This window comes from Streptomyces sp. P5F9 (assembly GCF_057961495.1).
In genome coordinates this window covers 1-49,193 of record NZ_JBXVPZ010000022.1, presented here as the reverse complement: position 1 = coordinate 49,193, position 49,193 = coordinate 1, and the positions used below count along the sequence as shown (strand labels likewise).

Genomic DNA, 49,193 nt, shown 5'->3' with positions numbered 1-49,193 from the left:
CCGGGGGGCCGTGCCGTGTTGAGCACAGCGGCGGTGCTGAGGCGAGCCACGTCGGCGTGCCGGGCTGAGTACTTCGCCGGCGCTGGAGCAAGCCTCGCGACCGTGCCGCGTCAGGCCTGCCGTCGGCGCCCCGGTGACCCGCCCGGCCGTGCCGACCTGGCCACCCGCCCCGGCTGCCATGATGACCCCATGCGCGTGCTGATGCCGCTCCCCGACCGTGACTTCGACGTCACCGAGGTCGCCGTGCCCTGGCGGTTGCTCACCGACGCCGGGCACGAGGTCGTCTTCGCCACCGAGCGGGCCGGGACCCTGCCCGCCGCCGACCCTCGGCTGCTGACCGGCGTTCTCTTCGGACAGCTCGGTGCCGAGGACGAACCCAAACGGTTCTACGAACAGCTCACCGCCGCACCGGAGTTCAGCGCCACCGTCGCGTGGGCGGAACTGGACGTGACCGGCTTCGACGGGCTGCTGCTGCCCGGGGGACACGCGCCCGGTATGCGCCAGTACCTGGGATCGCGTGAACTGAGCGCCAAAGCAGGGGAGTTCTGGAAGCTCGGCTGCCCGGTCGGCGCTATCTGCCACGGGGTTCTCGTGCTGGCCCGCACGCAGGACCCGGACACCGGCCGCAGTGTCATCGCCGGACGCCGCACGACCTGTCTGCCCAAGTACATGGAACGCACTGCCTACTTGACCACCGCCTGGCGCCTCGGCGGCTACTACCGGACCTACCCCGCCTACGTGGAGGACGAGGTGCGGGCCGCTCTCGACGACCCGGGCGCGCAGTTCGAGCGCGGCCCCAAGGAACTCACCCGGCGTGGCACAGCGAGCGACGACACGCACGCGTTCGTCGTGCGGGACGGGGCCTATCTGTCGGCGCGCTGGCCCGGGGACGCCTACCTTTTCGCCCGCCGGTATCTCGATCTCCTGCGGGCACCGGCGGGTGCTTAGACTGCCGACCATGGACGAGACCCCGCTGGACCGGCTCGGCGCAAGCCAGTACCTGCTGATCACCAGCTACCGCAAGAACGGTTCCCCGGTCGCCACCCCGGTGTGGGTGGTCCGCGACGGCGAGACCCTCGGTGTGTGGACGGTCGCCGACTCCTGGAAGGTCAAGCGCATCCGGGCCCGCGCCGACGTCCTCGTCGGCCCCTGCGACCTGCGCGGCAACCCCACCGGCAACCAGGTCCCCGGCGCCGCCGAGATCTGCGACGCCGAGACCACCGCCCGCTACCGCAAGCTGATCACCCGCAAGTACGGCCTCACCGGGCGCATCACACTCCTCGGCAGCCGGCTCCGCCGCGGGCTCGACGGCACCATCGGCATCCGCGTGACGCTCACCCCCTGAGGACGAACCCCTTGCACACCGAACCCCGGGAGCGCCCGTGGACCCCGCGCTGAACCCGTCCGACCTGCCGCTGCGGCAGGAGCGCGTCGTCTTCGCCCGGATGCGCAGCACCCAGGACCGGGTCGCCGACGCGATCACCGCCTTCGCCGGCACCATGCTCTTCGTCTACATCCACGCGCTGTGGTTCGTCGTCTGGATCGCCCTCAACGAAGGGCTCCTCGGCCGGGGCGGGATCTTCGACCCGTATCCGTACGGGCTGCTCACGATGATCGTCAGCCTGGAGGCCATCTTCCTGTCGACCTTCGTCATGGTGAGCCAGAACCGCCAGGCGACCCGCGAGAACGTCCGCGCCGACCTCGACTTCGAGACCAACCTCCGCTCCGAGGTCTGGTCCGCCCACATCGGCGCCGCGCTCGGCCTCGACCCCCGCGAGATCGAACAACGCGTCCAGGAACTCCTCACCGAGAACCGCGCCAAGATGAACAGCGGGACCCAGAAGCCGAGTTGAGCACCCGCACGATGCAATCGGTCGCACGATGAAGGGGCCGCAGCTTTCGCGCTGCGGCCCCTTCACGTCCTACGGCGTTCTCGCCGGACGTTCTGTTACGACGTTCCGCTACGACGCGTCGAGCACCGTGCCGGCCAGTTCCGGTCCGCCGCTCTGCGGGTCGCCGTTCTCGTCCACGGCCAGGAAGCGTACGGACTCGGGCTGTTCGGTCACCTGGTCGGTGATCGTGGGCACGCTGATCTCCCCGCTGAGCCGGCCCGCCGGGACGGACGTCCAGAGGAACAGGCCGAGCACCTTGGACAGCGGGCGCTCCGGCGCGGCTTCCTCACCGGAGTTCTCGCTGAGCCACTGCGGGTCGACGTCCAGGGTGGACAACTCCGGGCCCGAGGCGACCGGTTGGACGAGGAACGCCGGGTTCAGCTCCACGTCGGCGGGCGCGGACAGCGTCACCTTCCACTTGAGGGGCTTGCCTTCGGTGACCCGGTCCGCGATCGGCGTGACGGTGAACGTGGGTATCGGGTCGTCGTTCTCGGTGGTCACCCCGCCCCGGTGGGCGCCGACGACCGCGCCGTGCACCGCCTTCACGAAGATGTCGTGCTGGACGCCGTAGTCGAAGCGGGTGTTGCCCTCCACCTTCACCGGTACGTCGATGGAGTTGCCGCCGGGCCGTACCGTCACCAGATGTGAAGTGGCCTGGCCGGTGGCCGGGTTGTTGACGTAGACCCGGACCTGGCCGCTGCCGTGGCCGGAGACCTGGACGGGCACGCGGTACGTCTTGACGCCCGAGTCCCCTTCCTTGACGGCGAGTCGGCCGATGTCGACGCGGGGCAGCGGGGCCGAGGTGACCGCCGGAGTGCCGGGGCGCCAGGCCCAGGCGTCCATCAGCCAGGCCTGGCCGGAGCGCGAACGCGGGGTCAGATCAAGGGACTTGACGTGGCGCAGGTCGAGCCCGGCGTGCGAGGCGGCGGCCAGCGGTACGCGGACCTCGCGGGCCCAGTAGGAGGCGGTGCGCTGGGTGCCGGGCAGGCCGTCCACGCGGATCCGGCCGAGGGTCGCCCGGTGGCCGGCGGTGTCGGTCACGGACACGTCGAGCTGGGTGCCGGTGGTGTTGGGCGGCACGATCACGCGCAGGGCGAGGCCCTTGGCGCCGCCGAGGGAGACGGGCTTGTTCGGACGCACCGTCACCGGTGAACCGGCGGCGGACCAGCGCAGGGCGACGGCGCGGCGGCCGACCTCCTTCGTGGCCTCCCACTGCGCGAAGTGCGGCGAGATGCCCTTGGAGTCGTCGCTCAGGCAGGCGACGGCCGGGTCGGGGTCCACCGCGGAGCACAACTTGCCGCCGGAGACGGTGACTTGGCCGTCGGGGAGGAAGCCGGCGCCGCGGTTCGCGCCCACCGCGTGGGTGAGGACTCGCGCGGGATCAGCGGAGGGGGCGCGGTGGCCGGAGCCGTCGAGGAGCTGGCGCGCCCGGTCGTCGCCGCCGATGAACAGCCGTGCCGCCGTGGCGATGTAGGTGGAGCCGGCCTTGTGCTGCTGGTCGGCGGTCAGCCGGGTCGCCGTGCCCGGCGAGCACACCGCGTCCCGCTGGTCGGGGTCGTCGTAGAAGTCGTCCTCGGCGGGCGCCTGGGCCTGGCCCGGCGTCCACTCGGTGTTGAAGAAGTTGTGGTCGGCGCCCTCGACGTAGACCGCGCTGTGCAGGGCCGCACCCCGGCTGACCCCGCGGGTGCCGTCGACGTAGACCTCGCCCTGGAGGTCGGAGACGTCACCGTCGCAGCCGGGCAGGATCGTCACCGACGGCACGTCGGCCACCGGGTTCTGGCCGAAGATCGTCGGGCCGATGAGGACCGTGCCGCGGATCTTCCAGCGGACCGGGCCGTGATAGCCGTCCTGGGCGGCCGGCGGCGGGTAGAGGCTGTCCATCGCCGCGCGGTTGACGCCCTCGCCGCCGCGCGAGTGGCCGATCAGCAGGACGCGGGAGAGGTCGGCCCGGGGCGCGTTCCGCACGACCGCCGGGGCGGTCTCCGGGTGGGCGGACCAGTCGGCCCAGTGGGCCAGGTGCTGCCGGATCAGCGACGAACGGGCCTGCGCGCCGGCGTCCTCGGCATCGGCGTCCTGCGCGTTGATGCCGTTCGCGGAGATGGACACCGTCACATAGCCCTGGGAGGCGAGGAGTTGCTGGTCGCGCAGATAACCCCGGTAGCTGGGCACCGACTTCAGGCCGGTGGGGCAGGGCCAGTCCCCGGTGATCTCCTCGGTGCCCGGCTTGTAGCAGGTGTAGTGACGGCCGTGCAGGAACAGCGCGAGCGGCCGCTTGCCGGTGGCGCCCTTCGGCGCGACCACGACGGCCCGCATCTCGATCGGCTGCGGATACCCGGGCAGCCGGACCGGGTCGAGCGTGTACCCGCCGGTCGTCGTACGGTACGTGCCCGGCTTGCCGGGATCGATCGGGCCGGCCGGGAGTGGGGCCGCGGGCTGCGCGGCGACCTCTGAACGGCCCTTGCCGGAGCTGCTGTTGTCACCGGCGGCGTCCAACCGCTGTCCTGCGGCGAGCACTTGAAGGTTCGTCAGCTGCTTGGGGGCGACGGCACCGAGGCCGAGCCGGAAGGTCCGTCCGTCCTTCGCCGGGCTCGGCACGCCGAGGAGCCGGCCCCCGGCGTGGAACTCGACGCGCGCGTCCCCCATGGGCACCCGCGTGCCCGAGCGCCAGACCAGCTGCTGTGCGGAACCCTTCCCCGTGATCCGCCAACCCGGCGGAAGCTTGCCGTCGTTGGCCGCCTCCGTCGCCGTGAACGGTCCGGCGTCCGACGGTGGCGCCGCCTGCGCGGAACCGGACATCCCTCCCGCCACCGCGAGCACCGTCGCGGCCGTGACCCATATTCGCCGGGCACGGAACAATGTGTTCTCCTCCTCGAACCCCAGGCTCAGGCACCCCGTGTGTCACGGGAGCCTCTCGCGCCCCGGAGGACGAGAAGCAGAGCCTGTGGGTTGCCTGTGGAGGAGGATTCGGCCGATCTTCGTCTGCCGGGCCTGAACTCGGCCTCGCGCTACGGCCGTTCGGACGCGGTCCGTGGATCGACGCCGATCGGGGTGAGGGTCAGTGCCAGGCGCGGTACGGCTCGTCGAGGAGCTGGAAGACCGGCTCGCCGCGCACCGGGTCCTTGGCCGTGGACAGCCGGACGCGGTCGCCGCTGTGGATGCCGATCGGCGGGCCGATGACCCGGCCGCGCACCACGAAGCCCTCGGCCATCTCGATCAGCGACACATTACGGGCGGCGGGGGTGTTGCGGTGCACGACCGTGGAATGGCGGACCGTACCGGTGCCCTCGCTGCGTTCCGTGCGCAGGTCGCCGCCCTGACAGACCGGGCACAACAGCCGGTGGTACATGGCGGTCCCGCACCAGGTGCAGCGCTGGAAGAGGATGGTGTCCCCGTCCGCGGTGGGCGGATCGAGGAGGCCCGCCGGGGAGCCGACTGCCGGACGGGTCGCGAATCCTGAGTGGTGGTACACGCTGTCAACTCCCTGCGCTCGGCCGGAATCCCGCGTGCGCGGCCGAGCCGGGCACGCATGTGCGCGGCTTGCCGTGCCACCGTGCACGACCACAGCGTATGGCACTCAGTGCCAGGCGTAAAGACACTGCGTACCCTTGGGTTTCTCCGATTCAGTCGCGGCCGAAGGCGGACTCGATCTCCTGGACCACGCGCCACATCGGGGCCCCGCGCCGCGAGACGACCACCACGACGTCCTCGGGGCGCTGCTCCTGGTGTGCGTCGGCGGCCCGTACCGGTGGGTGTCCGAACGCGGACTGCACATACCCCAGCGCGTGGTCCACCTCGGCGCCAGCGTCGCGCTGCCCGTCCGAACGCAGCCAGGAACGCAGGGCGTTGTTGTGCGCCGCGACCACGGCGGCCGCGACCACGTCCGCGTGCAGGGTGCCGTCGCGCCGCCCGGCGAAGCGCCCACGCAGATAGTCGGCGAGGGCGCGTTCGTAGCGCCACACCACCGACAGCTCGTACGCGCGCAGGCCCGGCACCTTCTTGGTGAGGCGGTAACGCTGCACGGAGAAGGTCGGGTTCTCGTTGTACATCCGCAGCACGAGCCGGGCCGCGTCGCAGACCCGCCGTACGGGTTCGTGCTCGTCGCCGCCGGCGGAGAGGAAGGCCGTCATGTCGGCCAGGCAGCGTTCGTGGTCGGGGAAGACCACGTCCTCCTTGGACGGGAAGTAGCGGAAGAACGACCGCCGACCGACCCCGGCCAGCGCCACGATGTCGTCGATGGTGGTCTGTTCGTAGCCCCGCTCCAGGAACAACTGGAAGGCGGCCGCCACCAGGGCGTCCCGCATGGGCGGCTTGGAGCTCATGGACGGGAACGTAGCACCAGGCCGGCACGGATGGCACTCAGTGCGCTTCGGGTGGGGACTGAGTCCCCTCGAAGATCCGGAGTGACCGATGCGATCAAAACGATCGAAACGATCCGCGGCATAGAGTGACCGCGACCAGTTTCACCTTCAGGGGGACCCATGCGACTGCACGTCGACCAGCGCCATGAGCGGGTGCTCGAACTCGTCCGTGAGCGCGGCAGCCTGCGGGTCGCCGAGCTCGCGGCCGAACTCGGCGTCTCCGCCGTCACCTTGAGGCGGGACGTGGAGGCACTGGCAGGCCAGGGCCGGGTGCACCGGCTGCACGGCGCGGTGGTGTGGCCGGGCGGTGAGAGCACCGTCGGGATGCGGGCGGCGCGACAGGAGCCCACCGCGTCCGCCGGGTCCACCGCGTCCGCGGAGGGCGTCGTGATCGGAATGATCGTGCCCACCACCGCCTCGATCTTCGCCGGCATAGTGCGCGGTGCCCGCGAGGCCGTGGGGGCGCAGGGCGGCCGACTGGTGCTCGGGGTCTCCGGATACGTCGGCGCGGAGGACGCCGTCCAGGCCGGGCACCTCCTCGCGGGCGGCGCGCAGGGGCTGCTCGTCGCGCCCAGTTGGCCGGGCGGTGTCCCCGTCGGCGGCCAGGAACAGTGGCTCCTCGACCGGGGAGTACCCACCGTCCTGGTCGAACGCTCCGCCCCGCCCGGCAACCCCGCCGCCGCCCTCGACCGGGTCCGCACCGACCGCGCCCACGGAGCCGCGGTCGCCGTCGGCCACTTCGCCGCCCTCGGCCACCACCGGATCACCGCGGTACTCCAGGACGGCCCGCACGCCGCGCAGATCAGCGCGGGCTACGAGTCGGCCGTACGCTCCCTCGGCCTCGACGACGCCCGGGGTGCCCCGTCCGTCCGCGAACACGGCGACTACGAGTCGAGCGTGGACTACCTGGCCGACGCGGTCCGCGAGCGCGGAGTCACCGCCGCCCTCGTGCACAGCGACGAGGACGCGATCGTGCTCGTGCCCCGGCTCCAGGCCCGCGGCATCCGCGTCCCGCACGACCTGGCACTCATCGCCTACGACGACGATGTCGCCCCGCTCGCCGACGTACCGCTCACCGCCGTGGCCCCACCGAAGCGAGCGGTGGGGGAGGCGGCCGCGAAGCTCCTCCTGCAACGGCTCGCCGAGCGAGGCGGCGGACGCCGGCCGGCCCCGCGTCAACACGTCGAACTCCTCCCCGAGTTGAGGATCCGCTCGTCCTGCGGAGCCACAACGCTCGCCCGGTGACCACGGGCCGACCGTTTTGATCATTCCGCGCGAACGCTCTCGGTGAACGCTCTCGACCAAGGAGAACCGGCATGCCCTCCGTACCCCTCGCCCGCCCCCGCGTCCTGTACGTCACTGACCTGACGTACCCCGCGCGCGGGCGCCGCTACTGCGACGAGGACATCGACCTGACCTCCCGGCTGCGCGAGGACTTCGACCTGGCGCTGTGTCATCCGCTGGACGCGGCCGCGCTGATGGCCGGCTTCGACGCGGTCGTCGTCCGCAACAGCGGTCCCGTCCTCGGCTACCAGGCGGAGTACGACGCGTTCCGCGAGCGCGCGCTCCGCACCGGGGCCCGTGTCTACAACCAGCTCTCCGGCCGGGCGGACATGGCGGGCAAGCAGTACCTCCTCGACCTGAGCGCCGCCGGGTTCCCGGTCATCCCGACCGTCGACCGCGTCGAGGACCTGGACCGGCTGCCCCGCACGGACCGCTATGTGGTCAAGCCCAAACTCGGCGCCGACTCCATAGGGCTGGAGATCGTCCCGGCCGACCGCCTGCCCGCGCTGACCGACGGAAGCGTCCTCGTCCAGCCCTGCGTCGACTTCTCGTACGAGGTGTCCTTCTACTTCGTCGACCACGACTTCCAGTACGCCCTCTACGCCCCGGACACCGAGAAGCGCTGGCAGCTGGAACCGTACGAACCCGCCCCCGAGGACCTGGAGTTCGCGCAGCGCTTCATCGACTGGAACGGCGTCGACCACGGCATCCAGCGCGTCGACGCCTGCCGCGCCCCGGACGGCGAGCTGCTCCTGGTCGAACTGGAGGACCTCAACCCCTACCTCTCCCTGGAGGCGCTCGACGACACGCGGCGGGACGCCTTCGTCGCCGCGTTGAAGGCCTCCCTGCACCGGTTCGTCCAGGCCTCACCGTCCTGGTGCGAGTGAGCGCGTGCCGCGCTGAACTCCGGCGGCCGTGCGCGCGTATCTCTCCAGGGGGATGGCGGACATCCGCGCGCGCGGAACGGAAGGAGAGCAGTGTGTCTACACCGCCCGAACCGGGATCGTCGTCCGGCGGCCCGGTCCTGGAACCCGCCCGAGTCCTGCGCCGCCGCCGCTCCGACAACCTCGCGGAGCTGCTGCGGGAGACCCGCCGGGACTCCTCCGTCTTCGAATCGGTGCCGGTGCCCCGGCCGTTCTTCGGCTCCGAGGCCGAGACACAGGAACTGCCGCCCGTATCCGGCGAGTTGCACCCGCTGCCGGCCACCGGTCCCTTCGGGCCGGGTCTGCGCCGGGCCGCGATCGTGGTCGGCGTGAGCGCCGCGGCGCTGGTCGGCTTCGCCTGCGCCCTGCTGCTGCCGGGCAGGGGAGAGGCCAGCACGGCCCAGCCGATCAGCACGCCGACTCCGGTGGCGTCCGCCACGGCCAGCAGCGCTACCACCGCTGACCCGGACGGCGCCGGCACCCTCCGTGAGGGCGACAGCGGTCCCCAGGTCAAGGAGCTGGAACAGCGCCTCCTGCGCATCCCGAACGTCTACGAGAACGGCTCGACCAGCGGCCAGTACGACGCGACGCTCACGGCCGCGGTCGCCCGCTTCCAGCTCTGGTACGGCATCCGGGGCGACGAGAACGGCGTGTACGGCGACGACACTCGCAAGGACCTGGAGTCCCGCACGACGCTCGACGACGGCCAGTAGGCGAACGGGGTTCCGAACGCGGGGCAAGACCTGCGGAAAGTTCGGTGCTGATGGGGCCGTAGAGCCTCATCATGGACAGCGCGGCGCGGCAGGTCGGCGGTGTCGTGCCCGTTCCGAACCGAAGGCCACGCCGATGAGCGGCTCCCGCGTTCCTGGTCTGATCCTGCCCGGAGTCCTGCTGCTGGCCCTCGTCATGGGCGTGTTCTGGTACTGGCGGCACCGTGACGACGACTGACCCCGACCGGCGGTGGGGTCAGCGTCCCGTGCTGTGCCCGACCAGGGCCTCGGTCACGGCCCGCACGCTGCGCGCGATGTGCTGGAGCTGGAGGACCTCGGCGGCGTACAGCTTGATGGTGTGCTCGATGACCGACTCGGGCAGGCCGATGCCGGGCAGGTCGGCCCGCGCGGTCTGCAGGGCGGTCCGGGCCACCCGGATCTCGTGCTGGACCTGGATCTGCGCATGGCGGGCGAGCAGCACGGGGTGGCGGATGAACGCGGGGTAGCTGGCGTAGCGGGCCGGCACCAGCTCGCGCAGCCACTTGGCCGCCGAGCGCTCCCAGTCGTAGCTGCCGGGCGTCTTGACCTGACAGGGCCAGTCCTGGCTGATGCGCGTGGTGGTCAGTTGCATGTCATCGCTTCCCGGTGTGCGGCGTCGCGGGGGTGGGTCGACGGTGTGAGGCGGCCCCGGCCCAGGGGATTGACCGAGGCCGCCTTGGGCGCTCGCGGAGGCGATGCCCGACCGAACACGTCCGGCGCCGACGCGGGTAGGAGACGGCGGCTGGGCGTGCTCGTGAGAGGGCTCCGGGAAGCGGGTGTCGCCGGCGCGGCGGGTCGAGCGGAGGTGCGCATGGGCGGACCGGGCTTTCTCGGGGCGGGTGCGATCCGTGAGCAGTATTTATATATGCCGTCCGCTTTGCAAGGCGTATGAAAACATTCATGCGCGAAAAGGGCGTAATCGCCCCAGTTTGGTTGCCTATGACGGGGGAGCGGCGGGTCAGTCCCGCATGAAGAACTGGTGCTGCTCGGCGATCTGCTCGTAGTCCTCCAGGCGGGCCTGGGTCCGCTCCGGATCGGCGTCCGTCATGGCCTGGAGCAGGGCGGAGGCCATCACGCCGGGAGCCGCGTACGAGTCGAAGACCAGGCGGGAGCCGGTGCCGGTGGCGAAGGTGACGTCGGCCTCGTCGGCCAGCGCGCCGAGCGCCAGGTCGGTCACGAGGGCCACCTTGAGCCCGGCGCTGCGCGCCACCCGGAGCGTGGTGAGCGTCTCGTGCGCGTGCCGGGGCATGTCGAACGCGAGCAGCCAGGTGCCGCCCGCCTCGCGGGACTGCAGGATCGCGTCGTAGGCGACGCTGCCGCCGCGGGTCACCAGCCGCACATCGGGGTGGATGCGGCGCGCCGCGTACGCGAAGTACTCGGCGAGCGAGACGGAGATGCGCAGGCCGAGGACGGTGAGCGGGGTGGACGCCGACAGTTCGCGGCCGACCTCGATCAGCCGGTCGGGGTCGGCGAAGTCCCGGCGCAGGTTCTCCAGGTTCGCGATCTCGGCGTCGACCGCGGCCTGTAGTTCGTTGCTCCGGTTCTCCTCGGCCGACGGGCCGCCCGCGAGGGTCCGCAGAGCGATCGCCTGCAGCCGCTCCCGTAGCGCCGGGTAACCGCTGAAGCCGACCGCCGCCGCGAACCGGGTCACCGAGGGCTGGCTGACGCCGACGCGCTCCGCGAGATCGGTGATGGAGAGGAACGCCGCCTCGGTGATGTGCTCGATCAGGTACTGGGCGATGCGCCGTTGGCCCGGTGACAGCCGTGGCCCGTCGAAGAGTTCCCTGAGTTGGGACGTCGGTGCCGCGCCGACTTCCGGGTCGGTTTTTCCCGAGGTGATCACGGATGCCTGGGCGCGTGCCTGCTGCGGCGATGGCACCGGTGCGCCTCCTTTGTCTCCCACAGCCACTCAACATAGCTCACAGAGCGTTGTGACCAGAGAGTGATCAGCGCCGGTAGATCGTGATCGAATGACCGACTTGATCGATCGGGCGACTGCTGTCGATCAACTCGGCCAGTTTCCCTTGTGCTTTGTCGATCGCGGTGTCCGAGACGACCAGCAGCCCGTGCACATCGCGCACCCCTGCCTTGCGCGGATCGGACGACTCGATGCCGTAGTACGACGGCACACCACTGCCCTTGTAGACGAGCCAGACCGGCTCGCCCGCGTACCGCTCGCGCAGCCGGTCGGCGAGGCGGCCGAGGTCCTGGCCCCAGTCCACGTTGGAGTCGTGCAGCCGCAGATAGGTCTTCGACGGACCGCCGAACGCCTCGTTGGAGTACGGCAGATAGAAGGGGAACGTCCGCAGCGAACTGACCGCGACGAACGCCACCAGCAGCCCCGTGGACAGCGGAGCCCACCGCCACCACGACCGCAGCGCCGGCACACAGGCCGCGGCGACCGCCAGGAACATCGGCACGAAGATCGCGTACCGAGTGCCGAAGTCCCGCGAGCCGTCCATCGCCGTGGCCAGCAGCACGGCCGTGGGCACGAGGAGATACGGTGCCGCCGGCCGCAGCCGCCGTACCGCCACGACCGCTACGGCACCCGTCGCCCACAGCGCGATCATGCCGAGCGGGGTCTTCACCAGCAGGGCCACCGGCAGGTAGTACCAGTGCGACCCGGTGTAGAGGTGCCCGAACAGGAAGCCCTGCCACGGGTAGTCCTCCATGCCGAACTGGATGAGCATCCCGTCCCGGAACGCGCGCGGGAACGGCATCAGGGGGACCAACTGCCCGCGCAGGCCGTCGATGACGGGCACCGGTTCCGTGGACGTGAACCGCAGCTGCGGATCGACGACGAGATACGACACCCAGACGACGGCGACCGTCACCACCGCGACCACGGCCGCGCCCGCGACCCCGAGCGCCGGCGTCCGCAACCGGGCGTCCCGGCCGGCCGGGCGGCGGGCGGACCACACCGAGGCGACGGCGAGGAGCATGAGGACCGGGACGGCGGGCAGGGCGCTCATCTTCGTCGCCACGGCGGCCCCGAGCGCCACCCCCGCGAGCGGCAGATACAGCTTCGGGCGTCGCCTGGCCCGCCACAGCAGCCACACCGACGTCAGCAGGAAGCCGGCCTCCGGCACGTCGAGCGTCGCCAGCGAGCCGTGCGCGATGACATCCGGCGAGAACGCGTACAGCGCGAGGGCCACCAACCCCCGTGCCGGGCCCACGAGTTCACGGGCGAACGCGAACACCACCAGCCCGAACAGCAGGGTCAGCACGATCACCGGCAACCGGGCCCAGAACATCAGCCGCCAGGGGTCGTTGCCCGACTCGTACAGCAGATGGCGGCCCAACGCCCCTTGATTGCCTTGGTAGTCGGCGTCGAAGTGAGGGTCGGCGATCGCGATTCCGGCGGCGATCACCAGCTTCCCGAGGGGAGGGTGCTCGGGGTTGTAGTCGAGGCTGTGCTCACGCAGATAGACGGTGGCCGTCGCCACATACACCGGCTCGTCGATGGTCGGTGTCTGCTGCACGGCGGTCGTGACCATCACGGCGGCCATCTGCGCGAGGAGCACCACCACGAGGAGGGGCAACAGCCACCGCCTGCGGCGCCGCAGCCCGGCGTAGAGACGTGCCGACCGCGAGCCCTCGGCGCGCGGCGGGGAGTCCCCGCCACCGCCGTCGCCGAGCGTGTCGGGGTCGAGGACCGAGTGCTGTTCGCGCGCCATCATCCGCCCTGTGGTGAGGCCGGCCGCGCGGTGGCGGGAGCGAGCCGGGGCCGGGTCATGGCCCTACTGTCGCACCGCTCCCGCCACCAGGGGCGTCACCGCTTCAGGAGTCGTACCGACAGACCTTCCGCCGTATACACGGGTACGGCTCGCAGCTTGTCCGAGTTCACCTCGATGGTGTCGAACTGGCCGCGCAGCGAGGACGCGCCCAGGACCCGCACCGTGGAGCCCGCGACCGGCGGGTGCTCGGCGTCGAACCGGAGGGACAGCGTGCTGCCCCTGCCGAGGGTCGCGCGCCGGGTGACCTCGACGGCGGGCTGGTGGCCCGACCGGAGCGTGACCTCCAGCGTGGCGGACTGCTGGGTGTAGGCGCCGTGGATCTGCACGGACTCGGAGACCCGCAGCGCACCGCCGAACACGCTCACGTCACCGTGGCCCAGCGCGTGCGCCGAACCGGCCACCAGCGCACCGGACTTGAGCACGGTCCCGCCGGTGTACGCGTTGTGCCCGGTCAGGGTCAGCGTGCCGGTGCCCTGTTTGGTCAGGCCGCCGCAGCCGTCGATGTCGTTGCGCCAGGCGTCGGCCGCGCCGAAGCCGCCGGCCGTCGCGCCGAGGGTGACGACGACATCGGACTCGAAGGAGCCGTAACCGTCCGCCGCGGCGAAGAGGTTGAGGCGGCCCCACTGCTCGAAGCCGTCGAGCAGGACGTAACCGGACGGCAGCGCGGTGGTGCGCAGCACCTCGCGCCGCTGGGCCGCGTCGAGGTACGGCAGCCGGGTCTCCAGCAGCACCTCCGCGCCCTTGGGCACGGTCAGCGGCTTGTCGCGGCCGCTGCGGGTGAGCACGTAGGTGAACTTGGGCTCCACGACACGGGCGTTGGCGGTCCGGTCCGCGTAGGGGTCGGTCGCGGTGGTCGCCGAGTGGGCGTAGGCGTACAGGGTGTCCGCCGTCGTGCCGGTCTTCGCCTCGAAGTAGGCGAGGGCCTGCGCGCGCGCCGCCGCCTTGAGCGCCGCGTTGGCCGGGTCGGCGAGCGTGGCGGCGGCCAGCGCCGTGGCCATGATGCGGCCGCCCATCACGTCGACCGTCGAGTGCATACCGGCCATGATCCGGGTGTGGCTCAACTCGAAGGTGCGGGTGACCAGTTCCTGGAAGCGCTCCGGTACGGCGTACGCGTAGGCGAGGCCCGCCAGGTGGAAGGCGTTGGTGTGGCCGCTGGGGAAACCGCCGTCGTCCACCGGTGACGTGCTGCGCTGGCGCAGGAGTTGGGGCGCGACGACCACCTTCGAGTCGTAGACCGGGTAGCCGAGCGCGTCGACCGTGCCGGTGTCGACGACCTCGCTCTTCTCGTTCATGCGCCACGGACGCGGGTACTGGTAGGCGTACTTGCCCGGGTTGCCCGACGCGTAGTTGCCGCGCAGGGTGTCGACGAGTTCGGCGACCTTGCCGAGCGCGGAGTCGTGCGAGCCCGCGCCGAGCGCGGAACCGGCGGGCGCGTCGGCCGGGACGGCGTCGCTGATCGTGGTGGCGGGCGTCCCGTCAGGGGCGCTGGTGATCGAAGTGACCGCCAGTGCACCGGACTTGTACAGGTCGGCCAGCGGACCCAGGCCCGCGATCATCGCGTAGCTCTGGTGCTGGCGGTCGTAGAGGAACGCCTCCTTCGCCTGGGCCTCGGTGCGGTGCGTGGTGAGGTCGACGCAGTACCGCACGTTGGCGCGCAGGATCTCGGGGCGCAGCGGGGTGCCGGTGTTCCAGGCGGCTCCGGTCTTCCATATCTGCGCCATGCCGCCGAGGATCCGGACCACGGCGTTGGTCTCGGGCGTCAGGTTCGCGATGACGTTCGTCTTGTAGTCGTCGACGAACGCGAGCGGAGCCGTGGCCGCCTTGGCGTCCGCGGCGGCCAGCCAGCTGACCAGGGTGGGCGCGGCGACCACACCGGCCGAGGCGCCGAGCGAGGTCTTGAGGAAACCACGTCTGTTCACGGCGGGTCGAACGGCGTTCGTGCGCTGCCCGGCGGGTGACGGCATGGGTGAGCCTCTCTTGAGTTCTCCGGCCGATGAGGCCGGCGCGGTCGTGCGACCAGGGAGGGTGGTGCGATCGGCTGTGGTTCGGGGTGCACCGTACGACGCGAGAAAGCGCATACGTCAACTGGTGCGTACGTGCGAAGATTTGCGGCGAGCCGTGTCCCGGCGGAGGGGGTTGGGTGTCCGTCGCATGACCCTCGGGTGAACGGGGGCCGGGCGGTTCACAGGATCGATCGGGCCAGTGCCACCGCGCCCTCGACGGGCGGCACTTGGATGGGCCACGGCCGCGCTCCGGGTACCTGTTCGGCGAGTGCGCTGGTGAGCGCGTCGTACAGGAGGGGCTGGGCGAGGACGGTGCCGCCCGAGACCACCACGTCGTCGACGGGGACGCCGCGTTCGGCGAGCCGTACGACGAGTGCGGCGAGGGACCGGCCGGCCTCGGCTATCACCTCGCGCGCGAGGAGCGAGCCCGCGTCGGCCGCGGTGAAGACGACACGGGCGTGGCGGCCCCAGTCGGCGGAGACGTCGGAAGCGCTTTCCAACGCGGCGCCGAGCGCGGGCACTTCGGCCACCCCGAACGCCTCGACGAGTCCCAGGGCCAGCTGGTCCGGAGCCTCGCCGCGGTCGTGCGCGGCCCAGGCGGCGCGGGCCGCCTCGCGGACAAGACCGGCGGCGCCGCCCTCGTCGCCCAACACCGCGCCCCAGCCGCCCACTTGGAGCCGGCCGCCGTCGGCGAGCAGGCCCACCGCGACGGAACCGGTGCCGGCGACCAGGCCGACCCCCTTGTCCAACCCGGCGGCGGGGACGAGCAGTTCGGCGTCCCCCACGACCAGCACGGGCACCTTGAGACGTTCCTCCAGCGCGGCACGGATCCCGGCGCACTGGCGGGGTGTCTCACAGGCGTGCCCGCCCACGGCGACCGCGGCCGGGCGCGCGTCGGCGGGCAGGGCGTCCTGGACCAGCGCGGTCAGCCAGTCGGCGGCGGCCGCGGGGTCGTGCGGCCGCCAGCCGCTGCTCGCACGGATGTGGTCGGCCACGACGTCCGTGCCCGCGCATGCGCGCACATGTGTCTTGGTGCCACCCACGTCGATGCCGACCACGAGGGGCGTGAAGTCCTGCACGGAACCTCTTTCGTCGTTGCGCGGTGCTGCGACGGCTGGGCGAACCGTGTCCGGGGGAACGGCAGTTCAAGCACTAGGGAAGCCCCGGGACGGGCTTCTGACGGACCACGGCAGGCGAGTACCGTGACGTTCGTTAGGAAGTTAACTAACGAAGTACAGTGCGTCAAGAGTCATCGCGAACTCGGTCACAGGGACCGTTGCCCGGGCCCGCGTGACATCAGGACATCCCGTCGCCGCATCCCACGGACACCCACCGGGAACGCGGCCTGTGAACTGGGGGAAGTGTGGAACACGTCGTGGCGCGGGCGTCTCGGCTGACCGAGAGCGCGAGTGCGGTGTTCGCGGTGCTGGCGAGAGCCGGCAGCGCGACCCGGCCGCAGCTCGCGACCCTTGCGGGCCTGTCCAAGCCGACGGTGTCCTCCGCCGTGGTGGAACTGGAGAACGTCCGGCTCGCCGCCCACTCCGGCACCGCTTCCGGCGGCACGGGCCGCAACGCCGCCGTATACCGTCTGGGCCCGGCCGCGGGCGCCGTACTCGCAGTCGATCTCGGCCCCGCCCTCACCCGGGTGCGCGGCTGCGCCCTCGACGGCACCCTGCTGGCCGAGGCCACAGGCTCCCGGGAGGACGCCGCCGACGCCGTGCGCGAGGCGCTCGGCGCGCTGCCCGCCGGCACCCCGCTGCGCACCGTCGTCGTCGCCGTCGGTGACGTCGCCGCGCGGGACCGGGCGGGCGCCGGGATGCGCCCCGCGACCGCCAAGGCGGGCCCGGTGTTCGACGCCATGACGGTCGCCCTGCCACCGGGCGTGCCGGTCCACCTGGAGAACAACGTCAACTGCGCCGCCCTCGCCGAACTGCACGAGGGCGCCGCCCGGGGCCGCATGACCTTCGGCTATCTGCGGATCGGCGTCGGTATCGGCCTCGGCATCGTCGTCGGCGGCCAGGTGCTGCGCGGCGCGAACGGCGCGGCCGGTGAGCTCGCCCGGCTGCCCTACCCCTGGGACGACGCCGTGGAACCGCGCCGTGAGGCCCTGGAGGAGTACGTGGGCGCCCGCTCGCTGCTGCGCCGGGCGGCGGCCGCGTGGCCGGACACCGGCGAACCGTGCCCCGGCAGCGCGGACCAGCTCTTCGCCCTCGCCCGGCAGGGACACGGCACGGCGAGCGCACTGGTCGGCCGGCACGCCGCCGACGTGGGCCGGCTGGCCGCCGCCGTGGCCGCCGTACTGGACCCGGGGCTGATCGTCCTCGGGGGCAGCACGGGCACGGACCCGCAGCTCCTGCCGGGTGTGCGGGCCGAGCTGGGGCGGCTGAGCTGGCCCACGGAGGTGGTCAGCAGCACGGTCGGCGATCTCGGCACCGTGGTGGGCGCGGCCCGGCTCGCGGTCGCCAGAGGAGTCCAAACCGTGACCGATGGTGCGGGGGTGAAGGATTGACGGCCTCCGACTTGGTCTGCCAATGTCCGGACAAGCGCTTTCTAAGTCGGTCGGGACACCGACTTGGGGTGAGGCTTCCCAGCCCGTACGCGAAGTACGGCAACCGCACGAGGGTGTGCTCGTGCGGTGACGGCCAGGACGGCCGGGGATCTCACTCCGCGTGGACGACGCGGCCGGGCGAGGCCGCGCCCCCGGAAAGCAGACCTTCCTGCAAAATGCACCCGTGCCGCATCGGTCGGCGCCGTGCTCCGTCCCCTATGACGAAAAAGGGATCGAAGATGACCACTGTGGGTGTGCGGCGCTCCAGCCGACTCGGCCGCGGCGGCATGCGCCGCCTGGTTCCCCTCGCTGCCGTCGCCGTGTCCGGTGCCCTGCTGCTCTCCGCCTGCGGGTCGGGGTCCGGCTCGGGCGGCAACGCGAAGTCACTGACGTTCTGGATCTCCACGGTTCCGGGGCAGGACGCGGGCTGGAAGAAGCTGGTCGCGCAGTACAAGAAGGAAACCGGCGTCAGCGTCAAGCTCGTCAACATCCCCTACGACGGGTACCCGACGAAGCTGCACAACGCCGCGCAGGCGAACTCGCTGCCCGACGTGGCGGACGTGCCCGCGCTGGACCCGATCTGGTCGAGCAAGCTGATCGACCTCAAGTCCATCGCGAACAACAAGAGCTACAACATCAACTCCAACTTCCTCGCGAAGGACTCGTCCGGGAAGGTGCTGGCCATCCCCTCGGACGTCACCGCGTCCGGCCTGTTCATCAACAAGTCGCTGTTCGAGAAGGCCGGCGTCGCCGTCCCCGCCTCGCCGGCGAAGACCTGGACCTGGACCGAGTTCATCGCGGCGGCGAACAAGGTGCGCGAGAAGACCGGCGCCAAGTACTCCCTGACGTTCGACCAGTCTCCGTCCCGGCTCCGCGCCATGGTGTACGAGATGGGCGGGAAGTACGTCCACGCGGACTCCTCCGGCAAGTTCTCGGCGGACGCCGCGACCAAGAAGGCCGTGGAGTACTTCGTCGGACTGAACGACGACAAGACCATGCCGAAGTCGGTGTGGACCAGCGGCGCCGACCCGTCCGCCATGTTCCAGAGCGGTGACGTGGTCGCCTACTGGTCCGGCGTGTGGCAGGTGCCCGCCTTCGCGTCGAGCATCACGAAGTTCGACTGGGCGAGCGTCCCGACCCCGGCTCAGCCGGTGCAGGCCAGTGACGTCAACAGCGGCGGCATGATGGTCGGCTTCAACAACAACGGTGCCGCGGCCACCGCCGCGCAGAAGTTCATGTCCTGGGTGTACGAGCCGAAGAACTACACCGAGCTGGTCGAGACCTCCGGGTTCCTCCCCGTCGAGAGCGGTCTGAGCCCGAAGTACCCCTTCAAGTCGGCGGCGGCGCAGGCGGCGTTCAAGCTCTACAACGAGGAGATCCCGCTCTACGCCCCGATCTCGGGCTACTTCAACAGCGCGCAGACGAACTGGGTGCTGAAGGGCAAGAGCCTCACCGAGGACCCGACCAAGACGGAACTCGGCAAGGCGATCAACGGCCAGCAGTCGGCCGACAAGGCCCTGCAGAACATCGTGGACGGCTACAACACGGCGGTCGGCGGCTGATCGTGGGCCAGTGGGGCCGGGCGGCGGGGTCACCGCCGCCCCGCCCCGGTCGCCCACGTGACGCCGGGCTCATGACGTGAGCCCACAGCGATCCATTCCACCAGCACGGAAGTCAGGAAGATGACAAATAGCGCCGCGGACGTGTCCGTGAGGCCGCCCAGGAAGCGACGCAGCACCTACACCCTCGCGCCGCTCGTCCTGATCGCGGCCAATGTCGTGCTCTTCGCGTTGTTCTTCGTGTGGCCGGCGGTGATCGGGCTCGTCTACTCGTTCACGAACTACACCGGTGTGGGGGCGTTCCAGTTCATCGGACTGGACAACTACCAGAACCTGTTCGGGGACTCCACTTTCTACGACGCGCTGTCCCGGACGCTGCTGTACACCGTGCTCGTCGTCCCGCTGAACTTCGTGCTCTCGCTGTTCATCGCCAACCTGGTGGTGAGCAAGCAGGCCAAGGGCGCGTCGGTGGCCCGTGTCGTCTTCTTCATCCCGTGGCTCATCTCGCCCATCGTCGTGGGCGTCCTGTGGCGGTGGCTGTTCGGTGAGAACTTCGGACTGATCAACTACGTCATCGAGAAACTCGGCGGGCACGCGATCGCGTGGCAGTCGAACGCGGACCTGTCGCTGGGCGTCGTGGTGATGGCGGGTGCCTGGTGGGGCACGGCCTTCTCGATGCTGCTGTTCATCGCGGCGATCAAGAACGTGCCGGTGTCCTACTACGAGGCGGCCTCGCTCGACGGTGCCGGCCCCTGGCGCCAGTTCCGGAGCATCACGCTGCCGAGCATCGCGCCCACCTCCTTCATCGTCATCCTGCTCAACACGATCAACGCGATGAAGGAATATCCGCTGTTCGTCTCCCTCAACAACGGCGGACCGGGTACCTCGAACAACCTGCTTGTCCAGTACATCTATCAAACCGGCTTCAACCGGGGCCAGATCGGCTACGCGAGCGCCGCGTCGTTCGTGCTCATGCTCATCCTGATGGCCGTCGCGATCATCCAGCTGATCGTCAACCGGCGGGTGGAGAACCGATGACAACCACAGACACGCCGCGTCCGGTCGAGGGCAATCCCGTCCGGACCCTTTCCAAGAGGCAGCGACGCAACGTGCGCGACGGTGGGCTCCGGCGCGCCGTACCCGCGACGACACTGCTGTGGATCCTGGCGGCCCTCTACGGCCTGCCGGTCGCGTGGTTCGTCCTCAGCTCCTTCAAGCCGGCCGGAGACCTGTTCTCCCTCCCGCTGACGGTGCTTCCGCACAACCCCACCGTGTCGGGCTACAAGGCGGCGTGGGAGAGCGCCAACTTCTCCCAGTACTTCATCAACACGGCCCTCGTGTGCGTGATCACGACGATCCTCACGGTGGGGGTCAGCTGCTGCACCGGGTACGCGCTGGCCAAGTACAACAACAGGTGGCTGAAGTTCTTCTTCCTCTGCATCCTCGCCACCACGATGCTGCCGTCCGAGGTCATGCTCGCCCCCGAGTTCCTGGTGGTCCGTGACCTCGGCCTCTACAACTCGTTCGCCGGCATCATCCTCCCGGCCGTGCTCACCGCGACCGGATGCTTCATGTTCCGCCAGTTCTTCCTGACGGTCCCCGACGAACTCGTCGAGGCCGCGCGCATCGACGGTGCCCGTGAGCTGTCGATCTTCCTGCGGATCATGGTGCCGATCTCCCGGCCGATCATGCTGACCCTCGCCATCCTGTCCTTCCAGTGGCGGTGGAACGACTACATCTGGCCGCTGCTGATGCTGAACGACCCCAACAAGTTCACCGTGCAGATCGGCATCCAGAGCCTCGTCGGCGCGCAGAACATCAACTGGTCGGTGCTGCTCGGCGGTTCGGTCATCTCCATGATCCCGCTGATCATCATCTTCCTGGTGTTCCAGCGGTACGTCATGAGCGCCGACATCAACGCCGGACTGAAGGACTGACCTTGCACACCCCGCTCGACCACGAGTTCGTCCGCGCGGCTGCCCGCGCCGCCGACCGGTCGGCCGTCCCGTTGGCGGCCGGCCCCGACGAGGAACCCGCCGGTGTACCGCACCGTGGTCTGGCGCGCCGGGTGAAGACCCTGATCGCGGCCCACCGTTCCCCGGACTCGGCGCTGCACGGCAGCGGGCAGGCCGTCGCCGCCGCGATGACCCACCTCCGCGCCCTGCGGGCCGTGCAGACGCCCTCCGGTCTCTTCGCGGGCGGAGACAACGTCCAGTCACCGCCCGACTCCGCGTTCACCGTGAACGACGTGTGCGACGCGTACGTCCTCGCCGCCGACGCGGGACCGGAACTGGGCGAGGTGTCGGCCCTGCTCGCCGAGATCGCCGGCGCCGCCACCGCCGGTCTCCTGACCGGTGGCGTGCACACCCCGAACCACCGCTGGGAGCTGAGCGCGGCGCTCGCCCGTCTGCACCGGTCGTTCCCCGACGACCGGCTGCTCGACCGCGTCGAGGAGTGGCTCGCCGAGGGCGTCGACATCGACACGGAGGGCCTGTACTCGGAACGCAGTGCCGTCTACGCGTCCATCGTGACCAACCCGTCGCTGCTGTTGCTGGCCGAGGTGCTCGGACGTACCGACCTGCTGGACGCCGTCGAACGCAACCTCGCCACGACCCTGGACCTGATCAGACCGGACGGCACGGTGGAGACCGTCCACTCGCGCCGCCAGGACCAGAGGCTTTCGTTCGCGCTGTGGCCCTACCTGCCGCACTACCGGCTGCTCGCGGTCCGCACCGGCCGGGGCGACTTCGCCCGCGCGGCCCGCCTGGCGACCGCCGACGGCATCGACGACCCCGACCTGCTCGCCCAGACCCTCCTCACCCCGGATCTGTGCCGCGCCCTGCCGGCCCCGGACGCGGAGAAGCTCCCGCGCGACCGGTACCTCGCCACCGCACGCCTCGCCGCACACGTCTCGGCCACCGCGCACACCGTGGTGTACGGCGGCTCCGACGTGCCCGAGCACCGGCGCATCCGCTCGGGCCTCGCCTGCAACCCCACCTTCCTGCGCCTGTTCGCCGGTGCCGCCGTCCTCGACGCGGTCCGCCTCTCGCGGGTGTTCTTCGACCTGGGCCCGTTCCGTGCCGCCGACATGGAACAGCTCGCCGACAACCGGTACCGGCTCACCCAAACCCTCACAACCGCCTACTACCAGCCGCTCCCGAAGGACCGGAGGCGCGACGACGGCGCCTACCGCCTGGTGGACGAGGGCCGCTTCTCCGCGGCGATGGCCTTCCCCGACCGCCCCCAGGACGAGGTCTCCCACACGACCCGGGTCGAGGTCGACCTGCGGGAGGACGGGGCCGACCTGCGGATCGACATCAGCGGACCACGGGTGCCCTGGGCCCTCGAACTGACCTTCCGGCCCGGGGGCGTTACCGGGGGCGCCGTACCGCTCGACGACGGACGCTGGTGCCTGACGACAGGGCCGCTGACCTACCGCGTCGGCGACGACGAGATCCGGGTCGAGGCCACCGTCGAGGCAGGCGAACCCCTCGCCGGACCCGACCGGCTCGACGTACTACGGTACGACCCGGGGCAGGACTACACCGTGGCCGGCGGCACCGACGCCACGACCGGGAACCGCGTCTACCTCGGTGGACAAGGCCCCCAGACACTGAACGTCGCACTGCGCGCCGGCCGCCCCGCACCCGCCCTCTGACCCCGACGACCCACGCCATGGCCACCTCAGGCATGAAGGGCTGATCCACCGCGATGCAACTCCCTCACCAGCGCGGCCCGTTGCACGACCTCCCCGACACCCCGGAGGCCTACGACGCGGTCCTCGCCGACGTCGTCGAGCAGGCCCTGCGCCGCATCACACCGGAGGGCAACCTCGAACACCCCGACTGTCACGACGACATCGGGGACACGTCGCTCGGGATGACGTCCCTGCTGGCCTTCGCATGGCAGCGCGGCAAGGACCCGCGACTGCCGGAGGCGGTACGGCGCAGCCTCGCCTTCCACCTCCGGGAGCGCGTCTACACCGAGGACAACCCCGGCTACCCGAACCTGAAGGTCCGCAACTCCGGTTTCCCGTACGCCCGTTACGTCCTGGAAGCGGGCGCGCACCCCGTCGGCGACTGGCCGAGCACGGCGTGGGCGCTGCTCCAGGCGGTCAACATCCTCGACGCGACGGGCGGCCTCGTCGACGACGAACAGCGCACCGCCCTGGTCGAGTTGGCGCACGGCTACTGGCGCCGGCTCACCGAGGCGACCTTCTTCAACCCGCAGGAAGCCGGTAACCAGGCCATCGGCTGCGTCGTCGGCGGTCTGATGCTGGCCCGCCATCTCCCTCCGGAAGAAGGGGAGTCGGTCCGCACCCGCGCACTCCGTGTGTACGGCGACGAGATCCGCGCCCACCGTGTGAGCGACCGCGGCGCCCTCCTCCCGCCAGAGCACGGCGGCGCGTACGACAACAACTACGGCCCGATCTCCCTGTCGTTCCTCGCGCAGGCCCACATCGTCAGCGGCGAGGACATCTTCGCCGAGGACGGGGAGGCGCTGGCCCGCTACATCGACGCCCGCCTCACCAGCGGCGGCTTCGACAACGGCGGCCCGCGGTACAGCGAACAGCACTCCGGCTTCGAATCGGTCCTCGGCCTGCGCTACTTCGGCAGCCGTATCGGGTCCGACATCGGCCGCTACCGGGGCGACAGCCGCTGGGGCAGGCACGCGGCCAAGCCGGACGGGGGAGTGGACGGTCACTTCGCGTGGATGCTGGTCTGGCAGATCCAGGACAGCACGCGCTGGCACCGGACACCCTCCACGACCGCCGCCCGGCATCAACTCCGGTCGGGAACCGTCTCGGTGGCCTTCGACAGCAAGATGACCCCGTCACTCGTCGAGGCGGACGGCACCTACTACCTGCCCGCGGCCGTGAACCGGCAGCACGGCTTCGGCCCGGTCGTCGACGGCTTCCTGCTGTGCCGCCCGATGGGCGAGGTGCGGGTCCGGGACGTCCAAGTCGACGGCCTGACCGCCAAGTTGGTCACCAAGCCGGTCGTCGGCCGCGACCACATTCTGCGGCACGTCCAGTCCCTGTACGTCACGGACGGCACGCATCTCTGGACGACGGTGGCCCTCGAACGCCTCGACGGAGCCCCGTACTTGCTCGCCGGGCTGCCCTACGCGGCGGACGACGGCGACCGGGTGCGCAGGACGGCGGAGGGCGACGTCACCTCCGCGGGCGCCCTGCGCCTCACCCACCCGACCGGCCAGGCCGCCGACCACTTCGACGCCCGCTCCGAACTCACCCAGGAACAGGCCGCGTTCGCCCTCGCCGCCGACCCCCGTGGCTACGGCAACCCCGATGAAGGCTGGCGCCACCTGGTCAGCTCCACCGCACTGGAGGCCGACCCGGCACCGGGAGCCCCGGAGAACCTGCACGTGTTCGCCGTACGGTACGGACCCGGGGCAGGGGAGTTCTCGCCCGCCTTCGAGACCGGCGAGGACGGCCTGACCGTGCGTACAGAGGCCTTCACCGCGGTGATCGGCGACCCGGCGGGCGATGCCGACGCCGAGCCGGAGCTCAGCCTGCGGGCCTGAGCGTCCTCAACTGCCTGCCCGCGCCGCCGAGTTCCGCTCCGGCGCGGGCAGTGCGCCGACCGGCACGACCAGGTCCGCCCGGTCCCGGGTCGCCGCCACCAGGTCGGCGTTGCGCTGGTCGGTGCCCGACACCCAGGCCACCGCGGTCTCGTGATCCTTGCCGAACTCCTCGTGCCGGGCTACGAGTCGGCGGACGCGCTCGTCCTCGTCGACCTCGCAGAACCACACCTCGTCCAGACACGGCCGTACCCGCGCCCATGAACCCGCCTCCAGCAGAAGGTAGTTGCCCTCCGTCACCACCAGCCGGGCGGTGGGCAGTACCGGGATCGCGCCGGCGATCGGCTGCTCCAGCACCCGCTCGAAGCCCGGCGCGTACACCACCTCGTCGGTCTCCTCGCGCAACCGCCGTAGCAGCGCCGCGTAACCGGCCGCGTCGAAGGTGTCGGGCGCGCCCTTGCGGGCGCGGCGGCCGAGGCGGTCCAGTTCGACGTCGGCGAGGTGGAAGCCGTCCATGGGAACGTGCGCGACCCACGGTTCCGCGCTGCTCCCGTTCAGCGTCCGCACCAGGTGCTCGGCGAGGGTCGTCTTGCCCGCGCCGGGGCTGCCGGTGATCCCGAGAACGGCCCGTCGGCCGGGGGCGGCCAGGGCGGCGGCACGGGTGAGGAGGTCGTCGAGAGTCAGCGGCACACGGAGAGTGTGCCATCCGTCTCTGTTGCCCGGCCGGGGCGATGATGTGCGGAAGATCGGGGAGTCGACCGAGCAGAGAGACCATGGAGTGGGGGACAGGAACAGGAGCCGTCCATGACCGACGACGCGACACAGATCCGCGCCCTCATCACCGGCTGGGCCGAGGCCGTCCACCGCGGCGACCTCGACCGGGTCATGGCGGACCACGCCGAGGACCTCGTCATGTACGACGTCCCGCCGCCCCACGCCGGCATCCACGGCCTCGCCGCCTACCGCGCCACCTGGCCGCCGTTCTTCGAGTGGCAGGCCCAGGGCGCCTGCTTCGACATCGACTCCCTCGACATCACCGCCGGCACGGACGTCGCGTACGCCCATGCCCTGCTCCGGTGCGGCACTCCCGAGGAGTTCGCCGAATTCCCCGCTCTGCGCCTACGGCTCACCTTCGGCCTGCGCAAGGAGCGGGGCCGGTGGCTGGTCGCGCATGAGCACCACTCGTTCCCGCACGACTGAGGCTGAAAGGGCGCTCAGGCCGACTTCCGGATCAACTCGTCGGCGACCCAGCGTGCTGTTCCGGCGGGGTAGGGAGCGGGCAGTCCGAGCACGATGTGGTGGAAGCCTGCTTCGAGCGCCTCGCTGATCGCGGCGCGGGTGGCCTCGGGACGGTCGTAGGAGACGGAGAGGTGGATGGAGCGGGTGATCGTGGCGGGGTCGCGGCCGATCTCGGCGCAGTAGCGGTCGAGGAGTTCGCTGCGGTGGGTGGCGTCCTCGATGTCTCCGCCGGGGATGTTCCACAGGTCGGCGTGTTCGGCGACCACGCGCAGGGTCGCGGCCGCGCGTCCGCCGATGAGGATCGGCGGGTGGGGGCGCTGGACGGGCTTGGGATTGCCGAACGCTCCGGTGAGGTGGTGGTGGGTGCCGTGGAAGTCGAAGGGTTTCTCCTCGGTCCACAGCCGCCGGATCACCGTGCAGGCCTCGGCGAGGCTCGCCACGGCGTGCGCGGAGTCGTGGAAGGGGAGGCCGTGCGCCTCGTACTCCCGCCTGGCCAGGGGATGGTCGAGGCGTGAGCCGACGCCGATGCCGAAGTCCAGCCGTCCGCCGGAGACGATGTCGACGGTCGTGGCGATCTTCGCCAGTATCGCGGGAGGTCGGATGCGGTTGCTGGTGACCATCACGCCGAGCCGCAGTCGCCGGGTCTGCGCGGCGAGCGCGGAGAGCAGCGTCCAGCCCTCGAAGGCCGGGCCGTCCGGGTCGCCGCCGATCGGCATGAGGTGGTCGAACAGCCAGGCGTGCTCGATCTCCGGGACGGTGTCCGCCTCGCGCCAGACGCGGAGGAGGTCGTGGTAGCCGACCTGCATGGGGGCGGTCATGATCCCGAAGCTGGGACGGGGTGTGTGGGGCATGGTGGCGTCCGTTCTCCTGCACCGCTCTTCCGTACCGCGTGGTGGCAGGCGTGGCTTGGTCGTCCGGCCTCCGCTCTGGCATCATGGGCAAGCGGAACCTTGTTCCGGAAACGATACGGAACGCGGTTCCGGTTTGGCAAGTCGTGAAGGTGGAGGAGTTGCGCGGTGAGTGAGAACGGTGCGGACGCGGGGCGCGCGGCCAAGGTGGACGGACGGGTCGGGAAGGCGGACGGGCAGTCCAAGCGGGCCGACGCCCGGCGCAACAAGGAGACCCTCCTCGACGCCGCCGCCAAGGTCTTCGTCGCGTCCGGTGTCGACGCTCCCGTGCGTGACATTGCACGCGAGGCCGGTGTCGGGCTCGGCACGATCTACCGGCACTTCCCGACGCGCGCGGATCTCGTCATCGCCGTCTACCGCCACCAGGTCGAGGCCTGCGCCGAAGCGGGTCCCGCGCTGCTGGCGAGCAGTGCCGCGCCGTACGCCGCGTTGCGGGAGTGGATCAATCTCTTCGTCGACTTCCTGGTCACCAAGCACGGACTCGCCGCGGTGCTGCACTCCGACACCGCCGGCTTCGAGGCGCTGCACGGCTACTTCCTGGACCGCCTGCTGCCCGTGTGTGCCGAGCTGTTCGACGCGGCCGCCGCCGCCGGTGAGGTCCGGTCCGACCTGACCGCCTACGAGATCATGCGCGGCGTCGGAAACCTCTGCGTCGGCGCGGAGGGTGATGAGCGCTACGACGCGCTCCGGCTGGTCGACGTCTTCATCGCGGGTCTGCGCCTGTCGCGCTGACGCGGTCGCTCGTCTCGTTCATCAGCGGGTGGCCGGAGTGTCATCTCGCGACCCCCGCAACGGGCAGAAGCTGTTCCAGATCACCGAGCTGCCCACCGGCCTCGCGTTGGACGCCGTACGGCGGACCGCCGACGGTGTCGAGGTCGACTGGGCGCCCGACGGGCACCGGTCCGCGTACTCCGCGCAGTGGCTGACCGCCAACCGGCCCGCCGGCGGGGACGGTTCCGGGGACCGGCGTGGTGAGAACGGCAAGACCCTGTGGGCCGTCGCCGACCTGAACGGCTTTCTCCCCGAGGCGGATTGGGCGGAGTGCCTGGCCGACCCGGTGGTCAAGGCACGGGTGCTGGAGTCGGTTCTCGGGCTCGGCTTCGCCCTCCTGCGTGATGTGCCGTGCCGCGAGGGGCAGGTGCTGGCGGTCGCGGAGACCTTCGGGTATGTCCGTGAGACCGACTACGGGCGGCTCTTCGACGTACGGGTCGAACCGGACCCAACAACCTCGCCTTCACCGGCGCTCGGATCACCCCGCACACCGACAATCCGTACCGCGACCCGGTGCCCACCCTGCGATGCGCAGACCGTGTTGGCCGCCGAGCGGCCGTTGATCGACGTGGGCGGGCGCGGTCGGATCCGCGAGGTGCGCTTCAACAACCGTTCCATCGGCACCCTGTTGCTGCCTGCCGACGAACTGGATGCCTTCTACCGGGCCTACCGCACCTTCGCCGAGATCACCCTGCGCCCCGAACTCCGGCTGTTGCCCGGCGACTGCCTGATCTTCGACAACGTCCGGCTGCTGCACGCGCGGACGGCCTTCGAGTCGAGCGACGCCCGTCACCTCCACGGCACCTACGCCGACATCGACGCACTGGCCGGCACCTTGGCCGTACTGCGTCGCGAACGGGCCGTAACCGCAGGGGAGTTCGTGGACGAACTGGCCGAACTCTTCGCGGGCGAGGGTGCGAGCGCCTACCTGGGGGAGGGGAGGTCACGATGGCGCAGCAGATGCTCCAGGCGGCGGCGCGTGCCGAGGAGGCGGGTGCGCCCGACGCACTGGTCGCCACCGCGCTGCTGCACGACCTCGGGCACTTCCACGGGCCGGTCAGCGGTGAGGAGTTGAGGGAGGGTACCGACAAACCGGCACTGCCACACCGGGGCGGGCCGGCTGGCCGAGTGGTTCGGCCCCGAGGTCACCGAGCCGATCCGGCTGCACGTGGCGGCCAAGCGGTATCTGTGGGGGGTCGAGCCGGGTTACTTCGGTCGGCCCTTCGAGGCCTCGGTGTGCACGCTGGAGGTGCAGGGTGGTCCGATGTCTCCGGCTGAGGTCACCGCGTACGAGGCGAATCCCTCCGCGGCCGACGGGGTCGCGGTGCGCCGCTGGGACGACGAAGACCCCGAGGCACCGACGCCGGACTTCGCGCACTTCCGCCCGCTGCTCACGGCCCTGCTGCGGAAGGACTGAACAGGGACTGGCAGAGGACTGGCAGAGGACTGGCTCAGGCGTCGTCGGCCGGGCGGCGGGCCAGGGAGCCGGAGGCGGCCGAGCTGTGGACGGTGAAGGCCACGGTCTCCGGGAGGTACCGGTCCTCGGACCATTCGACCGGCGTGCCCGCCGGATCCGTGCTGCACCGGCGCTCGCGCAACAGCGGGTCGCCGGGTCGGCAGCCGAGCAGCCGGGCGTCCTCCTCGCCGGCCCGGCACAGGTCGATGGTGTGCTGGGCGTCCGCGATCAGCACGCCCGACTCCTCCAGGGCCACGGTGTGCGACACCGTGCCCGGCGGCAGCTCGGTGATCAACTCGCCCACGGCGGACGGGTATACGGTCCGCTCGGTCATCACCGGGCGCCCCGAGAGGGTGCGCAGTCGTCGTACCTCGTAGATCTCCGACCCTGCGGGCAGGCGCAGTTGGTCCCGCTCGGTCGCGTCGGCGGGGCGGGTCTCCACAGAGACGGTCCGGCCGCCGGGTTCCTCGCCGGTCGAGCGGGCCCAGCGGGTGAAGTCGAGCGGGCCCAGCGGGTGAAGCTGAGGAGTTCGCCGAAGCTCTGCGGGCGAGGCGTGCCGATCACGACCCGGCGGGTGCCGCGCCGTGAGGCGATCAGGCCCTCGGTACGCAGGAGTGCCATCGCCTGGCGGACCGTGCCCCGGGAGACGCCGTACCGTTCGCCGAGCTCGCCCTCGGCGGGCAGCCGTCCGCCGGAGCCGTAGCGGCCCTCGCCGATCTCGCGGCCGAGGTCGGCCGCGACCTTCCGGTACATCGTCGGGGGTTTTCCCGTGCCGGCGGGGCCGTCCGTCACCGTGCGCGTCTCCCCGGGTACCGAGGCCGTCAGTCGTTCTCGGCGTTCTTCTTGTTCTTGATCCGCTCGGCTTCCTTGCGGACCTCGGCCTGGGTGGCGCGCTCCTTCTCCAGCCACTCGGGGCCGGCCGTCTTCAGCGCCTCGATCTGCTCGGTGGTGAGGGGCTCGGTGACCCCGCCGCGGGCGAGACCGGCGATGGAGACGCCGAGCTTGGCCGCGACGACCGGGCGCGGGTGCGGGCCGTTGGCGCGCAGCTCGCGCAGCCACTCGGGCGGATTGGCCTGCAGCTCGTTCAGCTCGGCGCGGGAGACCTCGGCCTTCTGGAACTCGGCGGGGGTGGCCTCTAGGTACACACCCAGCTTCTTCGCCGCCGTGGCGGGCTTCATGGTCTGGGTGGTCTGGTGCGACTTCATACCGTCAAGAGTATCGACCGCGTTCGAGGCCTCCGACCACGGCGGGTAACCTTGCGGGGTGACAGGCTCGGAAGCATCCCCCACGTTCCGGCTTGCGTACGTCCCCGGGGTGACGCCCGCCAAGTGGGTGCGGATCTGGAACGAGCGCCTGCCTGACGTCCCCCTCGTCCTCGTACCGGTCACGGCCGCCGAGGCACCCGATGTGCTGCGACGCGGCGACGCCGACGCCGGACTCGTCCGGCTCCCGGTCGACCGTGAGGTCCTCAGCGCGATCCCCCTCTACACCGAGGCGACCGTGGTCGTGGCCCCCAAGGACCACGTCGTGACCGCGGCCGAAGAGGTGTCCCTCGACGAGCTCGCCGACGAGGTGGTCCTCCACCCCCTCGACGACGTCCTCGACTGGGAACAGCCGCCGGGGGAGCCCGCGTTCGAGCGTCCCGCGACCACCGAGGACGCCGTCGAGCATGTGGCGTCGGGCATCGGCATCCTCTACGTCCCCCAGTCCCTGGCCCGGCTGCACCACCGCAAGGACCTCACCTACCGGACCGTCGTCGACGCCCCCCGGTCGGACGTCGCCCTCTCCTGGCCCGAGGACGCGACCACCGAACTGGTCGAGGACTTCATCGGCATCGTCCGCGGCCGCACGGTCAACAGCACGCGGGGCCGCACCCCGACGCCCCCTCAGCCGAAGACGAAGGCGAAGCGCACCGAGACCCCCGCCCGCCGCAAACCCGCCGCCGGAAAATCGACCGGCAGGACCGGAAACACCGGCAAGAACCCCCGCGGCTCCTCCGGCGGGGCCAAGGGAACCAAGCGCGGCAAGCCCCGCGGCCGCTGACGACCGGCGTGTTCTGCCGTGTCTCGCTCGAACACCCAGCCGCCTGCGCCTAGTTGAGCACCCTGGTCGGCGAGGGGGGCGTGGACGTCGAACCTCATCCCGTGCCTCCGGCCAGCAACTCGCGCAGCGCCCTCTCCTCCTCGGGACTGAGACCGCTCACGAACTGCTGCAGCGCGCCGATCGGATCCGGCCCCCGGTCCAGCGCCTCGTGCATCGCCTCGGCGGTCAACTCGGCGGCGTTCTTCGCCGGCCGATAGGAACCGCGCCGCCCGTCCGCGTCGCGCAGGACGAGCCCCTTGTCGTAGAGGCGCTTGAGGATCGTGTGCACGGTGTTGTAGGCGAGAGGGCCGTCGATCTGGGCATGGATCTCGGCCGGAGTCAGCGGTCGGTCGGTCGCCCACAACGAGGCGAGGACCTCGCTCTCCAGTTCACCGGCGCTGCGCCGCTCCGCCCGGACCTGGGGGTCTCTGCCAGCCATGGCGCTCACCTTACAGCGTGTAGGGCGCGGCGTACCTACCACTGGTGCTCTGACCAGGCTCTTTCACCTGGCCGGGGTCGATCTGGTCGTTCTTGCGGCTGCCGCCGCGGGCGACGAGCCACTTGGCCAGGTGGCGGCCGAGCCCGTTGGCGTTCTCCACCACCTGCTTGCGCTGCGGCCGGCGGCGATCCCGGGCCAGGAGCCGCCGGTACTCCGCCAGGCTTGCCTCGATCCTCAGCGATGCGGCCCGCTGATTCGAGACAGGGTCGACGGCGGTAGCTGTGTGAGTGGACCTATGCGGGGCAACAACGAGCAGTACCACCGGAGTTCGTGCCCGAGCCGCCGACCCGATCGGCTTCCGCTACGACCAATGCAAGTCGGGAACCTCAGTCCTGAGGCGCCGCGACGTCGATGCGGACTCCGGGATCGCCGGTGTGTGCCGGCACCTCGCGTGAGCGCCGCCACGTAATCCTGGTAGCGCGGACCGTCCTGCCTCTGCTCGGTGCCGCTTCCGTGACCGTCGAGGCCGGGCTCAACGGTTCCGGCAGAAGGGTGTCTTGCCCATCGCTGACTCGATGCCGCCGAGGATGAGCTTCTGGTACTGCTCGGCGCCGGGGAAGGAGCCGTCGGAGGTGAAGTCCTTGGCATCGTGGCCGAGGGTGGTGAGCCAGGCCCGTCCGCCGTCGTAGTACTGGCACCAGGCCACCGGGTGGACCTTGCCGTGTCCGGGATGGCCCATGCCGCCGGTGACGCCCTTGGGCAGGGTGGACTCGTCGACGGTGGCGAGGAGGCGGACCCTGGAGGGGGCGGGGACGAGGTTGTACCACTCGTCGGTAAAGCTCCAGCGGGCCGGGAGACCCTCGGTGGAGGAGTCGTGGCGGTCCTGGGTGACGACGGTACCGGCTTGCTCGGGGCCGTGGTCGTAGTAGTTGGCTCCGCCCAACAGGCCTTCGTACCAAGGCCAGTTGTATTCCGTACCGAACGCGTTGTGGATGCCGACGAAGCCTCCGCCGCCTCGGATGTACTGGCGCAGGGAGGTCTGCGCGGAGTCGTCGAGGGTGTCCCGGCTGGTGGAGTAGAAGATGACCGCGTTGTACCTGAACAGCTGTGCCGGGCTGGCGAGTTGGGTGACGTCCTCGGTCCAGTCGACGGTGAAGCCGTTGTCCTGGCCGAGCTTGACGACCGCGTTCTGTACGACGTTGGCGGCGGTGAGCGCCGGGTCCAGACCGGTGCCGAGCGCGGGGCCGAGGTTGGCGTGCCGGGGGCCGGCGGTGCGGGTGTAGAGCAGCACCTTGTAGCCGTCCGTCGCCGGGGTGAAGTTGCCCCAGTCGTGGTAGCACTTGGGGCTGGTGCCGCGGCAGACGCCGTAGTCGGGGTCGCCGAGTTCCTGTGCGCCGGCGGCCCGTGACTGGGCGGCGGCCTGGTAGCGGCCGCCGAAGAACGCGGCCAGGGCGACGAGCGCGACGGCCAGCGCTATGGACAGCGGGGTGCGGGTCCTTGGCGTCATGACACTCTGCCCTCTCACTGGACGACGATCTTGCCGGTGGACTGGGGGAAGGCCGGGTCGTTGTAGAAGTACTCGCCGGCCTTGGCGAAGGTGTGCGCGTACGACTGGCCCGGCATCAGCAGGCCGGTGTCGAACTCGGCGTCGAAGAACGCCGCCGCTCCGTGTGCCTGCTTGTTGTCGGCGGGGTTGGCGAAGGTGACCTCGGTGCCGACGGGGACGGTGAGGTACTGGGGCGCCATGGCGTTCTGGGCGACCGTGTTCTCGCTGGTTCCGGGAGAGCTGGTTCCGGTGCTCCAGACGCGGCCGAGTGTGACCGTGTTGTGCGCCGTCGCACCGGTCACGGCGGCGACGCGGATCTGGTTGCGGCGGGAGGGCGGGGTGGGCGCTGGGGCCGGTGCGACCTTGCCGCCGAGTTTGAACGCCCACAGGTGGTCGCCCTTGGGGATGTCGGGGAAGGGCAGCCCGTTGCCTCCGGCGAGCACGGCCACGTACTGCTCTCCGTCGATCTCGTAGGAGACGGGGATGGTGTTCACGCCGGCGCCGCACTGCCAGGTCCACAGGGTCGCGCCGCTGGTGTCGTCCATCGCTTCGAGGACGCCGTCCGGGCGGCCCTGGAAGAGCAGCCGGCCCGCGGTGGTGAGGATGCCGTTGCCGTGCGCGAGCGACCAGTCGCCCTCCTTGCGCCAGGCGACCGTGTTGGTTCGCGGGTCCATGGCGACCAGCCCGCCGCCGAACAACTCCCCGAGCGGGCGGGCGGTGTTGACCCGGCCGCCGTGCGTGTTGGAGTAGGAGGAGTTGACCAGGCCGTAGCCGATGTAGACGTATCCGGTCTTCGGGCTGAAGGACGGGAACCCCCAGTCCCCACCGCCGCCCGCGCCCGGGAAGATGATCGTGGCCCGGTCCCAGAAGACCGAGTAGAGGCCGCCGGCCGGGTAGAACGGCACCGGACGGGTCGTCTTGTCGAGGCGCGGGAACGGGTCCGTGAACGGCTCGCCCCCCGGGAACGGCTGCGTGGGCGAGGTCTTGTGGTCGGCCTGCTGGGGGACCGCGCGCTCCTCCATGCCGTGGACGGCCTCGCCGGTGCGCCGGTCGAGGATGTAGAACCAGCAGGTCTTGGAGCCGTAGACGACGACCTTGCGCCGCCTGCCGTCGACGAGGAGGTCGGCCAGGACCGGTGCCATGACGTTGTCGGCGTCCCAGATGTCGTGGTGGACGGACTGGAAGTGCCAGCGCCGCTCGCCGGTCTTGGCGTCGATGGCGACGATCGAGTTGGCGAAGAGGTTGTCGCCGCCGCGCGAGGAGCCGTCGGTGCGGGGGTACGGGTTGCCGAACGTCCAGTAGACCAGGCCGAGTTCGGGGTCGACGGCCGGGTGGATCCAGGGGACCGCGCCGCCGGTCTTCCAGGAGTCGCCCTCCCAGGTGTCGTGCCCGAACTCGCCCGGACCGGGCGGGCCCCAGAAGGTCCACACGACGTCACCGGTCTTCGTGTCGAGCGCGTAGCCCCGGCCGCGCGCGCCGGCCGTCGAGCCCTCGGTGCCGACGTAGATCAGGCCGTCGAAGTGGACGACCGCGCCCGCGAGTCCGCCGCTGTTGCCGCCGCACTGGCCGCTGTCGTTGCTGCAGCCGTCGTCGCCGCCGTTGTCCTCCACGATGAGCGGCTTCTGCCAGACGATCGCACCGGTCTTCCGGTCGAGGGCGTAGACGATGTTGGCGCCCGAGATGGTGAAGACCTTGCCCTCGGCGACGGCGACGCCGCGCATGTTGGTGGTCTCGGTGCCGAGGTTCGTCTTCCATATCACCTCGCCCGTACGGCCGTTGACGGCGAAGACGTTCTGCTGGGTGGTCTCGACGTACAGGACGCCGTCCTGGACGACGATCGTGCACTGCTGGTACGCGGAGGTCGAACCGCCCTCCAGGTTGACGTGCCAGGCACCGCCGAGCTTCCTGACGTTCTGCGGGGTGAGGCCGCGGAGCGTGGAGTGGTTCTGGTTGCCGTAATTGCCGCCCACCTTGGGCCAGTTGGACCCCGTGGTGCCGAGTGCGGCGGACTGCGGTGGTACGGGGAGCGCCAGTCCGGGGGAGCCGGAGGAGGCCTCGGCCGTGGAGGTCAGGGCGGACACCGTGGCCGCGCTGCCCGCCGCGGCCGTCAGGAGGAAGGAGCGTCTTTCCATCGTTGAGTTCCCTCGATTCGATCAAGGTCCACTAGATGGCTCGTTTGACCCGCACAATGGGTTTGCGTGATGGAGCGTCACGTTAGGGACGACGTACGCGCGTGACAAGACATGCGACAAAAGGTTTTCGTGGAGCGAGAGCCAACCAGGGGCTAGACGCGCGGAGTTGGTACCGCCAGGTGGACCGGGACCATCGAGGGCGGCATGGGGCTCTTGTTGCGTCGGCCCTGCCCGCTCTCCTCCCAGGCGTGCGCGAGGATGCCGACGCTGCGGCTGAGCACGAAGAGGCCACGGGCCAGTGGCGCGGCGAAGCCCAGCTCGGCGTAGATGACGGCGGTGGCACCGTCGATGTTCATGGGCACGGGCTTCTTTCCCGCCCGCCCGCGATTGAGATACGTCTCGACCGCGCGGGCCGCCCGCAGATGCGCGCCCTCGACGAGCCCGTCCGCCACGGCACGGTCCACCAGGGCGAGCAGGGGATCGCGGCGCGGGTCACGGGGGTGGAAGCGGTGACCGAAACCGGGCAGATAGCGCGACCTGGCCTGCCACTCGCCGACGACCTCGGCCACGGTGTGTTCGAACTCGCCGTCCTGGTCGTGCTGTTGGGTGATCTCGTCGAGCAGTTCCACGCACTGCTGGCCGGCTCCGCCGTGCACGTCGCCCAGCATGTTCACTCCGGTGGCCACCGCGCTGTTGAGACCGACGCCGCAGGTGGCGGCCATCCGGGCGGCGGCGATCGAGGGCGCCTGCGGGCCGTGGTCGACGCCCGCCACCAGAGCCGCTTCCAGCAGCTTCGCCTGTTCGGGGAGGGGGAGTTCGCCTCGGAGCAGCAGCCAGATCATCTCGACGAAGGTCGCGTGGCCGATCAGGTCCTGGACGGGGTGCTCGCGCAGCTCGATGATGCCGGGTTCGATCCGGCTGACGGCGGTGGCCCACCACTGGGCGACCAGGCCGTCCTGCGGCCCGGTGGTCATGAGGCCGGCGCTTCGGCGGCCGTACGGCCGTGTGCCCGCCAGCGGGCGATGAGCGTGGCGCGTTCCTCGCCGTGCTGGTCGAGCAGTGGCGGTGGGGAGGTCGGGGGGAGGGGCTCGCCGTCCACGAGGATGCCGTTGCCGCTGACCCGCAGGGTGCGGTCCGAGCCGTCGGGGTAGGGCAGGTCGGTGAAGAAGCCGCGGTGCGCGAGCTGTTCGAGCTCCACGGCCTCGGGGACCGTCAGGACCCGGGCCGCCGGGACCCCGGCCGAGGACAGGATCCCCTCCCACTCCAGGGCGGTCTTTCGGCGCAGTGCCGCGTTGAGTTCGGTGTTGAGCTCGGCGCGGTGCAGCTTGCGTGCTTCCCGTTCGGCGAACCGCGGATCGTCGACCAGCCCTGGCAGCCCGGCGAGTCGGCAGAGCGTGACGAACTGCTCCTGCCGGTTGGCCGCGATGTTCAGTCCGCCGTCCGCGGTCTCGAAGGTTCCCGACGGTGCGGCGGTGGCGTTCTGGTCGCCCATCGGCTCCGGATCCACCCCGCTGACCAGGTAGTTGGAGACGGCCCAGCCCATCGCCGAGAGGGAGACCTCCAGCATCGAGACGTCCAGCCGTACGCCCTGCCCGGTCCGCTCCCGCCCGAGGAGCGCCGCGCTGATCGCGAGGGCCGCGCCGAGCCCGCCGAGCGAGTCGCAGACCGGGAAGCCCACCCTCAGCGGCGCGGTGTCGGTGGTGCCGGTGATGCTCATCATCCCGGACAGTCCCTGGATGATCTGGTCATAGGCGGGTGCGGTGCTCATCGGCCCGGACTGCCCGAAGCCCGTGATCGCACAGCTGACCAGACGCGGGTTGAGTTCACCGAGCCGGGTGGCGCCGTAGCCCATCCGGGCCAGTACCCCGGCGCGGAAGTTGTCCAGGAGCACGTCCGCACCGCGGACCAGATCCTCGAAGTCGGTCCGGTCGGCGGGGTCCTTGAGATCGAGGGCGAGGGATTTCTTGCCGGCGTTCTGGGCGAGGAAGGAGGCGCCGATGCCGGCACGGTTGAGTTCCGGGTCGGGACCGAGGCTGCGGGCGAGATCGCCTCTGCCCGGCTGTTCGACCTTGACGACCTCGGCGCCGAGCAGCATGAGGTGGTAACTGCAGTACGGTCCTGCGAGCACATTGGTGAGATCGAGTACGCGGATTCCTGAGAGCGGTCGTTCGGTCATGCACCGGCTCCTTCTGAGGTTTCTGCGATGGATTCACACGAGGTCTATTTCGTCGGACTGAGCGGATGGTCGAACCCCTGCTCCGACATCTGCCGGGAGACGGCGGTGAGCGCTTCGGCGAACTGCTGCACGACGGCCTCGGGGAAGCGGTGGCTGGGGCCGCTGAGCGACAGCGCAGCGACCACGGCCCCGGTACGCCCGACGACCGGCACGGCCACGGCCGTCAGCCCCTCGTCGCGTTCACCCCGGCTGACAGCGAAGCCACGCTCCGCCGCCATGTCCGCCCACACCCGCAACTGCCGGGCGTGCCCCTCGCCGTGCGGTGAGTGCAGTGCGATCCGCCGCAGCAGACTGTCCGGGGCCGTACGCAGCAGGATCTTCGACGAGGCGCCCGCCCACAGCGGGAGTTCGTCGCCGACCCGCACCACATGGCGCAGCGGCTGAGGGCTCTCCTGCTGCGCGACACAGACACGGGCCAGGCCGCGGAGCATGAAGAGGTTGACCGTCTCCTGCTGTTCCTCGGCCAGCTCGCGCATCAACTTGCGGGTCTCGCGCGGCAGTTCCCAACTGGTGTGAGCGAGGTGGGCCCAGCGCCACAGGCCGGGGCCCGCGGTGTAGCCGGCCGGGGTGTCCCAGAGCAGACCGCACTGTTCCAGGGTCTGCACCAGGCGGACCGCCGTGGTCTTGGCCAGGCCGGTGGCGTCGACGATCTCCCGCAGCGTGACCGTCGGCCGATCCTCGGTCAGCAGCCCCAGGATGTCCAGTGCCCTGCGCACACTGCGCACCCCGGTCGCCTCGGCCGCCTGCTCCTGCTCGGTCCCGTCCACGTGACTTCTCCCTCCGTGCCGGGCCGTCCCCACGGACCGCCCTCGGAAACTTCCTCGAACTGTCCTCTTGCCACCGCGAGTTGGCGCCCGTACGTTACACGCCGACCCACAGAGCAGTCCACCGGTACCACTGAGCGGTTTCTCGGAGGTCTCATGCTGGATTCACTCCTCAAGGCCGGCGCGGACGCGGCGGTGGTCGAGGCGCCCCCGTACATCGCGGGCCGGTGGGGTGGCGACGGTCCCGTCGCCTCCCGAACGGGCCCGTATCTGCGCCGAGTTGTCAGCCGTACGACCCTCGCGACCGAGGAGGAGGTGTCCCGCGCCCTCGCCTACGCCCGCTCCTCGGCCCGTGCCGTGGCCAGGCTCGCCCCCGCCGCCCGCGCCGACATCCTGGACCGGGCATCCCGCGCCGCCTCGGCCCACCGCGAGGAACTGGCCCGACTGCTCGCCCTGGAGCTGGGCAAGCCGGTCAAGGACGGGCGCGGGGAGATCGACCGGGTGGCCGACACCTTCGCGGTCTGCGCCTCCGAAGCCCGGCACATCGGCGGCGAGAACCTGCCCGTCGCGGGCTGGGCACGCGGCATCGGCAACACCGCCCTCACCTATCGCGCGCCGGTCGGAGTCGCCCTGGCCATCACGCCGTTCAACGCGCCCGCCAACCTGCTCGCCCACAAACTCGGCGCCTCCTTCGCCGCGGGCAACACCACCATCGTCAAGGCCCCGCCCCAGGCCCCGGCCGCCACCGCCGCGATCGTTGCGCTCCTGCTGGAGTCCGGAATGCCCGCGCAGGCCGTGCAGTTGCTGCACGGCGGCGGCGATGTCGGCACCCTGTTGTGCGCGGCCGACGAGGTCGCCGTCATCAGCTTCACCGGCAGCGCGGAGACCGGCCGGGCCGTGGCACGCGCCGCCGGGGCCAAGCGCCTCGTTCTCGAACTCGGCGGGAACGCCGCCACGATCGTCTGCGAGGACGCCGACATCACGCAGGCCGCCAAGGAGTGCGCCCGCACCGGATACAGCAACTCCGGCCAGAGCTGCATCTCCGTCCAACGCGTCTACGTGCACAGCTCCCGCTACGACGCCTTCCTGGACGCGTTCGCCGCCGCCGTCGACACCCTCACGGTCGGCGACCCGCTCGACCCGGCCACCGACGTGGGGTCGATGGTCGACGACGCCGCCGCCGAACGCGTGGTGAGCTGGTCCGCCGAGGCCGCCGCCTCCGGCGCCCGCGTGCTGCGCGGCGGCACCCGCAACGGCGCCACCGCCGCCCCCACCATCGTCGCCGGGCCCCCCGAGTCCGCCTCGGTCGTCGTCCACGAGGTCTTCGGAGCGCTGGTCGCGGTGCTCCCCTACGACGACTTCGACGCGGTCATCGACGCGTGCAACGCCAGCCGCTATGGCCTCCAGGCGGGCCTGTTCACCCGCGACATGGGTCGCATCATCACCGCCTGGCGCGAGTTGCAGACCGGTGCGTTGATCGCGGGCGGCAGCTCCAACTACCGCCTCGATCATGTGCCGTTCGGCGGAGTCAAGGACTCCGGCTTCGGCCGTGAGACCCCCCGTTCGATGATCGACGACTACACGGTCGTCAAGACCCTCATGCTCCGCGGCCTGTCCGTCTGGGGCGACGCGAGCACCGTGGACGAAGGAACCGGCGCATGACCGTCACCGCCGCCGAAGCCCTGGTCGGCCAACTGGAGTCATACGGAGTCGAGTTCGTCTTCGGCACCTGCGGCCACACCAACATCGCCCTGCTGGACGCGCTCGGCCCCAGCTCGATCGAGTTCGTGATCGCCCGCCACGAACAGGCCGCCGCCCACGCCGCCGACGGTTACGCCCGCGCCTCCGGGAAACCGGGCGTTCTGCTCACCCATGTCGGCCCCGGCATGATGAACGCGGTCACCGGCGTCGCCACCGCCGCGCTCGACTCGATCCCGCTGATCGTCATCTCCGGCGACATCCCCTCCTACTACTACGGCCGCCACCCGCACCAGGAGGTCAACCTCCACGCGGACGCCGACCAGACCGCGATCTACCGCCCGTTCACCAAGCGCGCCTGGCACGTCCACCGCGTCCACGACCTGGCCCGCACCACGGAACGGGCGTTCTGGACCGCGACCTCCGGGCGACCCGGGGCCGTGCTCCTCAACGTACCGATGGACCTGTGGAGCCGGCAGGTCGAGGACTACGCGGGAAAGTACCCGCTGCCCGCGGGCTCCGCTCTCCCCGCTCTGGACCGGGCCACCGCCGAACGCATCGCCCTGATGCTGCTGAGCGCCGAGCGCCCCCTGATCTACTTCGGCGGCGGACTGCGTGAACCGGCAGCCCGGCAGGGCCTGTCGGACCTCGCCGAGCACCTCGACATCCCGCTCGCCCACTCCCTGATGGGCAAGGGCGTCCTGCCCGACAGCCATCCGCTCCTGCTCGGCATGCCCGGCTTCTGGGGCCTGGAGACGACGCACGCCTACACCAAGGGCGCCGATGTGGTCCTCGCCCTGGCGACCCGGTTCGCGGAGACCGACGCCAGCTCCTGGGACCCGGCGTACACATGGAACTTCCCGCCCAGCCGGCTCGTCCAGATCGACATCGACCCCGCCGAGATCGGCCGCAACTATCCCGTCGAGATCGGTGCCGTCGCCGACGTGGGTGACGCGGTACGGGCCATCGGGGCCGCCGTGCGGGCTGCCAGGCCCGAACCCCTGCGGCGGGAGGGGCTGCGCGCGACCATCGCCACGGCCCGCCGGACCGTCTTCGACACCGCACGCGAGGACGGGCGCAGCGACGACTTCCCGCTGCGTCCGCAGCGCATCCTCGCCGACCTGCGCGACGCGCTGCCCGACGACGCGGTGCTCGTCACCGACGTCGGCTGGAACAAGAACGGCGTCGCCCAGTGCTACGAACTCCCCGCGGACGGGCGGTTCATCACCCCGGGCGGAGCCTCGACCATGGGCTTCGGACCGGCCGCCGCGGTCGGGGTGCAGATCGCCCAGCCCGACCGCGTGGTGGTCGCCCTGATCGGCGACGGCGGCATGAGCGCACAGCTGCCCGCGCTGCCGATGGCCGTCGAGCAGGGGATGCCCGTCGTCTTCGTGGTGATGAACAACCGGGCCCACGGCACCATCGCCGACCTCCAGTCCGCGTCGTACGGACGTTCCTACGGCTGCGAGTTCACGGACGCCGAAGGACAGCCGTACAGCCCGGACTTCGCGGCACTCGGCCGGTCCTGCGGAGCCGACGGATACACCGTCGCCACCCCTGCCGATCTGGCCAAGGCCCTCGCCGACGCGATCGCGCGGCGCCGGCCCGCCGTCATCGACGTACCGATGGTCAACGAACCCGTGCCGACGCCGGGCCACTGGAACATCAAGGACATCTACCGCGGGTCCTTCACCGACTGAACTGCCCCTCTCCCAGGACGAGGTGACCTTCATGAGCCGTATCCCACGACCACTCACCACGACACGCGCCACCGTCTGCACCGCGGTCGTACTGACCGCGGCCCTCGCCGCGTGCAGCGCGCCCGGCGACTCCAGCAGTGACAGCAAGGCATCCTCGGGCCCCATCAAGATCGCCGTCGTCGACGCGCAGAGCGGGCAGCTCAGTTCGCTCGGCGACTGGGAGTACAAGGGGGCGAAACTGGCCGTCGACGAGTGGAACAAGAAGGGCGGCATCGACGGCCGCAAGATCCAGCTGAAGCTCTTCGACGACCAGGGCGACCCGACCGCCGGCACCAACATCGCGCGCAAGCTGGCCAGTGAGAAGTACGTCGCCATGATCGGTACGGCGGAGAGCGCGGTGACCATCGCCATGGCGCCCGTGCTCCAGCAGGCGAAGATCCCCAACATCACCTCCGGTCAGTCCGACGGCCTGGTCGCCGTGAAGAGCCAATACCTCTTCCTCAACGGACCGACCAGCACCACCTACGACTCGACGCTCGCCCAGTACCTGATCAAGGACAAGGGCTACAAGAAGATCGCCATGATCACCAACAACGGCTCCTTCGGGACAGGCGAGCACGACGCCTTCCTCAAGGCCGCCAAGGGGCTCGGCGTCTCGCCGTCCACCGATCAGGTGGTCACCACCGACCAGAAGGACTTCAGCGCCGCGCTCACGAAGATCCGCTCGAAGAAACCCCAGGTCGTCTTCATCGGCTCGGAGGAGGTCGAGGCCGGCCTGATCGTCAAGCAGGCCCGGGACCTGGGCATCACCGCACCCTTCGCGGGCGCCGCACCGCAGGGCACACCCGTCTTCATCGACACCGCGGGCAAGGCCGCCGTCGAGGGCACCATCGTCAGCTCGCCCTATCTGAGCAACGACACGAGCGACGCCTCTAAGAAGTTCGCCGCCGCCTACAAGGCCGCGTACGGCAAGGAAGCCGAACTGCACGGAGCCAAGGCCTACGACGGGGCCAACATCCTGCTGACCGCCCTCAAGACCAGCAAGGCCGCCACCGGCCAGGACCTCGCCGACGCCATCCGCGCCACCGCGTACAAGGGCCTGCTCGGCGACTTCGCCTACGACACCACCGGGGTCGGCATCACCAAGACCACCATCGGTGTCATCCGCGACGGCAAACTCGTCGCACAGCAGTAGTCATCGGGCATCCGGCAACGGGCAACGGGAGCACGCCGTGCAAGAGACACTGCAAACACTCGTCGGGGGCTTGAGCCTGGGGGCGGTCTACGCCCTGGTCGCCATGGGGTTCTCCCTCGTCTACCGCACCATGGGCCTGGTCAACTTCGCGCACGCCGACATCGCCATGATCGGCGCCTACGCGGCCTCCACCTTCTATCTGACGTCCAAACTGCCCTTCGCCGTCGCCATGGCCGTGGCGATCGTCGTCACCGGCGCCATCGGTCTGGTCATCGAGCGGGTCCTGCGCCCGCTGGAGAACAAGGACTTCGACCTGATGCTCATCGGCACCATCGGCTTCGGCATCGTCCTCCAGGCCGTCGCGATCCTCATCTGGGGCACCACCGGACGGGCGGTCCCCTCGCCCGTCCGGGCCGCCCCGCTCGACCTGTTCGGGATCCGGGTACGCACCTACGACCTCCTCGTCATGGGCGTCGCCGCCCTCGCCGTGATCGGCCTCGCCTGGTTCCTGGCCCGCACCAAGCGCGGCGCGGCCATGCAGGCCGTCGCCATGGACCACGAGGCGGCCACCGCCGTCGGCATCGACGTCGGCCGCAGCAACGCCCTCGCCTTCTCCATCGGCGCCGGCCTCGCCGCCCTCGCCGGCGGCCTCGTCGGCCCCATGCTGTATGTCGACGCCTCACTCGGCGGCGCCCTCGGCATCAAGGGCTTCGCCGCAGCGATGCTGGGCGGCTTCGGCTCCATCCCCGGAGCCGTCGTCGGCGGCCTCGCGATCGGCGTCCTCGACTCCTACGCCGCGGGCCACTTCCAGGGCTACTCGGTGCTCGTGACCTTCCTGGTCTTCACCGTCGCCATCATGATCCGCCCGACGGGCGTCTTCGGGGAGAGGACGGTGAGCCGCGCGTGAAGCTCCGTATCGGTTCGCTCGGTGCCCTGGCCGTGGCCGCCTGGCTGCTGCCGTACGGCCTGGGCAGCTACTCCATCCACGTCGTCAACATCGCGATCATCTATGCCCTGTTGGCCATCGGTATGGGCCTGGCGATGGGCGTCTCCGGGCAGATCAACCTCGCCCAGGTGGCCTTCTTCGGCGTCGGCGCCTACACCCTCGCGATCCTCACCACCCACTCCGGATACGGATTCTGGGCGGCGGCCGTACTCGCCCTGCTCGCGACGGTGGCGACCGGCCTGCTGGTCGGCATCCCCGCCCTGCGCATGCAGTCCCACTACCTGGGCATCGTCACCCTCGGCCTGGCACTCGGCTTCATCAACTGGATCACCAACGCCAAGATCTCCGGAGGCGCCGACGGCATCTCAGGCATCCCCCTGCCGACCATCCCGGGCATCGACCTCTCCAGCGAATATCTCTACTACTACCTGGAGTCGGTGGTCTGCGCCCTCGGCCTCGGCTTCGGCCTGTTCGTCGTCCGCACGTCACTGGGCCGACGCCTGCGCGCGATGCGCGACGACTCCCTCGCGGCCGGCGCGACGGGCGCCGAGATCCCGCTCCTGCGCATGACCGCCTTCGTCCTCGCCGGCCTGTACGGGGGTCTGGCCGGCGTCCTGTACGCGGGCCTCATCCGCTACGTCGCCCCCGAGACCTTCTCCATCGCCAACATGTTCATCCTCCTCGCCATGGTCATCATCGGCGGCCGGCGCTCCCTGATCGGCTGCGTGGTCGGCGCGGTCGGGCTGACCCTCATCCGCGAGTGGCTGTCCGACTTCTCGACGTACGCACAGTTGGGCTACGGGGTGGTGGTCGTCCTGATGGTCGTCTTCGCGCCCACCGGACTCGCCGGAATCCCGTCCCGGGCAAGGGAGTTCGTGCATCGCAGGCGCGGACGCGCCGCAGAGCGGGCGGAGTTGCGTGCCTTCCAGCCGTACGAGGTGGTCGCCACGTCCGCTGCTTCCGACGAGCCCCTGCTCGAAATCCGGTCCGTCACCAAGGACTTCCGTGGCCTGCGAGCCCTGGACGACGTCTCCCTCACGATCACCACAGGCGAGATTCGCGGCATCGTCGGCCCGAACGGCTCGGGCAAGACCACCCTGTTCAACGTCATCAGCGGCTTCTACAGGGCGAGTTCGGGGAACGTGCGGTTCGCCGGCCGGGACACGACGACCACTCGCCCGTACACCCTCTCCATCCTGGGCCTGGCCCGCACGTTCCAGAACCTGCGCCTGTTCCGGCAGTTGACGGTCCGTGAGAACATCCTCGTCGCCCTGGACCGCACCCGCACCTACACGGTCTGGCAGTACGCGCTGTGGCAACCCGGCGTGATACGCCGCGAGCGACAACTCCGCCGCCAGGCCGAGGAGTTCCTGGAACGCTTCGGCCTCACCGACTTCGCGGAAGCCGCGCCCGGCTCACTCCCGTACGGCATCCAGCGCCGCATCGAGATCGCCCGCGCGATGGCCGCCCGGCCCCGTCTGCTGCTGCTCGACGAACCGGCGGCCGGGCTGAACGGAGAAGAGGTGCAACAGCTCGCCGCCATCGTGCGCTCCATCCGTGACAGCGGCACCACGGTCGTCCTGATCGAGCACAACATGGGCCTGGTCATGTCGCTGTGCGAGCGCGTCACGGTGCTCTCCAGCGGCGGAATCATCGCGGAGGGCACACCGGCCGAAGTGGTCGCCGTGCCCGAGGTGATCGAGGCCTATCTGGGCGACTCCGTGATGGCGGACGTTCCCCTCCCGGACCCGGACTCGGATCCGGACGCTGCTCGGGACTCCGGCCCGGATCCAGCCCCTGCCCCGACGTCGGCCCCCGCTTCGAAGGAGGCAACCCGGTGAGGACGATCCCCGCTTCCCGTACCGAAACCGCCGCCACACTCACCGTCGAGGACCTGTCCGTGCACTACGGCGGCGTGTGCGCGGTCCGCTCGATCGGCTTCAGCGTGGAGCCGGGTAGCTCGGTCGGCATCATCGGCGCCAACGGGGCGGGCAAGACCTCCACTCTCAAGGCGCTGATGGGCCTGGTCCCGCGCAGCGGCGGACGCGTCACGCTCGGCGAACGCGACCTGACCCGGGTCAGGGCCCGCGACATGGTGCGGCACGGCATCGGCTACGTACCGGAGGGCCGACACGTCTTCCCCGGCCTGACCGTGGAGAAGAACCTGCTCCTCGGCGCCTACGCGCGGCGCTGGGACGACGAGACCCGGGCCACACTGGACCAGGTGCACGAACTCTTCCCGGTACTGCGGGAGATGAGCGCACGACTGGCCGGAGCCCTCTCCGGAGGGCAGCAGCAGATGCTCGCGATCGGCCGCGCCCTGATGGCCAGGCCACGCCTTCTCCTCCTCGACGAACCGTCGATGGGCCTGTCACCCAAACTCGTCGGCTTCATCCTCGAAACCCTGCAACGACTGCGGGAGGAAGGCCTGAGCCTGCTCCTGGTGGAGCAGAACGCCAAATTGACCTTCGGTGCGACCAGTCACTGCCTCGTCATGGAGAACGGGAGCGTCGCCATGACCGGAACGTCGGAGGAACTCAGCCGGGATACCCGGGTCCGTCAGATCTACCTGGGCTTGTGAACGGTGCGGGCGGAGATGACCCAGGACTCGTATCTCATCGGTCTGATCGGCTCCGGCATAGGCACCTCGTTCAGCCCCATGCTCCACGAACGGGAGGCAGACCGGCACGGCCTGCGCTACCTCTACCGGCTGATCGACCTCGACCGCATCGGCGGCGAGCCCGACAAGGTCGGTGAACTGGTGGGCGCGGCCAAGGGCATGGGCTACCGGGGCCTCAACATCACCCACCCCTGCAAGCAACTCGTCATCGAGTGTCTCGACGAACTCACCCCGCAAGCCGAGGCGGTCGGTGCGGTCAACACCGTGGTCTTCGAAGGTGAGGGCAGGAGCGCCCGGGCCGTAGGACACAACACCGACGTCACCGGCTTCGCCGCCTCCTTCGACTGGGAGCTGGAGGACGCCCCGCGGGAGCGCGTCGTGCAACTCGGCGCCGGGGGAGCGGGGGCGGCCGTCGCGCACGCCCTGCTCGCCCGTGGCATCAGGCACCTTGCAGTCGTCGACCCGCTGACAGACCGCGCCGTGGCACTCGCTATCTCCCTGAACCGCCAGTTCGGCGACGGTCGGGCGACCGCCTCCGCTTCAGACGATCTCCCAGGCCTGATGGACCGAGCCGACGGTCTCGTCCACACCACTCCCACCGGAATGCCCTCGCATCCCGGACTTCCGCTGCCGGCTGACCTGCTGCACCCCGGCCTGTGGGTGGTCGATGTGGTCTACCGGCCGCTGGAGACCGAGTTGCTACGCATCGCACGGGCCCGTGGTTGCACGGCACTCAACGGTGTCGGCATGGTCGTCTTTCAGGCCGCCGATGCTTTCCGGCTCTTCACCGGACGAGAACCGGACCGCTCGCGGATGCTCGCCCATGCCGCCGAACTGGCCGATGTGGAATGAAGAACGGCGGCGACCGCTCTTCGCCGGTGCCCGAGGTTGAGCGCATAGGGAGATCAGTCGCAACTCCCGTTGAGGGCTGAGGGGGTAGCAGACCATGATCACCAAAACGAGGCCCAGTTGCTGTGCCTCGATCGGACCTGCCTGCATGGATGTGTACGCGATGTGCACCGTCATTGGTCACGCGGAGCGTCCAAGCAGGTCAGGCCTATTGGCGCCATTTCCCGCTGCCTTACAGCCTGTAGGGCGCGAGGTGCCTACCGCTGGTGCTCTGACCAGGCGCTTCGACGATGTGCCGGTTGGTGAGGGCCTTCCCGCGCTCGCCGTCGACGACCAGCGCGGGACCCTTGGCGGTTGCCTCAGCGAGAGGTGAGCTTCCAGAGGTGGTCGGCGGTGCCGTTGTCGGACCACTGCAGGACCTGGGCGCCGGAGGTGGTGCTCATCTGGTCGACGCCGAGCAGGAGACCGCTGTTGTAGTTGGCGATCTTGGCGTAGCCGTCGCGGGCCGGGATGACCTGCCAGAGGTGGTCGGCGGTGCCGTTGTCGCCCCAGATCAGGGCCGTGCCGCCGTTGCCGGTGCCCGCGTTGGTGATGCCGAGCAGCAGGCCGCTCTTCTGGTTGACGATCTTGTAGAGGCCCTGGCCCGCGGCCACGAGGGTCCAGTTCTGGTCGGTGCCGGTGGTCGACGTGGCCTGGACGACCGAAGTGCCCTGTGTGGTGGCCGCGTTGAGGGTGTCCAGGGCGAGGCCGCTGTTCTTGTTGGTGATCTGGTAGCGGCCGGCCAGGGACGTCGAGGTGCCGCTGGGGGTGATCGTCAGGTGGTAGCCGTCGGCGGCGTTCATTGTGACAGGCACCGTGATCGAGCCGTTCGAGACGGAGTAGTCCGTGTCGGAGATGGTGATCGGGCCCGGGGAGGCGGTGGTGCGGCCCGTGTCGGGGCTGTACTCCAGCTTGACGTGGACGGTGCTGCCGTAGGCCGACAGGGACGAGAGTCCGTTGACCGTGACGGCGCAGGAGCCGGTGCAGCCGCCGGCGACGACGCTGATCTGGTTGCCCGCGCCGTTGAGGGAGGCGAGACCGTCGATGCCGGTCTGGGCGGGCGGTGTGGTGGTGAGCATGTTCCCGGACATGCCGCCGTACCACTTGTACGTCCAGTAGGAGCCGTTGGGCGAGCCGCCGGTGTCGGTCAGGGTGTCGCCGAGGGTGCCGTAGTGGTTCCAGAAGGCCAGCTCGGCGTCGCGGACGCCGGCGCGCTCGAATTTGGCGGCATAGCCGATGAGGGCACCGGAGTTGCCCATCTCGGTGGGCGTGCCGTACTCCTCGATAGAGATCGGACGCGGGCTGATGCCGAGGCTGCTCTCCAGCGAGCGGTAGGCCGCGACATGGGCGGCGATGCCTGAGCTGCCCTGGAGTTCGTGCCAGGCGATGACGTCGGGGACCGTACCGCTGGCCTTGGCGTCGGTGAGGAAGGTGGTCATCCAGGACTGGTTCCACACCGAGTAACTCGGGCCCTGGATCGGGGTGGTGGCGTCCTTGGCGCGGACCTCCTTGAACGTACGGGCCCAACCGGCGTCGAAGGCGCCCGCGTTGGTGGTGTCCCAGGTCCAGTCCGGCTCGTTCCAGAGTTCGTACGCGCTGATGTTGGTGGCTCCCGAGGACTTCACCGCGGCGACCTGCTGGTCCACCGCCGAGAGCCAGTTGCTCCAACTCACCCACTGGTAGGGGAAGTTCGGGTACCAGTCCGGCATCCGTACGACGACCTTGGCCCCCGCGGCCGCGGCCTTCGGGGCGACGACCAAGGCGTCACCCGCGGGCGCGGGCTCTCCGTTGGGGAGTTGGCTGCCGCCGGGCGCCATCTGGACGAACGTGTTGGGCTTCAGGGCCTGTACGATGCTGTCGCTGGGGGTGCTCGCGGTGGCGAGGCCGTAGAGGCTGCCCGTGCCGACGTGGGTGACGGAGCGCAAGGTCTGCGCGGCGTTGACGACCAAGGTGGTGGCCGATGTGGGGGTGGCCTGGGC

The 49,193-nt window shown here is 70.5% G+C and carries 45 protein-coding genes; 24 read left to right on the top strand and 21 right to left on the bottom strand.

The genetic code is table 11. The features are described from left to right. The 3 genes from AC31A1_RS06820 to AC31A1_RS06810 form a co-directional block, all read left to right on the top strand. The coding region (locus tag AC31A1_RS06820) for a type 1 glutamine amidotransferase domain-containing protein (protein WP_489652343.1) at positions 1-948 on the top strand (948 nt) is incomplete at its 5' end. A gap of 10 nt (positions 949-958) precedes the next feature. Next, positions 959-1,345, top strand: coding sequence for a PPOX class F420-dependent oxidoreductase (locus AC31A1_RS06815; RefSeq protein ID WP_489652342.1), 387 nt, complete (start codon positions 959-961; stop codon positions 1,343-1,345). A gap of 37 nt (positions 1,346-1,382) precedes the next feature. Beyond that, on the top strand, positions 1,383-1,853 hold the full coding sequence (locus AC31A1_RS06810; protein ID WP_489652341.1) for a DUF1003 domain-containing protein: 471 nt from the start codon (positions 1,383-1,385) through the stop codon (positions 1,851-1,853). Between the two features lie 108 nt (positions 1,854-1,961). On the opposite strand, the gene AC31A1_RS06805 is transcribed toward AC31A1_RS06810, so the two are convergent. The 3 genes from AC31A1_RS06805 to AC31A1_RS06795 all read right to left on the bottom strand — a co-directional run bounded on the left by AC31A1_RS06805 (position 1,962) and on the right by AC31A1_RS06795 (position 6,193). After that, positions 1,962-4,748 carry an alpha/beta hydrolase family protein gene (locus AC31A1_RS06805; protein ID WP_489652340.1) on the bottom strand — a complete coding sequence of 929 codons (2,787 nt, stop codon included), beginning with the start codon at positions 4,746-4,748 and terminating at the stop codon, positions 1,962-1,964. A 199-nt stretch (positions 4,749-4,947) separates the two neighbouring features. Next, positions 4,948-5,361: a Zn-ribbon domain-containing OB-fold protein gene (locus tag AC31A1_RS06800; protein ID WP_033280331.1), complete on the bottom strand. Its 414-nt coding sequence runs from the start codon at positions 5,359-5,361 to the stop codon at positions 4,948-4,950. A gap of 151 nt (positions 5,362-5,512) precedes the next feature. Beyond that, positions 5,513-6,193, bottom strand: coding sequence for a TetR family transcriptional regulator (locus AC31A1_RS06795; RefSeq protein WP_489652345.1), 681 nt, complete (start codon positions 6,191-6,193; stop codon positions 5,513-5,515). Positions 6,194-6,370: 177 nt separating this feature from the next. Between AC31A1_RS06795 and AC31A1_RS06790 the strand changes: the two genes are divergently transcribed. The 3 genes from AC31A1_RS06790 to AC31A1_RS06780 all read left to right on the top strand — a co-directional run bounded on the left by AC31A1_RS06790 (position 6,371) and on the right by AC31A1_RS06780 (position 9,170). Continuing rightward, positions 6,371-7,495 (top strand): substrate-binding domain-containing protein, encoded by a 1,125-nt coding sequence (locus AC31A1_RS06790; protein ID WP_489652339.1) that lies wholly within the window; start codon positions 6,371-6,373, stop codon positions 7,493-7,495. Between the two features lie 71 nt (positions 7,496-7,566). Further along, on the top strand, positions 7,567-8,421 hold the full coding sequence (locus tag AC31A1_RS06785) for an ATP-grasp domain-containing protein (RefSeq protein WP_489652338.1): 855 nt from the start codon (positions 7,567-7,569) through the stop codon (positions 8,419-8,421). Positions 8,422-8,513: 92 nt separating this feature from the next. Next, positions 8,514-9,170, top strand: coding sequence for a peptidoglycan-binding domain-containing protein (locus tag AC31A1_RS06780; RefSeq protein ID WP_489652337.1), 657 nt, complete (start codon positions 8,514-8,516; stop codon positions 9,168-9,170). Positions 9,171-9,423: 253 nt separating this feature from the next. Here the strand turns inward: AC31A1_RS06780 and AC31A1_RS06775 are convergent, their stop codons facing one another. The 5 genes from AC31A1_RS06775 to AC31A1_RS06755 form a co-directional block, all read right to left on the bottom strand. Continuing rightward, entirely contained in the window at positions 9,424-9,798 is a 375-nt protein-coding gene (locus tag AC31A1_RS06775; RefSeq protein WP_019064417.1) for a hypothetical protein, read from the bottom strand. Positions 9,799-10,164: 366 nt separating this feature from the next. Continuing rightward, positions 10,165-11,085, bottom strand: coding sequence for a MurR/RpiR family transcriptional regulator (locus AC31A1_RS06770; RefSeq protein WP_489652336.1), 921 nt, complete (start codon positions 11,083-11,085; stop codon positions 10,165-10,167). Positions 11,086-11,152: 67 nt separating this feature from the next. After that, positions 11,153-12,886: an ArnT family glycosyltransferase gene (locus tag AC31A1_RS06765; RefSeq protein WP_489652335.1), complete on the bottom strand. Its 1,734-nt coding sequence runs from the start codon at positions 12,884-12,886 to the stop codon at positions 11,153-11,155. A gap of 92 nt (positions 12,887-12,978) precedes the next feature. Next, positions 12,979-14,907: a phosphatase PAP2 family protein gene (locus tag AC31A1_RS06760; protein WP_489652334.1), complete on the bottom strand. Its 1,929-nt coding sequence runs from the start codon at positions 14,905-14,907 to the stop codon at positions 12,979-12,981. A 218-nt stretch (positions 14,908-15,125) separates the two neighbouring features. Next, complete coding sequence (locus AC31A1_RS06755; RefSeq protein WP_489652333.1) at positions 15,126-16,025, bottom strand: N-acetylglucosamine kinase; 900 nt, start codon at positions 16,023-16,025, stop codon at positions 15,126-15,128. A 296-nt stretch (positions 16,026-16,321) separates the two neighbouring features. Between AC31A1_RS06755 and AC31A1_RS06750 the strand changes: the two genes are divergently transcribed. From AC31A1_RS06750 to AC31A1_RS06725, 6 genes are all read left to right on the top strand, one after another. Continuing rightward, entirely contained in the window at positions 16,322-17,455 is a 1,134-nt protein-coding gene (locus AC31A1_RS06750) for an ROK family protein (RefSeq protein ID WP_489652332.1), read from the top strand. 278 nt (positions 17,456-17,733) lie between these two features. Continuing rightward, positions 17,734-19,056: an ABC transporter substrate-binding protein gene (locus AC31A1_RS06745; RefSeq protein WP_489652331.1), complete on the top strand. Its 1,323-nt coding sequence runs from the start codon at positions 17,734-17,736 to the stop codon at positions 19,054-19,056. 120 nt (positions 19,057-19,176) lie between these two features. Further along, positions 19,177-20,091 (top strand): carbohydrate ABC transporter permease, encoded by a 915-nt coding sequence (locus AC31A1_RS06740; protein WP_489652330.1) that lies wholly within the window; start codon positions 19,177-19,179, stop codon positions 20,089-20,091. Further along, the gene (locus AC31A1_RS06735) at positions 20,088-20,990 is read left to right on the top strand and encodes a carbohydrate ABC transporter permease (protein WP_489652329.1); all 903 of its coding nucleotides are present in this window, start codon (positions 20,088-20,090) and stop codon (positions 20,988-20,990) included. Before AC31A1_RS06740 ends, AC31A1_RS06735 begins: the two co-directional genes overlap by 4 nt. A 2-nt stretch (positions 20,991-20,992) precedes the next feature. After that, complete coding sequence (locus AC31A1_RS06730) at positions 20,993-22,711, top strand: hypothetical protein (RefSeq protein ID WP_489652328.1); 1,719 nt, start codon at positions 20,993-20,995, stop codon at positions 22,709-22,711. A gap of 53 nt (positions 22,712-22,764) precedes the next feature. Beyond that, entirely contained in the window at positions 22,765-24,597 is a 1,833-nt protein-coding gene (locus AC31A1_RS06725) for a hypothetical protein (RefSeq protein ID WP_489652327.1), read from the top strand. A gap of 6 nt (positions 24,598-24,603) precedes the next feature. On the opposite strand, the gene AC31A1_RS06720 is transcribed toward AC31A1_RS06725, so the two are convergent. Continuing rightward, positions 24,604-25,284 (bottom strand): nucleoside/nucleotide kinase family protein, encoded by a 681-nt coding sequence (locus AC31A1_RS06720; protein WP_489652326.1) that lies wholly within the window; start codon positions 25,282-25,284, stop codon positions 24,604-24,606. A 114-nt stretch (positions 25,285-25,398) separates the two neighbouring features. Here AC31A1_RS06720 and AC31A1_RS06715 point away from each other — a divergent pair, with 114 nt between their 5' ends. After that, positions 25,399-25,794, top strand: coding sequence for a YybH family protein (locus AC31A1_RS06715; protein WP_393756600.1), 396 nt, complete (start codon positions 25,399-25,401; stop codon positions 25,792-25,794). A 14-nt stretch (positions 25,795-25,808) separates the two neighbouring features. Here AC31A1_RS06715 and AC31A1_RS06710 read toward each other — a convergent pair whose 3' ends face one another. Then, entirely contained in the window at positions 25,809-26,684 is an 876-nt protein-coding gene (locus AC31A1_RS06710; RefSeq protein ID WP_489652325.1) for an LLM class flavin-dependent oxidoreductase, read from the bottom strand. A 204-nt stretch (positions 26,685-26,888) separates the two neighbouring features. Here AC31A1_RS06710 and AC31A1_RS06705 point away from each other — a divergent pair, with 204 nt between their 5' ends. The 3 genes from AC31A1_RS06705 to AC31A1_RS06695 all read left to right on the top strand — a co-directional run bounded on the left by AC31A1_RS06705 (position 26,889) and on the right by AC31A1_RS06695 (position 28,929). Continuing rightward, positions 26,889-27,473, top strand: coding sequence for a TetR/AcrR family transcriptional regulator (locus tag AC31A1_RS06705; protein ID WP_489652344.1), 585 nt, complete (start codon positions 26,889-26,891; stop codon positions 27,471-27,473). Between the two features lie 37 nt (positions 27,474-27,510). Continuing rightward, the gene (locus AC31A1_RS06700; protein ID WP_489652324.1) at positions 27,511-28,587 is read left to right on the top strand and encodes a TauD/TfdA family dioxygenase; all 1,077 of its coding nucleotides are present in this window, start codon (positions 27,511-27,513) and stop codon (positions 28,585-28,587) included. Between the two features lie 189 nt (positions 28,588-28,776). Next, complete coding sequence (locus tag AC31A1_RS06695) at positions 28,777-28,929, top strand: hypothetical protein (protein WP_489652323.1); 153 nt, start codon at positions 28,777-28,779, stop codon at positions 28,927-28,929. A 34-nt stretch (positions 28,930-28,963) separates the two neighbouring features. Here the strand turns inward: AC31A1_RS06695 and AC31A1_RS06690 are convergent, their stop codons facing one another. The 3 genes from AC31A1_RS06690 to AC31A1_RS06680 are packed head-to-tail and all read right to left on the bottom strand — an operon-like array spanning position 28,964 to position 30,173. Continuing rightward, positions 28,964-29,410, bottom strand: a complete 447-nt coding sequence (locus AC31A1_RS06690) for a GntR family transcriptional regulator (protein WP_489652322.1) — start codon at positions 29,408-29,410, stop codon at positions 28,964-28,966. Continuing rightward, positions 29,302-29,760 carry a GntR family transcriptional regulator gene (locus tag AC31A1_RS06685; protein WP_489652321.1) on the bottom strand — a complete coding sequence of 153 codons (459 nt, stop codon included), beginning with the start codon at positions 29,758-29,760 and terminating at the stop codon, positions 29,302-29,304. The genes AC31A1_RS06690 and AC31A1_RS06685 overlap by 109 nt, the downstream gene beginning before the upstream one ends. Positions 29,761-29,789: 29 nt before the next feature. Further along, the gene (locus AC31A1_RS06680) at positions 29,790-30,173 is read right to left on the bottom strand and encodes a DUF5997 family protein (RefSeq protein WP_489652320.1); all 384 of its coding nucleotides are present in this window, start codon (positions 30,171-30,173) and stop codon (positions 29,790-29,792) included. A 58-nt stretch (positions 30,174-30,231) separates the two neighbouring features. On the opposite strand from AC31A1_RS06680, the gene AC31A1_RS06675 reads away from it, so the two are divergent. Further along, a complete protein-coding gene (locus tag AC31A1_RS06675) occupies positions 30,232-31,011 on the top strand; it encodes a LysR family substrate-binding domain-containing protein (protein ID WP_489652319.1) in 780 nt (259 codons plus the stop codon). A gap of 94 nt (positions 31,012-31,105) precedes the next feature. Here the strand turns inward: AC31A1_RS06675 and AC31A1_RS06670 are convergent, their stop codons facing one another. The 7 genes from AC31A1_RS06670 to AC31A1_RS06640 all read right to left on the bottom strand — a co-directional run bounded on the left by AC31A1_RS06670 (position 31,106) and on the right by AC31A1_RS06640 (position 38,170). Beyond that, entirely contained in the window at positions 31,106-31,489 is a 384-nt protein-coding gene (locus AC31A1_RS06670; RefSeq protein ID WP_489652318.1) for a BlaI/MecI/CopY family transcriptional regulator, read from the bottom strand. 10 nt (positions 31,490-31,499) lie between these two features. Beyond that, positions 31,500-31,652 (bottom strand): hypothetical protein, encoded by a 153-nt coding sequence (locus AC31A1_RS06665; RefSeq protein ID WP_489652317.1) that lies wholly within the window; start codon positions 31,650-31,652, stop codon positions 31,500-31,502. 369 nt (positions 31,653-32,021) lie between these two features. Beyond that, positions 32,022-32,996, bottom strand: a complete 975-nt coding sequence (locus tag AC31A1_RS06660; protein ID WP_489652316.1) for a ThuA domain-containing protein — start codon at positions 32,994-32,996, stop codon at positions 32,022-32,024. Positions 32,997-33,010: 14 nt separating this feature from the next. Next, positions 33,011-35,167, bottom strand: a complete 2,157-nt coding sequence (locus AC31A1_RS06655; protein WP_489652315.1) for an outer membrane protein assembly factor BamB family protein — start codon at positions 35,165-35,167, stop codon at positions 33,011-33,013. Between the two features lie 152 nt (positions 35,168-35,319). Then, a complete protein-coding gene (locus AC31A1_RS06650; RefSeq protein ID WP_489652314.1) occupies positions 35,320-36,141 on the bottom strand; it encodes a citryl-CoA lyase in 822 nt (273 codons plus the stop codon). Further along, complete coding sequence (locus AC31A1_RS06645; protein ID WP_489652313.1) at positions 36,138-37,343, bottom strand: CaiB/BaiF CoA transferase family protein; 1,206 nt, start codon at positions 37,341-37,343, stop codon at positions 36,138-36,140. The genes AC31A1_RS06650 and AC31A1_RS06645 overlap by 4 nt, the downstream gene beginning before the upstream one ends. A 44-nt stretch (positions 37,344-37,387) precedes the next feature. Further along, positions 37,388-38,170, bottom strand: a complete 783-nt coding sequence (locus tag AC31A1_RS06640; protein ID WP_489652312.1) for an IclR family transcriptional regulator — start codon at positions 38,168-38,170, stop codon at positions 37,388-37,390. Positions 38,171-38,323: 153 nt separating this feature from the next. Between AC31A1_RS06640 and AC31A1_RS06635 the strand changes: the two genes are divergently transcribed. From AC31A1_RS06635 to AC31A1_RS06605, 7 genes are read left to right on the top strand one after another with little or no spacing between them, the layout of a single operon-like run. Continuing rightward, positions 38,324-39,829: an aldehyde dehydrogenase family protein gene (locus tag AC31A1_RS06635; RefSeq protein WP_489652311.1), complete on the top strand. Its 1,506-nt coding sequence runs from the start codon at positions 38,324-38,326 to the stop codon at positions 39,827-39,829. After that, a complete protein-coding gene (locus AC31A1_RS06630; RefSeq protein ID WP_489652310.1) occupies positions 39,826-41,565 on the top strand; it encodes a thiamine pyrophosphate-binding protein in 1,740 nt (579 codons plus the stop codon). The genes AC31A1_RS06635 and AC31A1_RS06630 overlap by 4 nt, the downstream gene beginning before the upstream one ends. Before the next feature lie 31 nt (positions 41,566-41,596). Beyond that, positions 41,597-42,760, top strand: coding sequence for an ABC transporter substrate-binding protein (locus AC31A1_RS06625; protein ID WP_489652309.1), 1,164 nt, complete (start codon positions 41,597-41,599; stop codon positions 42,758-42,760). Positions 42,761-42,797: 37 nt separating this feature from the next. Further along, entirely contained in the window at positions 42,798-43,667 is an 870-nt protein-coding gene (locus AC31A1_RS06620) for a branched-chain amino acid ABC transporter permease (protein ID WP_489652308.1), read from the top strand. Then, positions 43,664-45,547: a branched-chain amino acid ABC transporter ATP-binding protein/permease gene (locus tag AC31A1_RS06615; protein WP_489652307.1), complete on the top strand. Its 1,884-nt coding sequence runs from the start codon at positions 43,664-43,666 to the stop codon at positions 45,545-45,547. The genes AC31A1_RS06620 and AC31A1_RS06615 overlap by 4 nt, the downstream gene beginning before the upstream one ends. Next, positions 45,544-46,287: an ABC transporter ATP-binding protein gene (locus tag AC31A1_RS06610; protein WP_489652306.1), complete on the top strand. Its 744-nt coding sequence runs from the start codon at positions 45,544-45,546 to the stop codon at positions 46,285-46,287. Before AC31A1_RS06615 ends, AC31A1_RS06610 begins: the two co-directional genes overlap by 4 nt. Before the next feature lie 15 nt (positions 46,288-46,302). Continuing rightward, complete coding sequence (locus AC31A1_RS06605) at positions 46,303-47,178, top strand: shikimate dehydrogenase (RefSeq protein ID WP_489652305.1); 876 nt, start codon at positions 46,303-46,305, stop codon at positions 47,176-47,178. A gap of 356 nt (positions 47,179-47,534) precedes the next feature. Here AC31A1_RS06605 and AC31A1_RS06600 read toward each other — a convergent pair. Next, positions 47,535-49,193: RICIN domain-containing protein (locus AC31A1_RS06600; protein WP_489652304.1), on the bottom strand; the 1,659-nt coding region annotated here is incomplete at its 5' end.

Excerpts from the sequence above, each read along its gene's own strand:
- AC31A1_RS06815 (WP_489652342.1), top strand. The coding sequence starts at position 959 with ATGGACGAGACCCCGCTGGACCGGCTCGGCGCAAGCCAGTACCTGCTG.
- AC31A1_RS06795 (WP_489652345.1), bottom strand. The coding sequence starts at position 6,193 with ATGCGGGACGCCCTGGTGGCGGCCGCCTTCCAGTTGTTCCTGGAGCGG.
- AC31A1_RS06790 (WP_489652339.1), top strand. The coding sequence starts at position 6,371 with ATGCGACTGCACGTCGACCAGCGCCATGAGCGGGTGCTCGAACTCGTC.
- AC31A1_RS06785 (WP_489652338.1), top strand. The coding sequence starts at position 7,567 with ATGCCCTCCGTACCCCTCGCCCGCCCCCGCGTCCTGTACGTCACTGAC.
- AC31A1_RS06775 (WP_019064417.1), bottom strand. The coding sequence starts at position 9,798 with ATGCAACTGACCACCACGCGCATCAGCCAGGACTGGCCCTGTCAGGTC.
- AC31A1_RS06765 (WP_489652335.1), bottom strand. The coding sequence starts at position 12,886 with ATGATGGCGCGCGAACAGCACTCGGTCCTCGACCCCGACACGCTCGGC.
- AC31A1_RS06760 (WP_489652334.1), bottom strand. The coding sequence starts at position 14,907 with ATGCCGTCACCCGCCGGGCAGCGCACGAACGCCGTTCGACCCGCCGTG.
- AC31A1_RS06745 (WP_489652331.1), top strand. The coding sequence starts at position 17,734 with ATGACCACTGTGGGTGTGCGGCGCTCCAGCCGACTCGGCCGCGGCGGC.
- AC31A1_RS06740 (WP_489652330.1), top strand. The coding sequence starts at position 19,177 with ATGACAAATAGCGCCGCGGACGTGTCCGTGAGGCCGCCCAGGAAGCGA.
- AC31A1_RS06735 (WP_489652329.1), top strand. The coding sequence starts at position 20,088 with ATGACAACCACAGACACGCCGCGTCCGGTCGAGGGCAATCCCGTCCGG.
- AC31A1_RS06725 (WP_489652327.1), top strand. The coding sequence starts at position 22,765 with ATGCAACTCCCTCACCAGCGCGGCCCGTTGCACGACCTCCCCGACACC.
- AC31A1_RS06715 (WP_393756600.1), top strand. The coding sequence starts at position 25,399 with ATGACCGACGACGCGACACAGATCCGCGCCCTCATCACCGGCTGGGCC.
- AC31A1_RS06710 (WP_489652325.1), bottom strand. The coding sequence starts at position 26,684 with ATGCCCCACACACCCCGTCCCAGCTTCGGGATCATGACCGCCCCCATG.
- AC31A1_RS06695 (WP_489652323.1), top strand. The coding sequence starts at position 28,777 with ATGTCTCCGGCTGAGGTCACCGCGTACGAGGCGAATCCCTCCGCGGCC.
- AC31A1_RS06680 (WP_489652320.1), bottom strand. The coding sequence starts at position 30,173 with ATGAAGTCGCACCAGACCACCCAGACCATGAAGCCCGCCACGGCGGCG.
- AC31A1_RS06670 (WP_489652318.1), bottom strand. The coding sequence starts at position 31,489 with ATGGCTGGCAGAGACCCCCAGGTCCGGGCGGAGCGGCGCAGCGCCGGT.
- AC31A1_RS06660 (WP_489652316.1), bottom strand. The coding sequence starts at position 32,996 with ATGACGCCAAGGACCCGCACCCCGCTGTCCATAGCGCTGGCCGTCGCG.
- AC31A1_RS06655 (WP_489652315.1), bottom strand. The coding sequence starts at position 35,167 with ATGGAAAGACGCTCCTTCCTCCTGACGGCCGCGGCGGGCAGCGCGGCC.
- AC31A1_RS06650 (WP_489652314.1), bottom strand. The coding sequence starts at position 36,141 with ATGACCACCGGGCCGCAGGACGGCCTGGTCGCCCAGTGGTGGGCCACC.
- AC31A1_RS06645 (WP_489652313.1), bottom strand. The coding sequence starts at position 37,343 with ATGACCGAACGACCGCTCTCAGGAATCCGCGTACTCGATCTCACCAAT.
- AC31A1_RS06635 (WP_489652311.1), top strand. The coding sequence starts at position 38,324 with ATGCTGGATTCACTCCTCAAGGCCGGCGCGGACGCGGCGGTGGTCGAG.
- AC31A1_RS06630 (WP_489652310.1), top strand. The coding sequence starts at position 39,826 with ATGACCGTCACCGCCGCCGAAGCCCTGGTCGGCCAACTGGAGTCATAC.
- AC31A1_RS06625 (WP_489652309.1), top strand. The coding sequence starts at position 41,597 with ATGAGCCGTATCCCACGACCACTCACCACGACACGCGCCACCGTCTGC.
- AC31A1_RS06605 (WP_489652305.1), top strand. The coding sequence starts at position 46,303 with ATGACCCAGGACTCGTATCTCATCGGTCTGATCGGCTCCGGCATAGGC.